The organism is Ruegeria sp. A3M17 (assembly GCF_003318255.1).
GTDB lineage: Bacteria > Pseudomonadota > Alphaproteobacteria > Rhodobacterales > Rhodobacteraceae > Ruegeria.
In genome coordinates, this window is record NZ_QOCF01000020.1 from 1 (window position 1) to 56,848 (window position 56,848).

Below are 56,848 nucleotides of genomic sequence, written 5' to 3' on the forward strand. Positions count from 1 at the left end.
AGCAGCGCCGGTGAAGGGGGTTCTAAGGTTTACCCCGCAAAGCCGCAAGCAGAAAATACGATAAACTTTCAAAAAGCCGAAGAATCTTATTTCTTCGTTCAAAAACAATAGTTTGCAAACCGGAAGTGTTTCCAAAGAAAGCAGTCAGTATAGTAACTGGCGGCGAATCCGGAACTTTAGACAGAGTTACCAACAGACTCAGCACCGAGTCAGGCGGAATCGGCCGTACGGAACCGAGTCAGCAGGCCAGAAACCGGAATGCGCAGCAGAATCAGGCTAACGATCAGAGACAGGTAGACCAGCGGTTCGATCTGAAATCCTTTGGCAAGCATAACATAGTGCACCCCACCCAGAATCGCGGCGGGAAAGACAAGCCGCTGCAGGATGCGCCAACGGGCCCCCAATTTGCGCAGGGACAAGTTGTTTGACGTTACAGCCAGCGGGATCATCAGGATAAACGCTGCCATGCCGACTGTAATATAGGGACGCTTCAAGATATCCGCCCAGATCTGGCTGGGAAGCTGCACGTCCAGAACCAGCCACACCAAAAGATGCAGGCTGACATAGGCAAAGGTCAGCACGCCCAGCGCCCGGCGAAACTTGAGCAGGTTCAACCCAACAAACCGCCGCAGCGGAGAAATTGCCAACACGACGATCAACAGTTGAAGCGCCAGTTCGCCGTACCGGTGTTCCAACGCCTCAATCGGATCCACGCCCAAACCGCCGGTCAGCCCCTGGTAAAACAGCCAGGGGGCCGGAAGCGCCCCCAGCAAGTAGACCAGCCGCACCGGAATGCGGCGCAATATCTGATTCAGCGTCTGCATGGTCTTAGTAGAATTCCTTCAGATCCATACCGTCGTAAAGTCCGCCGACCTCTTCTTCGTAACCGTTGAACATCAGCGTCGGGATACGCTTGGCAAAGAGACCGCCGCCAATCTGACGTTCCGATGCCTGCGACCAACGTGGATGATCCACGTTGGGGTTCACGTTACTATAGAAGCCATATTCGCGCGGGGCAGACATGTTCCAACTGGTGGGCGGCTCGACATCCGAAACGGTGATGCGGACAATCGACTTGATGGACTTGAAACCATATTTCCACGGCACCACCAGACGCAGAGGCGCGCCGTTTTGGTTCGGGATAGGTTTGCCGTAGATACCGGTCGCCATGATCGTCAGCGGGTGCATCGCCTCATCCAGGCGCAAACCTTCCCGGTATGGCCATTCGAGGATCGGGAACTGAACGCCCGGCATCTCATCGGGTCGGTATGCCGTTTCAAACGCCACGTACTTGGCGCCTTCTTGTACGCCAGCCATATTCAGAAGGTCCGCCAGCTCAAAGCCATTCCACGGGACCACCATCGACCAGGCCTCGACACAGCGGAATCTGTAGATGCGCTCTTCGACCGTCATCTCGGACATGATGTCCTTGAAGTCATATTCACCCGGTTTGTCGACCAGACCATCGATCGTGACGCTCCAGGGTTCGGTCACCAGAGTATGCGCATATCTTGCGGGATCTTCCTTGCGGGTCCCGAATTCGTAGTAGTTATTGTACGAGGTGATCTCTTCCCAGGTGTTGGGTTCAAGAGCTTCCTGCGCCGCTGCCGGTCTGGCCAGCCCCGCCAATCCTACACCCGCCAGGCCGGCCATCACCTGCCGCCGATTCAAAAACGCCGCCTGTGGCGTGACGTCGGCATGTGTCAGTGTATTGGTCCAGCGATGCGCCATTTAAGTCTCCTTGGTAAGCTAGCCTGAGATTCCAGATAATCCGCTGATACCACACCGCCAAGGCAACATACGTCACGATTGGGAGAAGAGACTGTAACGATTCACGCCAAGTCCATACCAAAACACCTTAGACATCCCCTAGGGCGAATTGGGCAAAACCGTTAGCACCTGTCACGCCAAGTTGATCGCGCCATGCCCAATACGGGCGGAATACTCGGACCTTCAATCTTTACAACTGCTTCACGCAACTTGCAGTCTTGTCGTCAGGATTGGCCAACAGGCCCTTAGATCCGCTGTCCACCCGATTGTCGGGCAAGACTAAAGGGAGAAGACGAATGTGTGACATCTGCGTGATGAACGCGGTCAAAGACCGTATGCTGTCTAGAAGAGGGTTCTTCAAAGCCGCCGCCGCCTCTGGTGTGGCTGTTGCCGCGACTGGGGCCAGTGCACCAATTGCCCTGGCCGCTGACGTCGGCAAGATTGAGGACATGACCCACACGCTCAGCGCCGATTTCCCAACCTATTTTGGCGAGCCGGGATATGCGTCCGAACAGGTTTTCAATTTCGGCGAACACGGCTTTAACCTGCAGCGCCTGACGGTCAATGAACACACGGGCACCCATATCGACGCGCCACTGCACTTTTCGGCGGACGGTGCCTCGGTGGATGAAATCCCGGTATCCGATCTTGTCGCGCCACTGTGCGTCGTCGACATCGCGGCCCGGGCCGCCGAGGATGCTGATACGCTGCTGACCCCGGATGATCTGAAGGCATGGATGTCTGCCAACGGTGACATTCCGGATGGCGCTTGCGTGGCCTTGTATTCCGGTTGGGCCGCCAAAGCCGACAGCGACGCATATCGCGGTTTCGACGGGCAGGCACAACATTACCCCGGCTTCCACCCCGAAGCCGCAATGATGTTGATCGAAGAATCCCGCGCGCGCTCTATTGCATCAGACACGCTGTCCCTTGACCACGGTATTTCGACCGACTTCGCCACCCATTATGCATGGCTGCCCACGGGACGTTTCGGGATTGAGAATATCGCCGGTCTGGATCGTGTGCCGGCCGCTGGCGCGACGATTGTGATCGGTGCGCCTAAGCATGCTGGTGGCACCGGAGGACCCGCGCGTATTTTCGCGATGATTTAATGAAGTGGCCCGCCTGCCTGGCGGGCTTAATTTCCCAAAAGCTGGTTACATTGACGGGGTGATCTGAACTCTGCTGGTTGTCAGGGTATTCAAACTCTGTTCCTGTGAATGCAACCACCGTGAGTTTCATATGTTTTATGTTCCGCAAAGCTCAATTCCCGGACTAAGCCGAACCGCCCTTGGGGTTTGCGCCTTTTGCGCCTTGGTAAACCGTAACCCGACATACCGACGCGTATTCTACGACCCATTTGCCGAACAGCTATTTCGAAACGGGTCGGTGGAAGGGCCCGAGGTCCTGGACCAGGCAACCGATTGGGACGCCGTACTTAAATTCGCCGATGATCGCGCGGTGGCTCGTCGCCTTGTCGCGTCGGTCCTTTGGCGCAAGACGTTCATGCAAAGCCGCGCGCTTACTGCAATCAAGAATGGTGTACATCAGATCGTTGTGCTTGGCGCGGGCCTCGATACGCTGGGCCTGAGGTTATCCAACAGTCACAGACATATTCCGGTGTTCGAGGACGACCGCCCCGAAACCATCGAAGCCAAGCGGTCGTTGGTCAGTGCCAATTTTGGCGTACCGCCAAACGTTCGATACACTGCGGTTGATTTCTCCCGTGAGACAACTCTCGATAAGTTGCAGTCCCTCGGCTACGACCACGAAATGGGCACAGTCTTTATTGCCGAGGTTTCGCTGGAATATGTGGCACCGCCCGAAGTTGCAAATGTATACGCAATGATCCGGTCAAATGGCGCGAAGGAAACGCGATTTCTGACGACCTACGCTTCGACCGCTGCAGCATCGCAAGCGCAACAAGAAGTCGATAGTATTGGGAAGGCCGTGGCCGGGGTCGGTGAACCATTTCGTTTCAACATCTCGCCTGATGAGGTTGGCACCTACGCGACCCAACAAGGGTTTTCTGTGCTTGAGCATATATTTGGGCGCAAAGGGACCGAAAGCTATCTGGCCGAGCTGGGGTTGGGTCCAGAGACAATGGATTTTCCGATGAACGCTCTGGACGTCTCCTCGTTTTCTCTGGTTCAGTTGCGACCTGCCTGAACAGCATACTTTTGGGGCTACAATCACAAATAAAAAAAGGCCCGCCAATTGAGCGGGCCTTTGTTCGGATCAATGCACCACGGCATCATCAGGCCGCGGACGCTCTGACGTGCCCAGTCGGTCGCCAATGATCAAGCCATCGGGTCCGGCGGTTACAGGGACGGTTTCGCCGTCCTTGATCTCACCAGCAAGCAGCGCCTCGGCCAGCGGGTTTTGCAAGGCACGCTGGATCACCCGCTTGAGCGGACGGGCACCGAAGACCGGGTCATAGCCCTCGTCGGCAAGCCATTCCTTGGCGGCGCCATCCAAGACCAGCTCGATCTTGCGGGCGGCCAAGCGTTTCTGCAAACGCGCCATCTGGATATCGACAATGCCATCCATATCTTCCCGCTTGAGCCGGTCAAAGATGATCGTCTCATCCAGACGGTTCAGGAATTCAGGCCGGAAATGCGCCCGGACCGCGTCCATCACGTCACGCTTGGCTTGCGCGCTGTCCGCACCTTCGGGCAACTGGCTCAGCGCCTGAGAGCCGAGGTTCGACGTCAGGATGATCAACGTCTGCTTGAAGTCCACGGTACGGCCCTGACCATCGGTCAGAACGCCATCATCCAGAACCTGCAACAGCACGTTGAACACATCCGGGTGCGCCTTTTCGACCTCATCGAACAGCACGACCTGATAGGGCCTGCGCCGCACGGCTTCGGTCAGCACGCCGCCTTCGTCATAGCCGACATAGCCCGGAGGGGCGCCGATCAGACGGGCAACCGCGTGTTTCTCCATGAACTCGGACATATCGATACGCACCATCGCGTTGTCGTCGTCGAACAGGAAGTTCGCCACGGCTTTGGTCAGCTCGGTCTTACCTACACCCGTGGGCCCGAGGAACAGGAACGAGCCCAGCGGGCGGCCTTCGTCGTTCAGGCCCGCACGCGCACGACGTACAGCATTGGCCACAGCAGTGACCGCCGCATCCTGACCGATCACGCGGGAATGCAGATCGTCTTCCATCCGCAGCAGCTTCTCGCGCTCGCCTTCCAGCATCTTCGAGGTCGGGATACCGGTCCAGCGTTCAACCACCGAAGCGATCTGTTCCGGACGCACCGTTTCCTCAGCCATCATCTGGCTGCTTTCGGCATTTTCGGCCTCGGTCAGCTTTTTCTCAAGCTCAGGAATGACGCCGTAAGACAGCTCACCCGCTTTGGCGAGGTTGCCTTCACGCTTGGCAATCTCGAGATCAGCGCGCGCCTTGTCGAGCTGTTCTTTCAGATCGCGCGCACCAGCCAGCTTATCGCGTTCAGCCTGCCACTGGGCAGTCATCTCGGCAGATTTCTCCTGCAGATCGGCCAGATCCTTTTGCAAGGTTTCCAGACGGTCCTTGGAGGCCGCATCATCTTCGAGATTCAGCGCCTGTTCCTCGATCTGCATCTGCAGAATCTGGCGATCCAGTTGATCGAGTTCCTCGGGCTTGCTGTCCACTTCCATCCGCAAGCGAGCCGACGCTTCATCGACTAGGTCGATGGCTTTGTCGGGCAGGAAACGGTCGGTGATATAGCGATGCGACAAGGTCGCCGCAGATACCAACGCCGAGTCCGAGATGCGCACACCATGGTGTAGCTCGTACTTTTCCTTGATGCCGCGCAGGATGCTGATCGTGTCCTCCACAGTCGGCTCCTGCACCACAACCGGCTGGAACCGGCGCGCAAGGGCCGCGTCTTTTTCCACGTATTTGCGATACTCATCCAGCGTGGTCGCGCCGATACAGTGCAGCTCACCTCGCGCAAGCGCGGGCTTGATCAAGTTGGCGGCGTCCATCGCGCCATCGGATTTACCAGCGCCCACCAATGTGTGCATCTCATCAATGAACAGGATGATTTCACCGGCGGCCTCGGTGACCTCGGTCAGAACAGCCTTGAGGCGCTCCTCGAACTCACCGCGATATTTCGCACCAGCGATCAGCGCACCCATGTCGAGCGCAAGCAGTTTTTTATCTTTCAGCGATTCCGGCACGTCACCGTTGATAATGCGCAGGGCCATGCCCTCGGCAATCGCAGTTTTACCGACGCCGGGTTCCCCGATCAGAACCGGGTTGTTCTTGGTGCGACGCGACAGAACCTGCATCGAGCGGCGGATTTCCTCATCCCGCCCGATGATCGGGTCGATCTTGCCCTCAGCCGCAGCCTCGGTCAGGTCGCGCGCGTATTTCTTGAGCGCGTCATAGCCTTCTTCCGCCGATGCGGTGTCAGCAGTGCGGCCCTTGCGGATGTCGTTGATCGCCTCGTTCAGTTTCTGGGCGGATACGGCGCCGGCTTCCAACGCCTCTTTGGCTTTGGATTTCACCATGCACAGCGCCATCAGGACACGTTCGACGGGGACAAAGCTGTCGCCTGCCTTGGTGGCAATCTTTTCGGCTTCGGCAAAAACCTTGGCAGTCTGGCCATCCATATAGATCTGGCTTGCGTCGCCGCTGACCTTCGGAATCTTTGACAACGCAGCGTCCAGCGCTTCGACCACGCGGGTCGGCGCGCCGCCAGCGCGTGTGATCAGGTTGCTGGCCAGCCCCTGATCGTCATCCATCAATGCTTTCAAAAGATGTTCGGGCATTAGTCTTTGGTGCCCCTCGCGCAGCGCAATGGTTTGCGCCGCCTGCACGAATCCTCGTGCCCGCTCGGTGAACTTGTTCAAGTCCATAGTGTTCTCCTTTTCCTAAGCGCCCTGAATGTGATGCGCCCGCTTGGCGGCACGCGTCGGTCTGGGCCTCACATTCAATCTGGGAAATATCTTTGCCCGTTCAAGAGGCTGGAACGCAGATTCAGACTTATCGTCGAGGTATGGAGTAGACGGTGTAGCCTCCGGTCTGCGCCACCTCGCGCGCGGCGTACATGTCCACCAGCGATAGCGCGGCGTCGCTGCCTGTTGGGCAGGAAACAAGGTCTGCTGCATCATCCAGAAAGTTGACCGTGAACGACGTCTCACCCGTCAATTGGCAGTCATCGTCGGTCGAACGGTATCCCCCCACCAAACGCAAGTTGTCATTTGTCGGAGATTTGATGACCGTATCTGCCGCCTCATTTTCTAATGGCATATCCTGACATCCCACCAAGGCCAGAATAAACCCAACACAAAAAAGCTGTTTCATAGTTTCCCCATCGAAAATTCTTGTGGATGGTCGGCACCATATCACAGTTGGCCCAAAGCTGCGTGATCTCGATCACCCGCGCGCCCCGCATGGACACAGCCGCCCGAAACCGCTAGGACGCAGACGTTTGCCAAATAGGAGCCTGCCCCATGTCCGATGATCGCCTGATTGTTGCCCTAGATATTCCCAACGCCCTACAGGGGCTGGCCATGGCCGAGCAATTGGGCGACAGCGTTTCCTTCTACAAGATCGGGCTGGGCATGCTGACCGGTGGCGGGCTGGCATTAGCCAATGAACTGAAACAGGAACACGGCAAGCGCATCTTTCTGGACATGAAGCTGTTCGATATCGGCAACACGGTCGAAAACGCCGTTCGCGGGCTGGCGCAGTTCGATCTGGATTTCCTGACGGTGCATGGTGATCCGCATGTGGTTCGGGCCGCGAAAGAAGGGGCCGCTGGCAAAGACCTCAAGATTCTGGCCGTTACCATCCTGACCTCGCTGAACCGCGACGACCTGGATGCCAGCCTTCTGAAAGAGGGCGACGTGCAGGATCTGGTGGTCGAACGCGCTGCACGCGCGCTTGAGGCTGGTGCCGACGGCGTCATCGCCAGCCCGCAAGAAGCCGCGCTAATCCGTGCCCTGCCCCAGGCCGAAGGTCGCCTGATCGTGACCCCTGGCGTCCGCCCCGCAGGTGCCGCGCTTGGTGATCAGAAACGCGTTGCAACACCCGCAAATGCCGTCGCAGATGGCGTGGACCACATCGTCGTGGGCCGACCTGTCTATCAGGCCGAAAACCCCAAGGCCGCTGCTGAAGCAATCCTTGCTGAATTGGCCTCACCGCAAGCAAAAACACCATACAGAACTTAAATCTCAGCACTCAGCGGGACAAATTTTTTGGGGGTTGATGCCAGGTGGTTGCACCAGCATAGGCAAATTTTATCGAGTTCTACGGCTCAAGCAGTTGACCTTACGTCACTTTTTGCCATTTCCGCGCCAAATCGTCCCTGTGCCCCAAAACACACATCAGATATGCGAGTTTTGGCTGTGTGACCTAGATCCTATCTAAATCCCGGAATTTGCGCGATTCTGGAGGCGTGATACTCCCCGCGGACCATCTCTTCCTGAGGTCCGTCACCTCCCCCCGCCAATCGCGGGGGGTCTTCTTCTGAAAACCTCACATGTCAAAAGGCGGCCGACCTTGGGTCAAGTAATGACGTAGGCGGATTACAAAATTCGGCACCGCCAGCGCATTATCAAGGTACATCTCCGGCGCCATCAAACACCATCCCTGCCCCTCATCGCCAAACCTGATCAGGTTGACGTCGCTGGGTGGCCGGTGTGCTGCGAAGAACCAGTTTTGCCCATACATGCGCGTCCAGACGAAATCAGCCTTGACGAGGTGCAGCCCAACTTCTTCCAGTGTTTCGCGCCTGACGCATTGCAGCGGCGTTTCTGACCCTTCGCGCCCGCCGCCGGGAAAGTCGAAATGGCCCGGGAACGGGATGTCCTTCTTGTCGTCCCTTTGAATGACCAAAAGGTCTGATCCAAGAAACAGTGCGACCTTCGCCCCCGTGAACTGCATGAGCGCTTTCTCTTTGCTGCCCGACCGGATAAATTTTAGCCAGTAACACCTGATATGACAAAGCGTTTAAAATTGAGATGTAAAGGTAATGCCCGCTTTATGCCGCGACTGCTTTTCGATTTTGGAACAGGAAGCGCGTTGCCCTTCCTGCGGAAGCCCGCGGATCAAGACCCACCCTGAGCTGTTCGACCTGTCCATCGCGCATATGGATTGCGACGCCTTTTATGCCTCGGTCGAAAAGCGGGACAATCCTGAACTGGCCGATAAGCCGGTGATCATCGGGGGCGGCAAACGCGGTGTCGTGTCAACCGCGTGTTATGTGGCCCGTATTCGTGGGGTTCGCTCTGCGATGCCGATGTTCAAAGCCTTGCAACTGTGCCCGGACGCCGTTGTCATCAAGCCTCGCATGTCGGTCTACGCCGAGGTGTCACGACAGATCAGGGTCATGATGGACGAATTGACCCCCGTGATCGAACCGCTGTCACTGGACGAAGCATTCATGGATCTGTCCGGCACGCAGCGACTGCATGGCGCGCCACCTGCGGCCATGCTGGCAAGACTGGTTAAGCGGATGAAGGACGAGCTGGGCGTAACAGGCTCGATCGGTCTGTCGCACAACAAGTTTCTAGCCAAGGTCGCCTCTGACCTGGACAAGCCGCGTGGATATTCAGTGATTGGAAAAGCTGAGACCGCCGAATTTCTGTACGACAAACCGGTGCGCCTGATCTGGGGTATCGGACCAGCGGCACAGGAATCGCTGGATCGCGCAGGCATCCGCGCCTTCTCGGACCTATTACGCTGGGATCAGGAGGCACTGACAGCCCGGTTCGGATCAATGGGATATCGGCTGTGGCATCTGGCGCGCGGACAGGACAAACGGCGCGTCTCTTCGCATGAGCCGATGAAGTCGATCAGCAACGAGACCACGTTTTTCGAGGATACGGCCAGCCTGGACATCCTTGACGGGCATCTGTGGCGCATGTCCGAAAAAGTTGCGGATCGCGCTAAAGCCAAAGGGCTGGCCGGACGGGTCGTAACCCTGAAACTCAAACAAGCAAACCACAAGGTCATCACCCGACGTGTCTCGTTGCGGGACGCCACTCAGATCGCGGACCGCATCTACCGCACGGCCCGTGGGCTGTTTGATCAGGTCGGCGACAAAGGGCCATATCGTCTGTTGGGTTGCGGAATTTCCGATCTGTGCCCCGAAGATCAGGCGGACATCTCGGGAGACCTTTTGGATCCCGACGCGTCAAGACGGTCTCAGGCGGAACGCGCTACGGATGAAATCCGGCGCAGATTCGGAACTGATGCGATTGTCAAAGGCCGGGCTTTGCGCTGAGGTTACTCAGCCGCCAGTCGCAACGGATCGCGGCCAATACCCGAGATTTCCCGAATGACCTGCCGCAATACGTTCTGAAACGCTGCGAAATTGCCGTTCGGCGCGATTTTGACTTCATCCATGTAAAGAGAGCGGTCGATCTCAATCTGGATAGCGTGCTGATTGCGTCCGGGCCGCCCGTACGTCTGTGTCACGTAGGCGCCGGCGAAAGGCGCGTTGCGCGCCACGATCAGGCCCGCCGAGGCAAACGCGGATTCGATCCGGTCCACAATATCGGCCGAAGCCGAAGCGCCAAACCTGTCACCCAACACGATCTGCGGGCGCTGGGACGTGGACGTGCTGGCCATCGAAACCGCTTCATGCGGCATCGAATGGCAATCAATCAAAATGGCCTGACCAAAAGCGGCGTGCGATTCGGTCAGCAGCGACTTGAGACGCGCATGATAAGGACGCCAGCAGGTGTCGATGCGCAGACGCGCCTCGTCCATCGTTAGCTTGCCGCGATAGATTGCGCGCCCATTGGCGACGACCCTGGGAATCACGCCCAGCCCCGAAGCGACACGCGGGTTATGGCCGTGGCGGCGCGCGCCCTGGATCAAAGCCGGGTCCAGCTCCTCAGCACTGCGGTTAAGATCCAGATAGGCTCTTGATTTTGTCGCGGATATCAAGGGCGCACCATGGTCAGTCGCTGCGGAAAACAACTGATCCACGAATGCATCTTCCGAAGATCGAATCACATTCTGGCTCAGAACCGTCCGGTTCAGCATCGCTTCGGGGTAGTTCCGGCCACTGTGAGGAGAAGAAAATACAACGCAAGACGTGCGCTTGACGGGCATATCCAATACGTAAGCAGCGTTCTTCATGGTGACTCCTTGTTCGCATTGAACATAGACCGGAAAATAGTTCTACCAAACCCCTTGAACCCCTTTGCGACTCCTTTTATAGACCCCGCTACCGGCGCGGGGTTCCGCGCCCCATTTCGTTATGGGGCAGGGCAACGCAAAGGTTAAGTGGGCGGTTAGCTCAGCGGTAGAGCACTTCGTTGACATCGAAGGGGTCACAAGTTCGATCCTTGTACCGCCCACCATCTATTCACTGTTTCGGGTCTGACCCGGGACACCCGCAAACCCAGGCGCTGGCCACGTCCTTGATGAAGGCGCCGCAGATTGGAGACAGACCCATGAAGGTCAAGAACTCGCTCCGCTCGCTCAAGAACCGGCACCGTGATTGCCGTGTTGTGCGTCGCAAAGGCCGCGTCTACGTGATCAACAAGACGCAGCGCAAGTTCAAAGCTCGCCAGGGCTAAGAACTGAACACTACCAAATCTTTAAGCCGCGCTTTCGAGCGCGGCTTTTTTGTTGGCGATGTTAATGTCTGCTATGCGGGACAAAGCGGCCTTTCGTAGATTGGCTTGTTTTTGTGCTTTATCTTGTATGTTGGTGTTGCAAAGTTTGGCTGCTCGACCAAAGCTCAGGTGACACTTTCCTGAAGTTGAAGGAGATCCCATGGTCAATCTGGGCACACAGCCGATCAGGACTCAAAGTGATATTTCTGAGTTCGAAGGAGAAATGACGCTTGAAGAGCGTTTACCTGAACAAAGCATCTTGGATGTCTTTATCAACAGCGTTGACCGCGATCCTGATGCGACTGCGCTGACAATGCTGATGACCGGAACTGAAGACGAAGAACCGCGTCGTGTGACCTATAAACAGTTGCTGGGACAGATAATGCGCGCTGCAAATCTGTTTGCAGCGATTGGAGGTGAAGCACCGGGCGTTGCGTTTATGCTGCCCGCTTTGATTGAAACCCACGTCACTTTGTGGGGAGCAGAAACGGCTGGGTACGCTGTTCCGATCAATTTTCTTTTGCAGCCTGAGAGCATAGCAGAACTTCTCAAAGCCTCCGAGGCAAAGATCCTTGTTGCTCTTGGCCCTCATCCACAGCTGGATATTTGGGAGAAAGCTCTAGCAATGAGGGAGCAGGTTCCGGGCCTCGTACTTGTGCGCATTTCTCCGCCGGGTACACTGCCCGAAGAAGGAGTTATTGATCTTGCCGGTGCTTTGATGGCCCAACCTGATGATCATCTGACTTTTGGGGAGGCGCGCAGGGGTTCAGATCTGGCGGCCTATTTTCACACCGGGGGCACAACTGGTGTACCAAAGCTTGTTGCGCACACCCACCGCAGCCAGCTGGTCGCAGCATTCGGGGGAGCTGTCATGTGCGGCTTTCGCTCTGATGATGTATTTACCGCTACTTTTCCTCTTTTTCACGTCGCCGGAACGATTGTCGGCGGTCTCAGTTGCTTTATGGCAGGCGTTGAACTGCTCGTCATGACTCCTGCCGGTCTGCGAAACCCAGCAGTTGTCGCAAGCTTTTGGCGTCTTGTCGCAGAATACAAGGTTACAATTGTTGGCGGCGTACCAACTGCTATTGGGGCGATCTTGCAAACGCCAATTGGCGATCATGACATCTCGCACGTGCGGGCGGGCGCGACTGGCGCTTCATTGCTACCGCCTGCGGTCGGGCAGAAGTTCAAGGAAGTGACCGGCTGCACTCTTTTTGAAATTCTGGGCATGACGGAAGCTTCCGGATTGATCAGTATCGATCCACTCTGCGGTACGGGTACTGCAGGTTCAGTTGGCTGGGCGTTACCTTACACAAATGTCGACGTTCTCAAGCTGGAAAGCGATGGTGGTCTTGGAGCGGTGTGTGAGATTGGCGAAATCGGTGTTGTAGCCATCAAAGGTCCTCACTTGTCGCCCGGTTACAGCGTTCCAGAATTCAACAGCGAGGTGTTCATAGACGGTGTCCTGAATTCGGGCGACTTGGGGTACAAAGATGCGAATGGGTCCCTTTATGTTGCCGGACGCTCCAAAGATCTGATTATCCGAAGCGGCCACAATATCGATCCGGTCATGATTGAGAATGCGATGAGTACCCACCCTGCTGTCGCGTTGGCAGCAGCGGTCGGCATGCCCGATCCTTATGCCGGAGAACTGCCGATATGTTTCATTCAGGTCCACACATCCGATGAGGTTACCGTTGAAGAACTAATGGCACATGCTCAGAACACTATCGATGAAAGACCAGCTTGGCCGAAGATCATTAAGATTGTTGATGAGATACCGCTGACGTCAGTCGGCAAAATCTTCAAGCCAAGTCTGCGGTGCGATGCTGCAAAGCTGGTAGTATCAAATCTGCTTCGTGAACAACTGAAGTTGCCCGACGCTTACGTGCAAGTGGAGGCGGGCGGGTCACGCGGACTTTGCGTCACAGTGTGCCTTTCTGAGACAGACGCGTCGTCTAGGTCCAGCGTTGAACAGAAGCTTCATGACTTCCTTTTCGAAACGCGCGTTGAAGTGGGATCGTAGGGGACAACTCTCAACACGGCTCAAATTGCCAATCCTAAAAAATATTGTGTTGCCGGTGGCCATTGTGCGAGCCTTTTGATTGTTCAGCTGCTAAATGCACTCACAGCATCCAGTTCCCATGACAACGGCTGCAACGGGCTCTTAACAGTCCTACCCACAACCTTTGTCTGCATCGTACTTTCTGCACTTTCCCCCACCGGACAATAGCGACCATTTGACCAACTAATTTTGTCAGATTTCCTTGCATCCCCTCCGGAATCGTTTAATTGACAATTTCAGTCGGATTAATACGCCGCACATTTCAATGTTGGGAGTTATGATGCTCAAATCCTCTACCTGCTTCGCCGCCGCATTGTCGGCCTTGATCGCCACTTCTGCCGCTGCCGAGGGTGAGTTGAACCTTTATTCCTCGCGCCACTATGACACCGACGAAAACCTGTACAGTGATTTCGAAAAGGCCACTGGCATTACCATCAACCGCATCGAAGGCAAAGCCGATGAGCTGATCGCGCGGATGGAAGCCGAAGGTGCGAACTCGCCCGCGGATATTCTGCTGACCGTCGACACCTCGCGTCTCTCTCGGGCCAAGAATGCCGGCATTCTGCAACCGATCGAAAGCGCAGTTCTGGAAGAGCGCATCCCGAACAACCTTCAGGATAGCGACAATGAATGGTTCGGATTCTCGCAGCGTGGCCGCATCATTTTCTTCGACAAGGAAAACGTCGCCAACCCGCCGGCGACATATGCCGATCTTGCCAAGCCCGAATACAAGGGCCAGATCTGCATCCGGTCGTCCAGCAATACGTATAACCAGACGTTGTTGGCTTCGATCGTCACCCATGAAGGCCCCGAGGCAGCAAAGGCCTGGGCCGAAGGCATCGTGGCCAACATGGCCCGCGAACCACAGGGCGGTGACACCGATCAGCTGCGGGGTATCGTATCCGGCGAATGCGACATCGCGGTTTCAAACACCTATTACTTTGCCCGTGCAATCCGCAAAGATGTCAAAGGTGTCTCGGCCGATATCGACGCAATCGGTTGGGTCTTTCCGAACCAGGACAGCTATGGCGCGCATATGAACCTGTCCGGTGCAGGTGTTGCCGCAAATGCACCGAACAAAGAGAATGCCGTTCTCTTCCTCGAATATTTGGCAAGCGACAGCGCCCAGCAATATTTTTCGGCCGGGAATGACGAATTCCCCGCGGTTGAGGGCGTCGCACTTGCGGACTCGGTGAAATCTCTGGGTGAATTCAAAGCGGATGAGGTCGTCCTGTCCGACGTCGCCGAAAACCTGCCGACAGCGCAAAAGATCTTTAACGAAGCCGGCTGGAAATAATCCGGGCAAAAACCAGAGCAGTATGAAGGGCGCAGGGTATCTGCGCCCTTTCATTTGGTGGCGGGTTCAGAACAGCACCCCGAAGCCAACGGAAAAACCGGAAAAGGAATCGGCGATAACGCCGTTCAACATGACGCGCGCGCCCTCGACGGCGGGCAACCCGATCTTTGTGGTATCGACCTCAATTCCGACACCGACCGTCGCCAGCCAATCCGTGTCCAACACCATCGCGCTGTCGCCGTGATAAAGCACAACACCCCCATCCAAAACCAGTTTTGACGGACGGCCCAGCAGCTTGACCTTATCAAGTGGATAACGGTAGCGCGAAAACAACGTCGTCTGGTTCGAATTTGCACGGGCATCCCCCGCTTGCGGTTCGTTTATCGGATAGAACTCTAAAAACGTCTGACGTAACCTGTACTCGGCCTCCCAACGGCCGAATTGTGCCTCGCGAAAGACGCTCAGGGACGCCCCGACACCAAAGGCGTTAAGGTTACCGTCCACTGCGCCTGCCCCGTTCGAACGGGACGGAAACAGCGGAAAATTGGAAAACACCGCATCCGTGGTGACATGGCCAAGCGACAGATGCGCAACTGGCCGGATGTACCAGTTATTGGTCAGCGGAAGCTCCCACCCGACGCCAAGGGTCGCGGCGATGCTTGACCACGTCACATCCAGTTCGGTTTCGGACCCAATCTCGGGAAAAATCACCAGCGGGTTATAGTTCTGATACGCAAACTGGCCTTCCAGATACAGGCCATTGCCCAACGGTTTGAACCCGCCGCGCAGCTGCGTGGACCGCAGATTTCTGGCGTCACCAGATGCGCTCAGAAAGGACAAGGACGAAAGTGTTTCGTTCGGTGTGGCCGCGACACTCAGCACCGCAAGCGCGGCGCGGGCGGCGGCTTCAGAGGCGTCTGGATCAAGGTTTTGCGCGTTAGCAGGCTGGGCGAAACTCCAGATCAAAAACGATGTGTACGCAACAAGTCTTTTCAATCGCGGGTTCGCCTGTCGGTTTTTGTCGACTGCCAAGCGCATCGTTATTGACGCGCAATGCGTTTGACAGATCGTAACCCAGTCTTTGTTTACGAAAAACCAAAACAACGATTTCGCGGCCACGAATTCTGAGGACTTGTATTTTGGAAACACTCGGTCGCGATGGCGTTTTCAGCGACCATCCTGAATGTGATTTGGTATTTTCCCCCGAAACAGGTTCAATCGTGTCAGGAGGTTTGTCATGAAAAACCCGGAAAGCTTCGAGAAGTTCTACTTTGCCAAAGTTGGCATGGGTGAAGCCTGCGGCTGCGCCGAGAGGGTGATTGATGTGTTCGAATTCAACAGACAAGGCGGCACACAGTCCAAGCGTGCAGTGAAATCAGAAAGACGCAGACGTCGTTCATTCCGATCCTGGGCCATGAAATACGGGTTGCTGAGCCGCAAACCCAGTACCTGATGCTCGTCGCCCATCTGTGGGGCGGTGCCGGTGCCATGACACAGTTAGGTTCTTTATGATCAGAATTGGGGGGCCGATCGGACCTGCAAAACCCGGCGACACCCCTTCAGCCTCGGTATCCGAGACTCCGTCTTCAATTGAAAACGACGCGATCAGCGAACACCCCTGCGCGGGCCTTCTGGGGTTTCGCCCAAACAACACAGGCTTGGAAAACGACCCGGCGAATCCGGAAACAAACTTGCAATCGCCCCCACAAGCATAGTCACCTGAGATGAAACGGGGGGAGAATGTCGATGAAGCCATGGGCCGTCGTGATTTGTCTGTGCAGTGCGCTGGCTCTTGCGGCTTGCGCCCCCAAATCGCGCAGTTATGAAAAGTCTGTTTCGTCGTCCTTTGTAGCCCCCGCGAACAGCACCCTGGTGCGCGCGGCCAACCGGCTTGGCGATCCCAAGGACGGGCGGTCCGGGGTAAAACTGATCAGTGATGGGGAACAAGCGCTGGCTTCAAGGCTTTTGCTGGCCGCTGCAGCTGAGCGTACCATCGACGCGCAGTACTACCTTTTGCACAATGACCCCACGGGCCATCTGTTTGCTGCCAGCCTTTTGCAGGCGGCGGACAGGGGCGTTCGTGTCCGGCTGCTTTTGGATGACATGGGCACGTCCAGCTACGACGCTATGACCGCAGCGCTGGACTATCACGAGAATATCGAGATCAGGCTGTTCAATCCCTTTTGGCGGGATCAAAGTCTGCTGATTGCGGGTCTGACAGACTTCAAACGCATCAATCGCCGGATGCACAACAAATCCATGACCGCAGACAACATCTTCACGATCGTCGGGGGGCGCAACATTGGGGCCGAGTATTTTCTGGCCCGGGCAGAAATGAACTATGCCGATCTGGACGTGCTGGCCGCAGGCCCCGTCGTGAACGAGGTTTCCCAAAGCTTTGACGCCTATTGGAACAGTGAATTTGCCGTTCCCGCCCGCGTGGTTGTTGGACAACCGGAATCGTTTGACCTGAACGATGCGCGCACAAGGCTGAATGAGTTGGTGGAGGAAGCAAAACAGACCCAGTACGGCGCTGCGCTCAGGAAATCCGCGCAAGAGAATTTTGCCGACGGCGCGCTACGGCTGAATTGGGTCCCCGCACGTTTGTATGCGGACCCGCCGTCAAAAGCCGCGGGAGTTGAAACGGTGGACCCCATTCTTGCATCGCAATTGCTGCCGTATTTTGAAAATGCCCGCAGCGAGGTAAATATCCTCTCGGCTTACTTTGTGCCCCGCAACAATGGCGTCCGCTGGATGACCGAGTTGGAAAATCGCGGTGTGGACGTCAAGGTCGTGACCAATTCCCTGGGGTCAAATGACGTCGTGCCGGTTTATGCGCATTACGCCAAGAAACGCCGGGCGCTCTTGCGCGGTGGGGTTGAACTTTATGAATTGCGGCCAGACGCCTATCAGGTTCAGCGTCGCGGTATCAACTGGGCGCGATCTCGGTCCGGCCTGCATTCCAAGGCTTTTGCCATCGATGACCGTTACCTCTTTGTTGGCTCATTCAATTGGGACCCGCGTTCTGTGAACATCAATACCGAAATGGGCATTCTGATCGACTCGCCCGCGATGGCTGTTCAAACGATGGGTGCATTGGACGCGGCCCTGCCCGCCTACACATACCAGGTGACGTTGGAACGCGCAGGCCAGCTTAAATGGAGAACACGAGGAGCGGACGGGGAAGTACTGGAATACGATTCCGAGCCCACAGGGTCGGTCTGGGATCACATCGTCTCTGGTTTTCTGGGTGTTTTACCGATCGGGTCACAGCTTTAGGTCTGCAAGTAACGACTAACGCGACCGATCATTCTTAGGTTTACCGCTCCAAAAGGCTGAAAGGACATTCACCGTGAAGTATTACAAGCTTTACGCCGATGCTGCTGGCGAAAGTCACTGGGATGACATTGAAATGAGCCTGGAGGAACGGAGTTTCGCCCCGCCCGCACAGGCCATCGAGGTATCCGAGCCAGAGCGCGTCAAACAGACAATGTTTCTGCGGCTTCGGTCCGGTTGGAACGAGCCCATCCATCCGACCCCGGTGGCGCAAAGGCTGATATGCCTTGCAGGCAAAATTCGCGTCACTGCAAGTGATGGAAAGTATCGTGACATCGGCCCTGGCGCCGTGTGGCACATGGAAGACAAGGTGGGAAAGGGTCACCACACCAAGGTCACAAGCGATCAGGACTTTGAAGCCGTCATAATTCAGTTCGAGTAACTTCGGCGATCCGAGGCCGTATACGAAACCCCAGACAGAACATCCACCGGCGGATGGCACCGTTTCCGCCTGGCGGTTTCCAGCTAAGGCTGCTTGGAAGAACCAATTGAGTGCGCCGCTTTTGCCGTCAGAACAGTTTGTAAGGAATCCAAAGCGCTAAATCCTGCCAAAACCACAACAACACGGCCGTTGCCAGCATTATGAATGCAAATGGGATGGCCCCTTGAATAACCTCTTCAAGGCGCGCCTTTCCGACAGCCTGAAGGACAAACAGGTTCAATCCGACCGGCGGAGTGATTAGCGCTGTCTCGATCAGGACGACGAAAAAGATGCCGAACCAGATCGGATCAATTCCCATGACTTCAAGCGCAGGGAAGAGCACCGGAACCATAATCAGCATCATGGAAAGTGCTTCGAGGAAAAAGCCGATAATCAGCAACACGAGCCCGACCGCGAAGATAAATATCGTCGGGTTTGAGATGTTTTCAGTGAGAAAGCTGCTGATCGATTGCGGAATCAGATACAAAGTAATGGCGTAAGAAAAAACCTTGGCACCCGCGACGATGATGAAAATCATCACAGTGGTTATCAGTGAATCATGCACGGCTTCTTGCAGTTTTGCGAAGGTCATTCTTCCCATCGCGAACGTCATGATCATCGCAATCACGAACCCGATGCCCGCGCTTTCTGATGGCGTGGCTATTCCTGCATAGATCGATCCAATGATTGCTATGGCCAAGACGACAGTCGGAAGCGCACTTAGCGTCACCAGAAACCGTTGTTTCATTGGCATACGCTCGGCTTTTAAGCTTTCTTTGCCGCGCGCATAAAGCATGGCGTAGATGATAAAGAGCGTGGCCAGGAATAAACCCGGCCCAATTCCGGCAAGGAAAAGCGTTGGGATCGAGGTTTCGGTAATGACGCCATAAATTATCAGCGGGATCGATGGGGGGATCAGAATGCCCAGGGTTCCCCCGGCGGCGAGTTGTCCCAAGATGAACGGGCGGTCATAGCCGCGCTTTTCCATCTCGGGGATGGCGACGGTACCAATTGTGGCCGCCGTTGCCACCGAAGATCCCGAAATCGCAGAAAATAGCGTGCAGCTTTTGATCGTAGCGACACCCAATCCTCCGGGCCAATGCCCGACCCATGCCTGCACGCTGGCAAAAAGATCCCGTCCGACACCGCCTTTCAACAGCACGTTTGACATGAGCAAGAACAAAGGCACGGCCAATAGTTCAAAACTGTCCATCGTCCCGAACAGTCGCTGAGGCACGGCAATCAGTGGGAGCCCTTTCAGCCATAACAGCACAACCCCAAGGGCCCCCATGGCAAAGGCGACGGGCACGCGCAAAAGCAGCAAACCCAGCAGGGCTCCGATGATCAGAATGGTTTCCAAGGGTCAGTGAGCCCCAAGTTCATGGCTTTGCAGGTTCGCCTGACCCGTCCACACCCGGTAAATTTCCACCAAAGCCTGAAGCGACAGCAAACCAAACCCGACCCAGATCGCCGATTGAGTATAGGCCTTGGGTACAGCAAGGTAGCTGTCCGTCGTGTGCCCGGCGAGCGTGGATTTCAGCCATATGTCCCAGCCATATCGTGCGGCGACGCATCCGAAGAACACGATAACAAGCAACGAAAACGTCTCGACAATCCGCCGCCCCAGTGTGTTCGCATCCCGGAACGCCAAATCAATGACGATGTGCTGGCGGTGCTTTAGAACATAGGCTGTCGCGCCAAAGGTAGCCCACACCTGAAAGATCCTTGCGACCTCATCCACCCAGATCGTCGGGCTGGTCAGCGCGTAGCGCATGAAGACCTCGTAAGCCACGAATATGCCTATGGCGAAGAACATCCACCCGGCGACAATACCGAAGAGTTCAGACAGCCAATCGACGGTTCTGGTCAGGGCTTGCAGCATTCGGGGCGCCTCGCCAAGAGAAGAAGCAACCGAACCAGAGGTGTCCGCTTGCTTTGACAATATGAAGAAAGGATTACATTCCGGACACGGCTGAAATCACTTCGGCGGCTGTATCGCCTGCGTCATCGACGAAACGCTGAGAGACGCTCGAGGTCGCCTCAATCCATTGCTGACGCTCTTCATCGGTCAGATCGACCACGGTCATCAGGCCGCGCATTTCGTCGATCGTTGCATCTTCTTCTGCGTAGATCGCGTCACGCAGTTGCTGTTCGACCTCAGCGGCGGCTTCCAAAATGATCTGCTGATGCTTAGGCGAAAGGCTTTCGAAAAAGTCGTTGTTCATGACGGCGACAAATTCGATGGCACTGTCATATGACAGTGTCATGTGATCCATCACTTCGTGCAGTTTTCGCGACTTCACAGCAGACGCGCCTGTCATTCCCACATCGACAGCACCCTGCTGATAGGCCAGAAACTGTTTGGACCCCGACATCAACGTGGGTGCGCCACCAAGCGCCTCGACCGTCCAACCAATCACCTTGCCGTAGGTCCGGACTTTTTGGTCCTTGAGGTCGGCGGGCGTTCGGATGGCAGATCCGTTCGACAAATAGACATTACGCCCAAACGCCTGCCACCACAGAACCTTGGCCCCCGTTTCCTCAAGCACAGCGGCATCCAGTATGTTGCGCATCGGTGATCCGGTGGCAACGGCCGCCCGCAGATGGTCTTCATCACGGAAAAAGAAGGGCAGGTTCACGACGTCTACTGCCGGGACCGCCCCGGTAAACCGGCCAAGAAACGCCGAACCGGCTTCGACGGCGCCCGTGCCCACTGCTTCTGGAACTTCCTTATCTTTGTAAAGCTGCGCTGACGGGAACAGTTGAACCGTTAGCTCACCGCCGGACTTCTCTTCAACGATATCCTTGAACGCGATCCAGTTCTGCCCCAACGAATGAGTCTCAGGCAACTGTAACGTGACTCGGATGATTGTTTCGGCCTGCACCATGATCGGAGCCGACACGATGAGTGTTGCAGCCAACGCCGCCTTAAACATGTTACGCATGATTCCTCCGTCGTATTTTTTGGATTTTCCGCATTGTTGACTTGTTTGGCAGCGTCGCAATGCGGTGGCATCATTGTCAATTCCATATGCAATCACATTCGAGAAATCGAAGACAATTACCCTGGCTGATACCCTTGCAGATATTGGGACATGAACGCGGACAATTCAGCTTGTACCGCATCCGGGTCCAACGCGACGAACCGACCTTCCAGCGATAGCTTTACTATGCCGTGCACGGCAGAAAACACGGTTCGTGCACGCGCAGCCAATGTGTCGTCGTCCAACTGAGGGTTCAATTGCGACAACGGAGCGATGATCTCGGCGATGAGCACCGCATGTTCCTCAAGGTGCCATTGCGGGACCGGTACGCCCGGCTGCATCCGGTGATCGAATAAAGCGGCCCATAGGTTTCGGTTCTTGGTACCGAAATCCAGGTAAGCCAACGCAAGTGCAAGCAACTTTTCCTTGGGCGTCTCTTGCGATGCGGGGGCGTTTTGTAGTGAGACGTGCAAACGCGCCAGTGTGCGCGAGTTCACCGCCAGTATCAGAAGGTCCAGATCTTCAAAGGCATTATAAAGACTGCCCAGCGCACATCCGGCATCTTTTGTGATGTCACGGGCGCGCAGCGCAGCCAAACCTTGTGATTCAATACGCTTTTCCGCAGCATCCAAGATCTTTTTTTTCAGGATTTCTCTTTTACTTTCCGCCACTTAAACCTCGCAAGCTCAAAAAATATGAACATCGTTCATTTTAATGTTGAACGATGTTCAGAATCATCGCATAGTCATCTCATGAACAGTGTTCATAAACGAGGAGTCAAAGATGTTCAAACAGTTTGCCACTTTGTTAAGAGGCCGGGCCTTTGAGGCGGCAACCGTTGTTACGGATCGTCACGCTCTACCCATTTTGCGTCAGCAAATCCGGGATTGCGCCCATGCCATTCAGGTGTCGCGCAAGGCGGTCGCCGTCGCAATGGCGCAGAACGAACAAGAGATCAGACAGCACAAGAGGTTGACCCAACAGATCGCAGACCTCGAAACGCGCACGCTGGATGCCTTGCAACAAGACCGCGAGGATCTGGCGCGGGACGCAGCCGAGACAATCGCCCATCTTGAGGCAGAGCGTGACGTGTCAACGCAAGCGCAGGCCCGGTTTGAAACCGAGATCAGCCGCCTGCGCACTGTCCTTCGCGAGGCCGAAACCCGGCTAAGGCAGTTACAGCGCGGTCAGCGCCTTGCCACAGCCACGGACAAGACGCAGCGCCTTCAGCAAGTCGCGCCAGACAGCGGGTTGTCCACACTCCGCGAGGCGGAAGACACCTTGCAACGCTTGCAAGAGCGCCAAAGCGAGATGGACGCCACCGCGCGCGCCATGACCGAGCTAGAAGCAACGGATTCGGCCGAGCACATTCGCGACAAGTTGGCTGAAGCAGGGTGCGGCAAGCCCTTGCGGTCAAACGCTGACGACGTTCTCGATCGCCTGAAAAAGAAGGCGCAGAAATCCAACAAATCGAAATCGAGCTGACGATCAAACCAAATTGAACCAACAGAGAAACTGAAAGGAATTGATCCATGAATACCGAAGAAAACCTGAACCTGCCGCAATCCAACGCCTGGAACATGTTCACCATTATTTCGTTCATTGTCGCGGCAGCGATGATGGCTGGCGGCATCTACTTCCTGGAAGCCAGCTTTGCGGCAAAAGGGTTCTACTCCATGTCCGCGTTGATGTTGGTACATACCACCGTTTCGATCACAAAAACCCTGCGCGACCGTGAGGAATCGCAACGTCTGCACAATCGGATCGAAGACGCAAAGACCGAGAAGCTGCTGAAAGAGGTGGGCGAGAACATCGCCGCCTAAACGATAACCTCGCGCACCGACAGGCGCGTTCGACTGGGGGTGGCACCGTTGGCGACCCCCAGTCTTAACGCGTTGAACAGAACCCTGTCGGCTGGTATGTTAATACGATCCGAAACAGCGGCGCGCGTAAGTGGGTCATCCGCCAAAGCCGCGGCAGGCCATCCCACCAACCCACGTGCGGTGGCTTGTAACCAGGACCGGTAAAACGCCCGGCCAGCGGCGACCATCGACCCATTTTCAGGCCAGTGATACAGTGCGATTGCACCTGCCCCACGGCTGCGCGCAGCCTCGCCCGACAGGTGCGGGCCCAGGCCCAAGAACGATAAAATGTCATAAAGCCTGCCACCCAGAATGGTTGGTGCAAACCTTGCGGTAGCCGCATCCATAACAAGCACCTCTCGGTTCAGACCGTCGGTGTGGTAGTTGGGATCGTCTTCGCGCAAGCGCATCCAGTGCAGCAACTCGGACCGAAAGTCCCTGGACCGCATGACCCGGGCCGAGGCGATGTCGATTTGCCCGGCAAGCCATTCGATCTGGGACGCATCCTGGACCAATGCCATGTGGTCGGCGCGCCAATTCCGGAAGGCTTCTTGCGGTGAAGGTGTAAAACCTGCACGATGCGTCAGACGCCTTGAAACCTCCTTGGCCAGCACCACGTCACCGGCATCAGCGGTTGGCTTGGGGACAATGCGGGCAATCATGCGCAATCCCGCCTCGACCGGCCCTTCCGACAAGGTTACGTCGGCATCAAATCCGCGCGCCGCCAGGGCCAACACTGTGCCCTCGACCGCCGCACCACAGGAGACGTCCAGATCACGATCGTCCGGGTCTCCAATAGGCAGGCGCCGTGACAGATCGGCATGGACCTCGATACACGCGCCATCCAGCCGCCATCGCGCTGGTTGCGTGTTATGCGCCGAAGGGGCAAGCATCGCCTGCGCAACAATTGCTTCAAATTCTGCGCGATCCACTACGTCAGCTCCTTGGAAAACAGATGCAACCTGTGCAGCGGTACGGCCCCCGCCTTTTCAGTTTGGCGCAAACTGGCCGCGTTTTCCTCAGCAATCCACGTGCCACCAACCGTTTTATATCCGGCGGCCATCATGTCCCGTGTCATCTCGCTCAGCATCAATGGATTGACCGAACGGCCCTGAAACTCGGGCATTACGCCCTGAAAGATGACCACTGCGCGGTCACGGCGGGCTTTGTATTTGAGGTAGTGATACGGCAGCGACAGGCGCAACCGCGATCCGATCCGCCGGAGCAATGGGTTGAGATCGGGAATGGCAATCACCGCGCCCGCAGGCTGACCACGATAATGCACAACTTTTGAAATCCGCGGGTCCATGATCCATTTCATGTCTTTGGCCTGAAAGTGGAACTCTTCAGCCGTCACCGGAACAAACATTGGGTTGTCTTTGAAGCTGCAGTTCAGAATGGCACGGGCGTCTTCAAGTCGTTCGGCGATGGTCGCACGGGTGACAGGCGCGAAAGAGAACCCTTGCTCTAACAATTGCGCGCGCTGCTCGTCGGGCAAAACCTGCGGGGCCGGGTTGGTGTCTAGACGCCGTTCGAACGTCGTCATCGGAAAGTGTGCCTTGTATCCGTTCTCCTCAAGCAGCCCTGGCAGGTGTCCAGGCCCCCAGATCTGATCGGTAAAAGGGGCCCGGTCAAAACCATCCGTCATGATCCCTGCCTGCTGCATCGCAGTCAGGTTGAAATTGCCGGTCAGCCGGGTCATGCCCTTCGCGCGGGCCCAGCTTTCCGCCGCCTGCAGCAATTGCGCAGCAACCTCGGGATCATTTGCGCAATCGAAAAAGCCAAAGCATCCCCGTGCCTCATGATGCAGGTCATTCGATCCCCGATGCAGATGGGCTGTGATGCGACCCACAGGCTTGCCTTGGCGTTTCACCGAGAAATAGGTGATGTCCGATGCATCGGAAAACAACGGATTCTTGATCGACAAGAAACGTTTCAGATCCGCCTTCATCGGGGAAACATACAGAGTGTCGGCACCATAGGCGTGAAACGGGGCCGCGAAGAAACTTGCAAAATCCCGTTCGAGCAACTCAATCATGCCTGCGCCCCATTTACCAAGACGCGCGCCATGCGCTGTACCGCACGCAAGGCTGCACCGGTACTGTCCAGGGCCGCGATTTCAGGACTGTTGAGCATGACCACCCGCATCGGGGTGCCGGACAGGAACACCGCATGGGTCGCATCAAAACGGGCGAACAGCCAATTGACCTGTTCGTCATCCGTTGCCCCCAATTGTTGCACGGGTGTTGTGGTGAAGCTGGCGCGCAAATCATCAAGATTCATGTCCATCAAATCTGCTTCTTCCACCAGTATCACGTCCGGAGATCCGGCAGCCCGACGCAGCAAAGTCAAGCTGGCTTGTGGTCCCTGCCCTTCGACATCCGCAATCTCGCGCAGGGCGATCAGCTGGCGATCCTCAATCCGCAAGGCAATCGCCGCCTGCCAAATTGCCAACAGCATGAGCGTGGACAATATGATCGCTATTAGCTGCACGCCGGACCGCATATCCACCGGCACGATCCCCGAAAAGATCAGCGGTAGCAGAACGGCCATGACAATAACGATGCCGAAACCTCGCAGCGTATCCCACGGCCGCAATCCGGAACGGTTCATCCCGATCGACAACCAGCACAGTCCCAGCACGGCCACGCCACCCAGCCTGACCGGCAGGTCAAGCGCCGTACCGCGCATGAAATCTGTTGCCAGAAACGGCAGGATCAGCAGAAAGGACAGGCTTATCCAATTGATGGTTCTGTTTTCCGCCGATGACAGGCTGTCTTTGTCGCGCCGCAACACGAACAGAGCGACGCCGCCCAAACCGAACAGTTGAAACAGCAGCAGACCGGCCAGCCGGGTGATCTCAACACTGCTGAACTGGAAAAGACCCAACAGCCCGAAAATCACGCCCCCCCAAGCACAAACCTGTTTCAGCACCGGCGGCGCGTGGCGGCGCATAAGCCCTTCGGAGAGAACAAGTGCAGCCAAAGGTATCAGTGCCGCGCAGATATTTGTGACCGCCGAAAACAGCCAACCCCAGCCGCCCCAGTGACCAATCCGAGCCAGCATCAGAACGACCAGAACCCACAAGCAAAATTGAAACCGCTTGGCGATTTCCGGCCTCTGCACCAGGTCCTGAAGACGCAGCAAAACAGTTGCCGCACCCAGCGCCGCACAGAGCGAAACCCAGGCATCCGCCAGAAAGGCCGCAGTATCCATCATGACGCCAGCAACTTGTTCATCTGCTGTCGAACCAGCGGACGCATCAGCGCGGCAAGAAAGCGCGGCAAAGGCCGCTCAACTTTGCCAGTGTGTGGGTTCAGAAACCAACCGCGATAATCCGCGCCGTGCGGGCGGCCCAGTACAGACTGAAGCGCCTCTCCTCCCATCAATGTCCCCGCCATAATGACCATCGGCGCAAAGGACATGCGGCTGCGGGTTCCGGCAATCACCTCACCTGCCAGAGCCAGATCAACGTGGTGCCGGGATGAGGAATGGGTCAGCACATATTCGGCCTCGGCTTGGGCCGCCGCATCCCGCATCTCGGGGGGTAGCGCGTTCCAGATGGTGCCGGGTTTGGTGTAGCCTAGACGTTCCTCGGGCATGGGGTCGTCGGGGGTTGTGACATAGACTGACGGCAACGGGGACGCATAGGCATCGATCACCGCGCGCCCTTTGGCCCGCGCCGTCCGATATAGCAGCAAGCTGGCGCCAAGATCGTCTGTGCCATTGATCACAACATCCGCGCTTTGAACCAGACGATCCACATGGTCGGGCCATTCCGCACCAAGCACCTCAATCTCAGCTTCGGGATTGATTTGCAGGCACTGATCCCGCGTTGCCTGCGCTTTGTCCTGATCGACTGTCTTTAGCGTCGCAAAAAGCTGTCGGTTCAGGTTGGACACTTCGAACGCATCCAAATCGGCCAGGATCAACCGGCCCACCCCGGCGCGGATCAGGGTCATGATCGCGCTGCCCCCCATTCCTCCGGTGCCGCAGACGAACACACAGGCGTTGCGCAGTCGTGATTGCTCATCCCCGGACACAAAACCGAGGTTGCGGGTCGTAAATTCCTGATAGGTAAATTCCGTCATTTATTCTGCTCTCTTGGCCTGAGGATGCCGAATTCGTGCCGCGTGTCCGCCCATTGCCAAAGCGGCATCGCCAGTCGCTGCAAGACCGCAGCTATGACCGCAAGGGCAAGGGCAGCAAAGGACCCGCGCGGAACTTCGCGCCCGACATAAGACAGGGCGGTCGGCATATCCATTTGCCCCAATTGCAGGACGTCATCGCCCCGATCATAATCGAGCTGGTTTTCACAGAACGCATTGACGATTTGATCCCGATATTTCGGCGCATCCTCGAAGGTTTTCTTCAGATGATCCGACCCGCCGGTATAGGCGTTGGTGATCACAAAGCGGTCTTCGTCAAACCCTGCATCAGGTCCGACGCCAAAGACATGGCGGTGATCTTTCATGATGCTCCGCGCCAAATGCAGATGCAGAAGACTGCGTCGGTTCTGCGGCCCCGTCTGTGCCGTGGGAAACACCCGGGCAAAGCCCTGACCAACCAGCCCAACAACTGCAGGGACTTGTGTCACATTCGAAACCCAAAGCGGGCGCATACCATTTCGAAACAAGAGCAGCACACAGGTCAGCCCATAGAGAACCCAGCTGAAGCCCTGGTTGCGAAGATCCGGATCAACCATGACCAATCCCAGATGCAATACCTGTTCGGACCGGTGCCCCAAGTCGACATCCATCAGAGCCAAAGCATTGAAGGCAACAGGCGTATCATCATCCCGGCGCGAAATCAGAGTGATCACCGAATACCCAAGCCGGTCGCGATCCCCGGCGAAGACGCCATATGCCAGTTCTCCGGCAGGCAGCGTTTTCGACGCCACGCTCCGCAGATCCGCGACCAGGTTGTCCAGCTCATCGCTCGGCATCCAGAGACCGGGGCGTTCGACTATGCGTACGCGATGCCCACCTGGAATACTCAAACGGATATCCATGTAACGCTGCGAAGCCGCGTTAATTATGGCACTTATCAAATCCTGTTCCCGTTTATGTCTGCTCAACTCCGGATCCGAACTATGTTTCGGTAAAGCCAATGTTTGAGATCAGCTTTGCCTGCAGTCGTATCGCTTCGTCATCAACCGGTTTTTTTCTTTTCGGCGCAAGTCCTGAATTCCGCCGGCGTCCAACCAGCTTCTTTTTCAGCCATCTGCAGGCTATCGATATCCCTTGAGCATCCCCTTGTCGGATTTTCCAACACAGCCCGATGCACACCACAACGCATTTGGGTCGATTTGGGTCAAGCACGCAGTCGAATTTGAGCTACACTGCTTAGCGTAGCGATGGGGTTGGCGAATGCAGACAAAGTTGAGACCGAACGTAATTTTAGTCTTGGCGGATGACTTGGGCTTTGCTGATTTAGGTGCAACCGGATCAGAAATCCGGACCCCGAACATCGATGCTCTTGCCCGTAACGGCGTGCTGCTTTCAACCATGTATAACTGCGCCCGTTGCTGCCCGACGCGGGCATCTCTCTTGACCGGGTTGTATCCACACAACGCAGGCGTGGGCCACATGGGGGCGCATCTGGGAACGCCCGCGTATCAGGGGTTTCTACGCAATGATAGTGCCACGATTGCAGAGCACCTGAAGGCAAATGGTTACCGGACCCTGATGTCAGGCAAATGGCATGTCGCCGGGGACTTCATGGCCCGCGAAATCGATAGCTGGCGCATCGGCGATTTTGAGCATCCAACGCCGCGACAACGCGGGTTTGATCGTTTTTACGGAATTGTCGACGGCGTCACCCACTTCTTTTCGCCTCACTACATGCTCGAAGACGACAGCCGCGTTATGACCTTCCCGGATGACTTCTATTTCACGGATGCAATCACGGACAAAGCCATTGGAATGATCGAAGAAACCCCTGACGATCAGCCCTTTTTCCTTTATCTCGCGCATACTGCACCGCATTGGCCTCTGCATGCCCATCCCGAGGATATTGCGCGCTATGACGGCGTATACACATCGGGCTGGGACGCTATTCGCACGGCGCGACATGAAACCATGAATGGCATGAACCTATTCCAGACAAACTGGGATATCTCACCACGTGACGGCGATGTTCATCCTTGGGGCTCAGAGAAGAACACTGATTGGGAGGCGCGTAAGATGGCCACCTACGCCGCGATGGTGGACAGGATGGATCAATCTATCGGCAGGCTTATCTCTGAGCTGAAGCGCATGGGACATTTTGAAAACACGCTGATCATGTTTCTGTCCGACAACGGTGGATGCGCTGAGTTCATGGCCGAAGACGGGTGGGCAAAATTCTTTCCGGATACCACGAATGATGGTCGACACATCAAGATGGGAAACCGTGCTGACGTGATGCCGGGCGATGCTCTGACTTATCAGAGCTACGACAAACCATGGGCAAATGTGTCGAATGCGCCGTTCCGGCTGTTCAAGCACTACGTCCATGAGGGCGGCATTTCGACACCTCTCATAGCACACTGGCCCAAAGGGTTCGCACCGGGCGCAAATGCGCATGCGGCTTGCCACGTTGTCGATATTCTACCGACAATATTGGAGGCAACGGGAAGCCAGTACCAAGGCGAGGTTGGCGGGCACGAAATTCAGCCTCTGCAGGGACAATCCTTGATGGACCTGTTTCGCGGCAAGGGCTGGTCGCGTGAAGAACCCATCTTTTTCGAACATGAAGGCAACGCGGCCGTCCGGCTTGGTCAGTTCAAACTGGTCAGGCAGCATGGGCAGGATTGGGAACTCTATGACATCGAAGCAGATCGCACGGAACTGAGAAACCAAAGAGGACGCAACGCTGAATTGGAGGCTGACTTGGTTGGTCAATACAATAGTTGGGCAAAGAAAACAGGCGTCATGGATTGGGATGTAGCACTTCCCAGGTTGCTCGACGCCTGGAAGATTGAATCCGCTGAGGGATAGCCAGCTCAAGATTTCAAAGTGAATATCTGGTCATATCCGTTGGTAAATGGGCTCGGTCGTCGCTTTCGAAGGAGATTATTTGTCACTAGATCAACATAGGTCTTGATTTTGGTTTCATTGTAACAGATATTTCTGTCATGACAGAAATTTACGACATAACGAAATCTGACGCTGCAAGCCAATTCATCCTCTATTGGGGTGATATGGGCAATCAATGGGGAGTCAATCGCTCTGTGGCGCAAATTCACGCGCTGCTTTATCTTAGCTCCAAACCCCTTAATGCCGAGCAGATAGCCGAGTCATTGGGTATTGCGCGATCCAACGTGTCCAACTCGCTCAAAGAACTGGTGAGCTGGCGCCTCATTCGCCGCATTCCGGTGCCAGGCGACAGGCGCGAGCATTATGAGGCCGAAGTCGATGTCTGGGAAATGGGGATCCGTATCGCCCAAGGGCGCAAGGAACGCGAGATTGATCCGGCCACGCAAGCCCTGCGCGCCTGCGTGGCCCAGGCTGAAACCGAAAGCAGTCTTGACCCAACAGCGTTGCGGCGCATGCAGGACATGCAAGAGTTTCTGGCAACCGCCGATACGTGGTTCAGCGACATGCTGACGGTGCCCCGTCCGAAACTGGTGATGTTGATGAAAATGGGAACCAAAGTCGTTTCCCTGCTCAGCTTCACCGGAGGCAAAAAAAGCAGCTAAAAATTTGCCCCGTAATTTCTCTTTTGACGGAAAAAACAGAATGATCGAATTTAGAGAAAAGATAACGCCGCTTTGCGCGAAACCAGCTCAACCGCAATCCGATGCGGTCAGCAGTCGGGATGATCGATTCAAAAACTTGCTGGGGGCTTCGGCGTGGTCGCGCCTGCCCAAGGCAATTCAGCGCCGGTTCAGCAAGCGCCTGCTGGGGGATGCCAGCCTTGCCTATCAGGGCCGCGTGACCCAAATGCGGATGAACCCCGTCGGGCGCACGCTGGCCTTTGCCCTGCGCGTAATCGGGGCACCGCTGCCGTTTGATCGCACCTCTGTCGGCCGATCCGCCGTGGTCACCGTCACCGAAGATGCGGCAACCGGCGGGCAGTTTTGGATCCGGCAATATGGTCGGGCGGCTGGGTTTCCACAGATGGTCGGCAGCTCAAAACGTTTTGCCGGGCCAACCGGATTGGAAGAATATATCGGCTTTGGGATTGGCATCTCGCTAAAGCTCGAAAGCACAGCGAACGGTCTCTATTTCGTCAGCGACCGCTACTTCCTGAAACTGGGGCAAAAACGCCTGCCTCTGCCACGGTGGTTCTGTCCTGGGGGGCTTGTGGTCGGCCACGAAGAACTCGGGGGTGGGCAGTTCCGGTTCACCTTGGAATTGGCGCATCCGCTTTTTGGCCAGCTGATCTGGCAGGACGCAACCTTTCATGATGCTGAGGTTATCGGGAGTGTCCCGTCATGAAGGTCGTGATTATCGGCGGATACGGTGTTTTCGGATCCCTGACGGCCCGATTGCTGGCACGTGATGGGCATCAGCTTTGGCTGGCCGGGCGACGCCCTGAAAAGGGTCGCGCTCTGGCTCAGGAACTCGGGGCGCAAACCCTGAAATTGGACATTGGCAAAGCACCAGAGGCTGTTTTCGACGTTAAGCCAGACGTTGTGATTGATGCGGCAGGACCGTTCCAACACTATGGTGATGATCCGTATAAAGTCCCGAAACTCTGTATCGCTCATGGCTGCCACTATCTTGATCTGTCGGACAGCGCCAAGTTCACGAAGGGTATTGGTGCTTTGAACACCGAAGCAACAACCGCAGGTGTTTTTGCCCTTTCCGGTGCATCCAGCGTACCCGGTCTGTCTTCCTGTATCGTCGAAGATTTGATCGAAGATCTGGATGAAGTTGATGTTATCGACATCGCTATCCTGCCAGGTAACCGGGCACCGCGAGGCATGTCCGTTATCAAGAGTATTGTCAGCGGTGTCGGACGGCGGCATCAGGTGTGGCGCAATGGTGCTTGGCAAACAACTACCGGATGGACGGATCGAAAGTTGTATGAACTGGAACCGGGCATGAGGCGGGCTGGATACAGTGTCGACGTTCCCGACATCGCACTGCTGCCGGAAAAGACGGGCGCGAAAAGTGTCATGTTTCGTGCGGGCCTGGAACTTCCGGTGATGAACTGGGCATTACATCTGCTGGCTAAACTCAGGCAGTACGGGCACTTTGAACTACCGGACATAGCCTATTCTGCGCTCTACGTTCTTTCAAAAGCGCTTTATCCCTTCGGGAGTGACCGAGGCGGTATGCAGGTGAGTGTTTCCGGCAAGCGCGGCGGGCAGAGCCTAACCCGAAACTGGAAGCTGATCGCGGAAAAGGGACACGGTCCTTTTGTTCCCGGGGTCATGTGCCGCGCGATCCTGCGAGAGCATGAAAACATAAATGCAGGTGCGCGACCTTGTCTGGCAGAGCTGACAAGGCCCTTGGTTGAAGGCGCAATGGCAGATCTGGAAATCCGTACTGAGATCGTCGACCTGATGGATCAGAGCACAACTGATCCAAGAGGCGACGTGCAAATGAGCAAACGCTCAGGCAATTCGGACAGGCAGCACCTAAATACAGCAGCACCTTGAAAGCACCTGAACTCGAATCGTAAACAGTGCGAAAAAGGGGCGTTTTCCAATACCCGATAGAGTTCACTTAATTCAAATATGACGCTTTGACTGATAGGCTGGTGCGCCACCTCGCATTTCAGCCGAGATCCAGGGCGCAGATATCATAACTCAGCATACCAACAATCCTGCACCTTGCCAGCGAGCAGAGGAGGCAGGGGTTTACTGCTTTGGGCAGGACGCAGACATGTCGCAATTCGCTGAAAAGGCACATCTAACCGGAATCGTGAACAATTGGGGTCCGTACTACATACGGCGGGTTCAGGATGTAATGGATGGTTCTTGGGAAACCGATCACACATGGGATGGCATTAGTGGTGGCTTGGTCATGATGGCCCCTTACCATGAATCGCTGCCAGATGGTGTCAAAACGGCCGCGACTGGGATCGAACAAGCATTAAACGAAGGATCATTGAACCCGTTTGCCGGTCCTATCGTAGATGCAAATGGCGAGACAATTATCAAAGAAGGAGAGGTGCTGACGGACGACCAGGTTCATGAAATGAACTGGTTTGTGCAAGGCGTCGATGGTGATCTGCCTTCCTGACAAACCTCAAGTTCTTTCATCTAGATGAGAATGTGTTGCGACCCGCGTCCTGGGGCAAGCTCTCCCCGCTTCAATGTTGAATGCTGTCGCAACCCATAGGGTAAGCACGCCTGAACCGGCGTGTTCACCATTTTCGGGCGTTCGAGCTAGTTGTAGCATTCGATTCTTCGGACTCTCACCCGCCGATTGCCGCAATCTGCATGAAGGACTGCTCTGGGGCGTTCGAATGTCCGATCCAGTGAGAGGCCTTTTCCCGTACAGTGACCCTGCGTTGGGTGTGTTTTGCATAACAGCTTATGCGCACCGCACAGCTATAGCCTTCAAAAATACACCCAACTCGCCGAGATCCAGGCAAACAAAGTTGCAGATTCAGAACTTAGTGAGGGTCGAATTTTATCACTTCACAATTTTTGGGTTGGATTCCCGTCAGCGCCCGAATGAAGTTTCCATGAGTAACAATTGCTGTGGAGTGGATACCTTCGCGCCTCAGAAACTCGGCGAACCCGTCCGCTCTTTCCTGCAAGGTCTCATGGGGTTCAACTGAGATGCCCCTGTGGTCTTTCTCTCCGTCATGCCACCAGCAGTCATCAAGATGGTCAAAATCAAGGTGAGGATAATCTCTGGCAAGTTTATGAGGCGGGCTTCCAACATCACAGCTGTTACAGAGCTGCTCTCGCACTGTGGCATTGATTTGAAACGGTAACCTGTTTCCAAAAATCAAATGGGCTGTTTGCAGTGTTCTGGTGAACGGCGAAACAATGACGTCTGCAAGATCAAGATGACTGATTTCGATCCGAGCTTGCGCAGCCTGGGATTCTCCCAGCGCTGTGATTGGTGCATCGAAAATCATGGGATCTGGCTTATTGGGATCGTAGACAGCATTGAAATGCTGATTGAGCATGTCGAATAAGGTAAATAGTCACTTTGAACTTTCCCCAGTGTTGAGAATAGCTGAGTTGCCCTTCAGGTATTTGGACAGCCTATGCCAACCACAGTCTCGGCTCCATAGAGTGTGACAGGTGAGCAACCGCTCAAGTACATGACCTTCATGATGACCGGTCACGGCCCGGAACGCCTACTGAGCCAGCTTGCAACCTTGATCGGAACCGCTCCTATGTTGATTGTTCTGGTCTCAGACCGGGCGCTGCAATTGTCAATATCAGGACATCCAACCTTCCAAGTCTTCGGTGTAGGGTCGAATGTCTCCGAATTGGCTGCCAACCCATTCTGGGTCATAGTAGGTATCCAGATATCTTTCCCCGCTGTCACACAACAGCGTGACGATTGAACCGGACCTATTAGCGGCATTCATTTCCCTGGCAATCTGGAGTGCACCCCAGAGATTGGTGCCCGTCGAGGCACCCGCCCGCCTTCCTATCGTCTTTTCAAGCCACAACATCGTCACAACACTTGCCGCATCGGGCACCTTTATCATCTGGTCGATGACGCCCGGTTGGAACGAGTTCTCGACCTTAGGTCGGCCAATCCCTTCGATTCTGCTGGACGTATCGGACGTCAGGCTCCGATCCCCGGTCTGGTAGCTGTCAAAGAACACTGAGTTTTCCGGATCTACCACGGTCAGTTCGGTATCATATCCCTTGTAGCGGATGTACCGTCCCAGCGTGGCAGAGGTTCCGCCTGTGCCGGCGCTCATCACCAGCATTGCGGGGATCGGGTGCGGTTCGCACTCCATCTGTCGAAATATACTTTCAGCGATGTTGTTGTTGCCGCGCCAGTCGGTCGCGCGCTCGGCATAGGTGAACTGGTCCATGAAGTACCCACCGATGGATTTCGCCAGTTCGATTGATGTGCCGTGCATCTCTGGCGCCGAGGCAACGAAATGGGTTTGGCCGCCATAAAACTCTATCAGACGAATTTTGCTTTGCGCGGTGCTTTCCGGAACGACAGCAACGAAAGGTACGCCGATCATGCGCGCAAAATAAGCCTCAGATACTGCCGTGCTGCCGGACGAGGCTTCGATGATTGTGGTGCCTTCCTTGATCCTACCATTGCAGAGCGCATAGAGGAACAACGACCGGGCCAGCCGATGTTTGAGGCTACCTGTCGGGTGGGTGCTTTCATCCTTGAGATAGATGTCTACATCACCCAGCCTTGAAATCGGAAGCTTGAACAGATGCGTATCTGCTGACCTGTGTGCGTCTGCATTGATTTTGGCAATAGCGCCTGCAACCCATCGATCCATATTGTCCTCGCTCTGGTGTCTTACAAAGTTGATCAACTATGCGCCCGCCCATCTGCCTAAGGCAAACGGGCGGGATAGGGTCGATGAAATCACCCGCAGCAACCGCCGACCTTAACCTGCTCGGGTTTGCCGTGAGGCTCATTCAGATTTGCGCCGCGCCCAAGCCATGTCCGTTCAGCCAGATAGAAATCCGAAAAACTTTGATGAAAGTCCTCAGGCACGGATTTCGCAGGGATGCCGGTTTCCAACAGGACCTGTTGCCAAGCTTTCACCTTCGGGAATTGGGCTAGCATATCGTAGCCGCTGTGTTCTTCGACAATCGCCGCCCGATGCAGCAACGGCAGCCAAGCGAGATCCACGTTGCCAAATGCGTCCCCTGAGAAATAAGGACCATCACCCAATTGGCGTTCCGCCTTCTCGAAAGATTTGTGTAGCTTTGCCTCGCGTTCGTCCAGCACAGTCTTGTCTCCGCTCTGCATCATGCTGCACTGCACCAGATAGTGCTTGGAGGCCTGATAGCTCCACGCCCGGTTGATCGCGCGCTGTTCAGCTGTCAGCCCCAATTGAATCGGTGCTGATATCTCGTCGATATATTCAATGATAGCGTCAGACTCGAAGAGCGATTGGCCAGCCTCTGTGATCAGCATTGGCACCTGACCTGTCGGCGAAATGTCCAAAAACCACTCAGGCTTGTTCTTCAAATCGATATATTCGATGTCATAGGGAATCTGTTTCGCCTCCAGCATTGCGGTGACACGCTGCACGAAGGGACAGATTTTGAAACTGACGATCTTGATCATGGTTGCAATCCTTCTTGTTTGATCCGACTTGTAAGACGAGTGACGACGCAAAAAGACGAACTGTTTGGAAGGAAAAATTCAACTATCTGAAATAACTGTGTTTTTATTACCTGCCACGCAGTGACAGAGGAGCTCAATCGAATGAAGCAAGAGACCCCTGATTTGGAGGTTATCTGGTCGGAGTACCGCGCCAGCCTGACTGCCTTCCTCCGCTCTAAGATATCAAATCGCGATGATGTCGACGATCTGCTTCAGGAGATATTGCTCAAGACTCATCAGAGTATCGGAAGGCTCGACAAGGCTGAGAGCCTGAAGTCGTGGCTGTTTCAGATCTCGAACAACACGATCATTGACTTCTACCGGAGCAAGGGACGCTCAGACGCAGTTATCCCGGAAGACCTCTGGTACGAGAACAGGGACTATGACGATACACATGTGCTGGAAGGCTGTGTCGCACCCTTTATCGAAGCACTACCAGCCGAAATGCGTCGTTTGCTAACGCGAGTTGATCTGCAAGACACCTCACAAAAGGATTATGCAGAAGAGCTTGGCATCAGTTATTCGACGCTGAAATCCCAGGTGCAGGCCAGCCGTCGTCACCTACGCAAACTCTTCAACGACTGCTGCGATTTCTCCCTGGATGCGCAAGGAAACATCGCTGACTATCATCGTAAACCAAATGGCTGCGACGGATGCTGAACCGAATAAGCGCTCAGAGGATTGAAATGGGCAGACGTTGAACTTGAGCCCATTTTAGCCGTCGACTTGGACGCGAGGCAGGCTCGGTTCCATAATCCCACATTTCAAATTTCGCATTGATTGACTGAGGCCAGAACGCCGTTCATTGGCAAAAATGGGAGTGTCAGAAGTGCCCAAATGAAAAGCGAAGAGCATTGTGCTTCTTGAACACCGGGTTTTTCCCTGTCGCGAGGCATTTGTTGGGCAAACGTTGAGACTCTGAATTCCGGCGCCACAGCCAGAGCACTGTGGGGCCGCTCCTCGCTGCATACCGATCTGTCAGTCGTAGGCGGGAACCTTGGCTTTGGGAATTCCCCCGCCTTGAAGTAGGTCATGGCGACAACCGATGCATAGGAAGCTGGGCGGCAGGATGCCATGATGAGCTACCCCCCGAAGCCCTCAAACCCGTTTGTTGTTTCGGTCACATCCGCCTCGAAATGGAGGAGTAAGGGCATTACCAAGGGCTCGATGTGCTCATTCCATACCGGCCCTCTGTAGAAACTATCTTTGATCCTGTCTCGCTCTTCAAGCGACGAGAATGCCCGCATCCAGTGGACTTTGTCAGGATTGTCCAAATCCCGCAGGGGGCCGAAAACCAGCATTCCTGCATCGCGCAATGCAACACGGTTTTCTTGTTCAAAAAACTCGATAAACTCCTCGCGACGTCCGGGTTTTAGTGTGTAGCGACGAACTTCGATAATCATGCGTGTAACCTGATTGCTTAGAAAGTTCTCTTGGGTGAACTCTGTTGAGATTGATCCTCGCTATGCCACCTAACGTGCCCATTTGTGGTACTAGAAGGTCAGAATTTTCCGAGTGATTTAGGTATGGTGCCACAGTTCAACTCCCAATTATCAGATCATCTAGAGTTCCACCGTCGCGCAAGAAGTCGCTCCAAACCCAGGCCATGCGGTCCACAAACCACATCTTGCCGCCCGAGGTCACAACTATGCCGAGGCAAGTGAACCCTAAGTCGAATACCCACAGACCATAGGCAAACGGCAAGAGACCAACGCCGCTGGCAATGGCGACCGTATTTGCGACGCGCTTATGATGTTCTGCAACTTTGTCGCGATGCCGCAGCCAGACACGCTCGCCTAATACACCTTGTGCCGACCAACTGTCGAAAGTCTCCGGCCGCGAAAAAGCGCGTGGGTTGATCCATATCCAGACAAGAACGACGCCGACCGCAAGCCACGCCCAATAATCAATCCATGCTCTGCTCCAGATTGCCAACGCCAGAAGAGGCAGGGGTGTCAACACACGGGTCCAAACGGACCAGGGGTTCGCATGCCGCAGCCAAACCTCGTCCTTCATACCCATGAGGCGTTCGGAAAATCGAGCTATGTCCATCTTTGCAACTCCTGGATCCACCTCTCCACAAATGGGAGGGATAGGATTGATTGAAGTGGATGACGAGACGCCGCGCCGCTCGTCAGTTGGTAGGCGTCTGGTTTCTTATTTGAACCAGGGCTTCAGCCCAGGCAATGGGTTGGTCGTACATCACCATATGGGCGGCGCCATCGATACGGGTAAAACTCTTCGCTGGAGCCTCAAGGTGTTCGTAATACTCATGTGCCAGATCTGCTGGGGTGTTCTGGTCTTCTGCTCCGGTTATAAAGTGGACCGGTAGATCCAGGACCGGGTGGGAGGTGAAGAGGTCGTATGCACCAACGATCTCGGGCTGTTCAATTGCTGTGCTCGATAGCGCAAGACCGCGGAGATAGTTCTTAACCTGTGCGTCCGTGTAGTAGGGGCTCCGCCCTTCTAGCACATAGGAGAGATAGCGATCCCATAGCCCTTCGGTATGAAAGTCTCCGGCTCCGTAGTCTGCTAAAACTTCACGCTGTACGGTGAGATCTGCCTCATCAAGTGCATCGAACGGCTCAATCACCTTGAGTTTCCGCTGAGTTTCAACATCGCCGCGAACTTCAGCCTGATCCGATGCCCACTCAAAACCCATGTTCATACTGCGTGCCCACGCGACACGCTCTGACGTTGGGATGAATGCGTGATAGGGTGAACTATCTTCTGCGATAGTCATGAAACCTAGCGCGCTGCCCCAGGAATGACCGGTCAGGAATATTTTTTCTTGCCCAAAGCGGTCGCGTAGGAGGTTGGTGAGTTGAATCGTATCCGCCACCAACTTGGATGGCGTGATGTCTTCTACCGTGAGATCTTCGTTGAATGAACTTCCCGCTCCGCGTTGATCCCAATGGACAACAACAAAGCCCTCTTCCAGCAAGGGCGTGTGGAACAAATCGACCCAGGGCATCACGGCACCGCCCGGACCCTCGTGCAAAAACAGCAGGACCGGTTGGGACAAATCACAATTGCGAATAAGTATCGTTTGCTCAACCCCGCCAAGAACAACTATTTCCTGTGAAACGAAGCTTCCGAAACACTCTTCGGCTGCGACATCTTCGCCGCTGGGCGTCACGGCAATTTTTTGACGATCCTGGGCAAATGACCATCCAGCAACGATGGCAGCACAGAATGTCAGCAATATGAGACCGCGTTGAGGCTTGAATGAACACATTGTTCGCTATCCATTGAGTTGAAGCATTGTGGGTGCGTCTCGAATTCGGTTGCGACCTGAACTCAGCATCACAGAAAGAGAGAGGGCTCGCGCTGGTGATCTCCTAGGAGGCCGACATCACGACGCATGTGATTAGATAAGAATGCCAGCTCGCCGTGTTTGGGTATGCGCGGGGAAACAGCACCGCCCATAAACTTTGGTCGCCTCGAGACCATGAGCGCAAGAGTGTCGAGCCAAGCTTCCATCTTAGGTGGTCGTAGAAGTAGCCCCTCAGTTTTTAGCGTTGGTATTTTAGTCACCTGACGCCTCCCAGGATTTTGAAGGTGGTAGATAAAGGGGAAACCGATAGAAGGCTCCCCGCCATTTTGGAGTTCTCAAATGGCTTCTGTTAGAATTTGTAAGACACTCGAAGCGCAACTGAGTCTGCCGTGATGTCATCACCTGACGTGTCGTAAGTGTCTCGCAGGTATTCAAGACCAAGCAAAATTGTGTCCGTCGCGCGATAGGTCACGCCAACACCGGCGGAATAGCCATCTTCGCTCTTGGATCCGCCATCAATGTTCGCATAACCAACCACGCCATAGAGGTATGCCCGGCCAAACACATGCCCACCTTTGAACTTCAGGCGTACAGTATCGACTTTTTCGACTTTCCCTCCGGACTCGATCTCAGCGCCCGCGTCATAAGTAAGTTCACCGCCGATTACGTAGCCGTCAAAATCGTGAAGATAGCCGGCATGGAGACCCAGGGCTGCATTTCCATTGTCGTTGTTGCCCTCGGAGACATCGATTGTGGACAGCTGCAAGCCTGCGTTGAAGCCGGTCCAGCTTTCATTTGCCAAGGACAAAGTCGGCATCATCGCTGCCAGTGTGATCATCGTGATAGTCTTCATTTAAAAGGTCCGTTCTCTTGATTGTGCGGAAAGACCATCTGGACGCTGGGCATGCGTGATGCGCCACCGGCAGTGATTTTCCGTTAGTGGGGGTATTGGAGTTAACGCTTTCCGGTTTCCGTCCAGCGGTGATCCAAAACTCGGATCAGAGGATCGGTTTGGGTTTGCTGGTCATTTGAAGCAGTTTCCCTGATTGGTCATATCGGGCAGTGACCAGCACCCGGCGCGCATGTGCCACCTCTAGCGGGCCACCAACTACTTCCCAAAGCCCGAAGGTAAAAAGATCCAGTGTTCCATGACCTGCTGCTCGCGCCAGGTTTGGTTTTGTCCTGGGCTCAACATCATAGACGGCCAACCAATCGCCATTGGCTTGTTGCTGCAATTCATCGGGTGAGCCCAACTGGCGTTCAACATTGAAGCGGGTGGCCTCCTGGCTAACGACGCTCAGATCAGGGCCATCTCTGCCTGTCGCTGCCATGTTGGCGGCACATCCGCTCAGAGCGGCACCACAGATGAGCGCGATGAACACTGAACGTACAAACTGACCGGAGTTGGCAATCCGTCGTATTGAAAACCTTCGATTTCGACTTGCTTCAAAAGATGCCGGGTTCTCCGGCCCCAGTGATTTAATGCGCTTTTTCATAGCCTTTCCATAACCCGATTGAATTTCGCGTTGCTTTGGGGGCTTCTGCTTCAAGCTTGTCCGGGTTTCAGCTCGCAGAGCCCCACGCTGTTTCAGGCTATTTGTGATCAAAACCCCGAACAATTCGCGAATACCCGTCAGGCGAGACATTCGACGCAACTCGGATGGCGAAGTAATTCCACAGACAAGAGCATTCATGACATTTGATCCTGCATCGTGAGCGCAACTCAACCGGGTCCGCAAAGCACTACCGCTTGCGGAATTAGGCTGCGTAAACGCATCGTTAAATTCGGGTTGGCAGGTGAATTGCATTGCTCTGCCAGGTGAGTCGGGGTACAAACCGACTATGGGTCTGTATTTGCAGACCGCCGGTCGGTTTGCAAGAGGAAAGTGTATGAAATCTACGAAGCGAAAGAACATGCCGCCCGAAGAACGGCGTGCTCAGCTGCTGGGGTGCGCGCAGATGTTGTTCTTTTCCAAAGGCTTCGAGGATACGACCATACAAGATGTGCTTGATATGGCGAGCGTCTCAAAGGGCGGGTTTTATCATCACTTCAAATCTAAAGACGAGTTGTTGTTTGGCGTATTGGACGGAATGGCAGAGGGTGTCTTTTCGCAGATGGCTGTTGTTGCCTCTGATGAGACCTCCTCTGCGCTCGACCTGTTGCACAGCTTTATCCACCTGCGTGCCAACTACTTACGTGAACATGACTACCCTGGTCAGGTTGAATTTTTCCGGGTCATGAATCAGGACAAAAACATGGTTCTGCTTGAACAGTTCAAGCGCAGGGTCAGAACCGGTGCTATGCCCGTCCTGACCGGGATCATTCAGAAAGGCTGTGATGAGGGCACGTTTACTGTCGCAGATGTTGATACTGCCGCAGAACTCATTTTGTTCCTGAGCACCTTTATTGATCTCGCGCTGTTGCGCGCGATTGAGGCACGGGGAACTGAAACAGCCGATCATGCCGCAGAGAAATTGCAGGCGGCAATCGACATGCAGTTTCTCACACTCGACAGAGTTTTGGGCCTACCTGACGGGACAACGAATTTCGGCTGGCCAGAAGCGGTGGAGGTTACCATGGCAACTGTGCCTGCAACTCCTCCATCGGCAAACTAATCCGGTCTAGGCAGCAATCAGGAAGCTAATAGACAAATGGCGACAATAGTACTGCTAAATGGCGTCGGAAGCGTCGGGAAAAGCTCTATTGCAAGAGCGCTTCAGAACATAACCAGACAATCATTTCTGCATGTTGAAATGGATGCATTCCTTGCAATGCTGCCAAGTCGGCTAGAGGGCCATCCAGACGGATTGAGCTTTGAAGAGAGTGTCAATGCAGGGAGGGTGACAACTTTTGCCAGAACCGGGCCCATTGCTAAGCGTACGCTATCCGGAATGCGCCGGTCAGTTGCCGCGATGGCAAGTGTCGGTAACAACCTGATCGTGGACGAAGTGTTATTTGGAAACACGGAGTCTGGGTCAGCGAGCGCAGTGTCTGAATATCGGACTTTACTGGAGCCATATGATTTTTACATGGTTGGGGTTTTTGCACCGCTTGAAACCCTTGAGGAAAGGGAACGAAATCGCGGAGACCGAAAGATCGGGCTATCCAGATGGCAATTCGAGCGCGTCCATGAAGGTATGACTTATGATCTGTCAATCAACACCGCGAATGCATCCCCGCAAGTATGCGCCGAGCTGATAAAAGCAGGCTTGAAACTGTGATTTCCGCAGGTGTGCCTTTGGTCGCACTGAACACGTCAATACAACCACCAATGCTTCTGAGCATCTGCCCTACGCCTGAACGATCCAATGTCTCTAAACGTGTGGTTGGAAATGACGAAAGCACTTCGCGCCGTACCAAATGCCTCTAAGTTGGCGGCAGGACGGAGACACATGTCCTGGAAATTTCCCTGATGATTGTTGTGAGCTTTGCTCGAAATTTTGAACGGAACTGCCTTATTTTTCCGGCGCAAACTTACACACTCATCAGCGATAACATTTCATAGCAACTTCATCCGAGCGTTGCCCGGAATTCAATCCGAAAACTACATCGTGAAAAATCGTCGTTGCCAGATGTTTAGTCTTAGCATCTGTTGGATCAGGTTAATCTGAAGCGTCGTTTTCGCCATAGCCTGAGATCATGACGTCGTTGATCGTGCTCTGAATTTCGAAGTAGGCGCGGATTTGATCATCCGTGAAACGTTCAACAAACTGCGTCATACGAACCATCTCAGTCGCACGTATCCCTTCGATTACCGCTTTGCTCTGTTCTGTAAGGTGATAGAAATTGGAAGTTCGGTGCTGTGGGTTCGGAAGGACATTCAAGAGTTTTCGATCTACAAGATCCTTAAGAAGCCGCCCAACTAGTTGTCGCTTCACTTGCAAGATTTGAGTGATTTCAGGCGCCGTTGCTTGTTGCACCGATAACAAAACTTCGAGAATGGCACGTTCTCCGACACTAATGCCTGTGCCATCCAGGTCCGCTTCGACGCGTGCGGTGATGTTACGCAATAAGGGTCTGGTCAACTGTATTCCAGCATACAGCATCTCAGCAGGCGACATGTTATCGGTTTCGGTAGCCATTTGCGCGCGTCCTTCAAGTTATTTGTCAACTGAGTTGACAATATTACTCTTGCGACCTATTTACCCGACACGGCCCCAAAACTCCAGCGGCGGAACCAACTGATGCCTGATGATAAGCTTGTAACACTGCCAGATCCAAGATCCCGGAACCCGCTTGTGTTTCCGGATGGCACTCATGATCCCGCTACCGTATTCTTGTCGGAAGTCATCGATCACCCAAATATCGTTGTCGGTGACTGGACATACTACAATGATCGCAGTCTGCCGGGCGACTATGCTGAAACCTTGGCACCTTACCTATATCCGGGAGCACCGGAGAGGTTGAGTATTGGTCGTTTCTGTCAAATTGCTCAGGGAGTGCAATTCATTACTGCGACTGCCAATCATCCGATGACGGGTATCTCAACATTTCCATTCGCCGTCTTTGATCGTGAACGGATACCGGGGTTTGCAGGAAATGCTCTGCAATCGCCACCGCTACGCTGTCTGAACCACCAGGGTTATAGCGCACATCGACAACAATTCCCTTGGCATCCTGAAGGTCCATTACAACGTGCTTGAACGCCCTGGATGCGGCTTCGTGTGACGATTGCCCAAGAGACCTCTGTACTTCCAATTCCTTGATCGCAACGTATCCAATGCCATCGGAGCGCAAACCGTAGCGAATTGAGATACCGTTCAGGTTTTGAATAGGGTTTTCTGTCTGGTTTAAAGCAGTCTGCCAGAGGAGCTTGCGGGTCAACGGCGGGTTGGCTCTCAGCCAGCTCGGATCTTCCTCTGGCGAAAAATACCCCTGATCCCCCATCGATAACTGAACGTGCCCATCATCGAGGCCAAGCGTCGCCTGCTTGAGCAGAAAAGAAAGTTCAATATCGCTGAGGTCATCAGATGGGGGTGCCAGTTGCCTACGTGCGTTCCAATCAATGTTGTAAAGACCAAAGAATGGATAATGCTCGGCCATTGCAGACCAAAAGACGTCAAATGTATGGATTGCTCCACGTTCCGTATGACCAGGATCGGCACATTCAGAGGGAAATTCGGAACGAGCGTGTCGGATTGGCTCTACGACGCCATCAACGCAAAGTTCCAGAATGTCATCTCGGTGCTTAATTGAGGCGCCTGCCATAAGTTTCACCAGACCCAAATGCGCCGGAAAGGCATACTCTCGAAAGCAACTAACAGTTGTTGTTCTATACTACTCGGCGCGCAGTCTCGAAATGCGCATGAATTGACCGTAGTCAGGAGCAACCCAGGTTCCCAACATTTCCTTGGAAGGCATATCGATAAACCAGGACGCTGCAACAGAAATAGTCCCTGCAACCAACAGTGAAGCAAGTATGCGAGACATGAGCTTTTTCATCAATTGACAGGCTTAATGGTTTTCATGCCGACCCGGTGAATTTGGTGGGGTCAATATTCAATTTCAGCGCCACAAACGCGCTATCGATTGCGTGGATGCTGCTTGGCGGTTCGCTCGTTTCCCCTCCGGTAGTTTCCTGTCAAGCGAGCCATTTCCTGTTGCTGGCCCTCGAAGTTCAGGTTGCTCATGTCCTCAAGAAACCACTCAGCCTTTTCTTTCCGGAGCGTCGCCGCCCGCTTGCCATTATGAGTGATGGAGACGTCGCCGTTCTTGGATTGTTTGAACGAAAATCCGAGGTCTGCTGAATTCATCTGGGTATTACCTGGTCTGCATTCTATCTCTGGGGTCATATGAGCTTTATATGACAGTCCCATGTTATTTTGGGTCCAATACGATCTAGGTTCCCGCCGGTTACGTCGTTTTGTAGAATTTTTGACGGGCTTCTTGTTCGATTGAGAGGCGCATCTGCAAGTCTGCCAATTTACGCATTTCTTTTTTCCTTGCAGTAAGATCCGTGGTTTCTTGATATACTTTCCGTTGCTCCTCCACTGCTTTCTTAAAAACGATTTCGTTTGGCAATACACCCGCTTCCGCCATGATCCCGAAACCAGCTGAAACGATGTTTCCGGCGTCGCGCTGTGGCAAAGGCTTCCCCTCACCCTTCAGGGTTTCCAACTGCCCTCCGGCTTGTGCTTTGTGGATCTGGTTCTCGATCAGTGTTCGCCACTTCATGGAGCTTCCTCCAAAGAATGTCTTATACTCGGTATATATGGATGGAATTGCTATATGTCAACTGAGTTGACGAATTGTATATCAAACTTCCCCGCTTCAAGAATGGGTATTTCCGTAATTGCTAGGTGAGCGCGTCCAAACCGGTGCGCTCACTTTGCTTGGTATTGCCTGGCACTACGGGGTTAAGAGCGATGTATCACTCTGCGGCAACCGCTTCCTCTGCCAGTGCCGGATAATCGGTGTACCCTTTTTCATTACCGCCGTAGAGAGTGGTTGGATCGAGCTCATTCAGAGCGGCGTCTTTCTCCAGCCGGTTGACAAGATCCGGGTTGGAAATAAATGGCCGGCCGAAAGCCACCAGATCGACGGCTCCGGTTTCGACCGCTTCAATCGCCATTTCGCGGTCATAAGCGTTGTTGCCCATTTTCGCGCCATCAAACAGATCATAGAGCATCTTCAGATCGCCACCTTCCGGAACATCGCGAGGGCCACCGGTCTGTCCTTCAACGAGATGGAGATAGGCCAGCCCATAGCCATTCAGCAATTTGACCGCATGAGAGAATGTCGACTGTGGGTCGCTGTCGGAGATGTTGTTGGCGCCTGAGAACGGGCTGAGGCGGACACCAACACGGTCGGCGCCCCACACGTCGACAACTGCGTCCATGACCTCCCTCAGGAACCGCACTCTGTTCTCGACAGGACCGCCGTATGCGTCTTCACGCTTGTTGGACTCGTCCCGCAGGAACTGATCGATAAGATATCCATTGGCTGCATGGACCTCGACACCGTCGAAACCGGCTTTCCGGGCGTTTTCCGCGGCCCGCCGGTAGTCGGCGACAATGTCTGCAATTTCTTCGATACCCAGAGCCCGCGGTTCCGATGTTTCGACAAACTGTTCGCCATCAAAGGTCATGGCCTTGGCGCCAATTGCGGATGGTGCAACTGGGGCACCTCCGTCCTGCTGCAAGCTGTCATGCGAAATCCGACCCACATGCCAAAGCTGGATTACGATCTTCCCGTCCTTGGCATGGACGGCCTCAGTCACTTTTTTCCAGCCGTCGATCTGCGCTTCGGAATAAATGCCGGGCGTCCAGGCATAGCCTTTGCCTTGAGGCGAGATTTGCGATGCTTCCGTGATGATTAGACCAGCACCTGCCCGCTGCGCGTAGTACTTGGCCTGCAATTCATGGACACTGTCATCCTCGGCTCTTGCCCGGTTGCGGGTCAGTGGCGCCATGACAATGCGGTTTTTCAGCTCGATTGCACCAACTTTGATGCCGGAGAACAGTTTTTCATCAGCCATTGCTGCTTCCTTCTTTGGTAAACTTCGTTCAGATATTATTGGACCAATTAGTCCAATATTAGGGTCGCTGTCTCTTGTTTGAGTTTGTGTTAGGTTTCATTTCTTTATGGTGGCGGGAGGCATTATGGCGAAATCACCAAACGGGCTTGTTTCAGGGTTTGCGATATCTGCTCAGCGGGAACGCCCGCCTTGCGCAAGGCTAGCGTGCCAATTGCAAGGGAGGCATAGGCGCGCGCCTTGTCGAGGGCCTGTCCCGGATCTGAAGGCTCAAGCGCTCCCGCAATAATTTCGTCAATACTATCCAAATGGTGTCGCCCGAGATCCGCCACTTCATCATCATGCGGGGCAAGCTCCGTAAGGCAGTTGATCAGCATGCAGCCGTCACGACCTCCTTGCGGGTTCGCCAAAGCTTCCATTATCGCACCAACGGGGTCATCTCTGCCCGCGTCCGCGACGTCACGCAGAGTTTTCAAACCACGCCTTGAATAGTGGCTGAGGGCTTTGTGAAACAAAGCCTGCTTGTTGCCGAATGCTCCATAGAAGCTGGAACGGCTCAAACCCATGGCCTTGGTCAGATCGTCCACGGACGCGCTCTCGTAGCCCTTGTGCCAAAATACGCACAACGCTTTTTCCAAAGCCTCAGCTTCGTCAAAGGCACGAGGTCTACCTGGACCTGCGGATGATTTGATGTCGCCAACTGGGCGAGTTTCTTTGCTCATGCGCATAATTTGGAATGGTTGGTCCAGAAATTCAAGGTGGCGGTAGGGAAGTTTTTGGAATGGTCAGTCCGTATTGTGATCAGAGAAAGGAATTTAGGTCGGTAGAAATGCAAAACCTCCCCGTCGCGCTTGGTGTCACGCCAATCTTAGGATCGGGACCTTTTGTCTTTTTACGGGAGTGTCAGAAGAAGAGGATCGTGATCGTAGAAAAGAGAGCCTACCCACGCTCGGTACTAGTTTCCAACACTGGACAGAGTGACTGGCGGCTTTGTCCAATGCGTTGATGTTGATCACTCACAAACCAGAGATCGGTTCGGTAGATCCATGGCCAATGCCCTCAGCTTGTGAGGATTACTACCCCAATGGTTAACAAAGCCACGAAATCAGAACTGGTTTTACGAGCATAAGAACGGCGGGCATCGTAAGCAAACCAACAATAATTTCAGCGCTCTAGATTATAAAAGCGAGGTTAGCTGGAGTTTAATTTGCCCAATGTGAACTGCTTAACTTTGGCTAGAATGATTTTTTGGCAATATCGTTTCATGAGTTGTTAGTGAGTTCAGTGAGTAAGTAGATGTATTTGCATAAGTTCGAGGGACATTGTTGCGCAGTCAATGACATCCGGATGGATGATTTTGCGCGTGAGTATCGGTTGCTGGACGATGCCGGCGTGCACGCACAATGGCAGAAGGGCTTCTGGCAGATCACGCGGATAGCCGACATCTGGACAAGAACCGGGAAGGTACTTTGTTTGCCTTACAAAGGGGCCAACGCCTATCCATCTTTCCAGTTTGATGAGGATGGAACCCCCCTTCCTTTGATGGAAAAAGTGTTGAAAGCCCTGCCACGTGAAATGACGCCGTGGCAATGCGCATTCTGGTTAACCTCACCCAAATCAGAACTCCGAGGGGAAAGTCCGGCAAATCGCATTCAGACCGGCGATGACTGCATAATCGACATCGCAGGCGAAGCTGGTGGTCTGATGGCAGCTTAGTGTTAGCTTTTGGTCACTCATACGTCGTACAGCATCTGGCAAATTCGTGTCTCCCCTGCTTTTTTTGCCTCCGGCAAGAATAGCGAGATCAGGGCACTCAAATGTCCATTCTCTTCTTAGGGTTCAGTGACAATACCAAGCAGTTCAACCATAGATAAGACTGGCTAAGAGCATACTGAAATACGGGTATCCGCTCTGCGTTTCTAACTAAAGTCTAGAAGATGTGCATTTTTGGCAAAGCGAGCGACCCACAAGCCTTTCTCAGTTTCACCGTAGCAAAACCAAATTTCATTGGAATTGATGGTGCGTCAGTTTTCCAGACTTTCAAACCAGTCAAGCGCTTTTGTGCTCCATCCTTTTGGGTAACCGTGCCCTCCATCGTGGAGGATGATTTCGAGACTACCGTCTTCGCAGTTCCAACGTTTACGCCACAGACCGTCGGTCATTTCGTGATGTGCAGCATTGGGTGGGCATTTGTTTTCGTGCCGCCACACCGACAGACCTTGCCAGATATCTGCTTGCGTGATGGTAACGTCAAACTCTTCGTTGTGTATTGCGCGACCTTCAAGTGGAACAACTTTATCGGCAAACCCGTGAGTATGAAGCAAGTGGACCGGATTTAGGCAATCCTCGGTTGCCGGGAGCCAGAAACCACCGGAAGCCGGGGCGTAACCATGGGCTAAATCCGGTGCGAGACAAGCAACTTCCCAGACCATTGATCCTCCTCTGGAAAACCCCGACAGCAACACCTGGTCCACATTCACGTTTGCATGAAGGGCAGCGTCAGCCAACACCTCACGGAGAAACCCGACGTCTGAGCGGGGATAGGTGTTCCAACCGTCTCGAACAGACCAGTCGGTGGGTTTGCCATCCAACCATGAGAGTGCGGTCGGCGCGATAAGTGCGTATCCTCGCATGGTGAATTCTTCAACGAACGCCTTGTTCCCGACTACCTTCGCACCTGTTCCACCATAACCGTGCAGATGCATCGCAGCAGGTCCGCCCTGCCAATCGACCGGAAGGGCGATATGATATTCTCCGGATTCGATCTTGCACGCGTTTGTTTTGTCACCACAATCGAGTGCGACTGCCTGCCCTGAACTCAAGAGCATAACTAAAACGACCGTTAATTTGTTGTGCATAGTGTCCCCCTTGGGGATCGATGTTAGCACACTTCAACACTGCATTTCTCAAGAGAGCTTATTCGGGTAGCCCCACTGCGCGAAGCCCATCCAGAATTGCGTCCCAGCATGTGGGATCCTGAAAATGGAACCGGCGCACGCCGCTAATCCGGAAGTCCGGATCAGACGTCAAAAGGGCATCCCGCGCCCTTGCTCCTAGATCAGGTAGACCGGCCTGACCCGCTGCGCTGGCAAGATACAATTGTCCGACCGGCAGCCCTGGCGAATTTTGTAGCGCTCGGTTGGCGTTGGCGATGGCATTTTCGAAGTCGCCCATAACCAGATAAGTCTGGGCCAGCGCTTGAGGAACACGGTGATATATCCGGTTTTTGGCCAGAGAAAACGAGCCCTTTTTGATGGAGTTCAGCGCTAACTCTGGTTGGCCCATCAAATTCTGAATCCAGCCCAGTACCATATGTCCCTGGGCAAACTGCGGACTGATTTCGAACCCTCGTTCAACACACCGCACCGCCGCATCCAAATCGCCGGCAATACCGTAGTGAAAAATTCCCCGGATCAGGTGCACATAATCGCTTTGGTCATTCAACGAAACCGCCTTGCTCAACCCGGTGTCGGCGGCTTCGATATCCTCCGGGCGTATCGCGCGATAACCCCATACCAATTCGCCAATCAACGTGTTCGCCTTCATCCCAACAGCCATGAAGTTGCGTGGCTGGACAGTCAGAATCCTGTCCAACAGGCGACCCGCCGCCTCCCATTCTTCGGGCTGAGATCCCATCATGTAATGCCCCGCAAGGTTCAGCATTGCCTCGGGGTCGTTTGTCTCTGTTTCCGCTGCGCGCTCAGCAATTCGTTGCGGAATTCCATAGCGGATCGTTGTCGCGATTTCCCCTGACAACAGATCTTCTGCCACGAAAGGGTCGGAAAGATCACCGTTCATCCGCTGGGTCATATAGGTTGCTGACGTACTCGTTTCGCGCAGCTTCAGGGTGGTACGGACCTGGTTGGCGGACGCCTGAAAAACTGCGGTGGCTATATGATCCGGATCCGCATCGAGTGCAATCAGATCCAATCCCGTCAGATTGGCAAGCGCCGCCTCTACCGTGTGATTGCAGGCTTCTGCCAGCATCTTGGCATCGTCATTGTTGCCGAGGGCTTCGAATGCGGCGAGGGCTATCGTTGGTTTCTTAGATGTTACCCCGATGAGCGGTGTGGCGGCAGTGTGAAGGGCTCCACCTTGGTCGGGGGGCCAGACAAAGGCGCGGATCGGGCGCGAAATGTTTTTCAGCGTCAACTCACCGACATCCGTGAACAACTCGTCCATTACTCCAACGATCTGATCACGGACGGCGGCGGAGATGCAGATCCCGCCCGTCGGGGCAGCGCCTTCTAACCGAGCCGCAAGATTCACACCATCGCCATAGATATCGCCATCGTCAACAATCACATCGCCTATGTGAAGTCCCATCCGGTAACTGATCTGCCGATCTTGAGGAGCGGATTCTTCCTCTGAGCGAACTGCTTCTTGCGCGGCTATCGCGAACCGTACCGCTTCCACTACGCTTGAAAACTCGGCCAAAAATCCATCGCCTGTCGACTTGATGATCTTACCCCCCAGCCTGCTCGATGCCGGGGTCGAACACAGACAGGCGCAGTTCTTTTTGCCGGGCCAGCGTTGCTTCTTCAGCGGCTTCCACAAGCCGCGAAAATCCGACAATGTCGGCAGCCAAGATCGAAGTGAGTTTGCGTTTCACCCGTCAGCTCGCGTGTTCAAGGAGAACCAACCGGTTTTGTCCGGTTCAAGCACAGTGACACCATCCCCTCCGAACGATGTAGGAGTCGTTTTCCATTTCGGCAGACCATCAGCCATGTCGAAAACACGCTCGCCATAGAAGATGTGAAAGGTCGGCTCAAAGCTTAGCCCGGATTCGACCAGCGACATCGCGTTAACCGCGACGATGTCCTTACCGGGTTTGATATTCACCAATGCATACCCGCATTTACCACAGGAAACACGATGGCTTTCATTATTCTTGTCCGATTGAACCGTCGGTCCTGACAACGAGACATTGTCCGCCGACCAAAGACACCAGGCATTGACCGGCGCCGAATGCCATTTTCTGCAAGAGTGGCAATGACAATAAGCCATGACCATCGGCTTACCAGCGGTAGAAACACTACATGCGCCGCAATAGAAGATCCCTTGGTAGGTTTCAGAATCGCCAGTCATATTCCTTCCCCCCCCCAAATCGAACACAGGCGGCAAACGCAAGTTTTCCACCACTCCTGCTTCTCCAATGCACTGCCAGTTATACATCCCAATTGCCGGGTCCCAAAGTGACTTCTTTGTCTTTGACAACTGAGCTTTCAAAGGTGTCGGATGTCCTTTAATTTCGCGCTTCCATTCGCGTTGCGGATGTCTGAAGAGGCTACGTAATCGCGAGATCGTGGAGAAATGTCTTCGAGATATTTAGACCCCGGCTCGACACTCCGGCCTTTCGCCATGCAAGTAGGCTCACAAGACCGAGTTGAACGGAATGTCAGAGGATAACATCATCCAAGGATTTTGGATGATCTGTAATTGCTTCCCAACCATATTCGGTGATTATGAAACTGTCGCCGACCTGCGCACGAAACGTATCGACTGATACTGAACCATCAACAGCAAAAACCATCCCTGGCTGCAACATTGTCGTATCGCCAGTGACCAGCTGTGGTTTCTCCAAAAAGCTGTATCCGGTCGCGCGACCGCACCGGAACGGGTATTCAAATCCCGCCCCCTGAATTACTTCGGCATAGGCAGCATGCACACTTTCGGCAGTTACACCTGGACGCAATTCAGCCAGTGCAGCAGCCTGACTGGCTACAGCAACCTCGTAGATATGCTCTTGCTGCTTGTCTGCGATCTCACCGATCCAAAAAGTGCGGTCAAAGCCCAGTTTGAAGCGGTGAAAATTGGTCATGCCGCAAAAGCACAAAAACACCGGTTCGCCTCGTTTCATGATCCGGGTTGAGGCGCGATGATGGGTTTTGGTGATGGTATCGCCCGACGCCATTATTTGCAGAAAGTGTGTATTGGGCGACATATCCGCGTCATCGTAATGCGCCATTAAAAGCTCTGCGGCCTTTCGTGTTCCGGCCTGGGACGTGGCAATCGCAACTTCGAACTCCGGCACTCCGTCTGCAATCGCGTCACGTCCGGCGTCCATCATAGCACTTGCCACTTGCCCAGCATGCCGGGCCAATTGAAGTTCCTGGGTGGATTTTATCATCCGCATTTCAGCCAATATTGGCGTGGTGCTGAGTAGGTTTCCCACCGGGACCAACGTATCCAGATATGCCCGAACGAGAGGCGGCATGTGATCAGGTTCGATCCCAACGAGCATTGCTCCCTTGACCACTTTGGGTAACTCCGACCGCCACTCTTCGCCCATACCGTCATTCCAGGCCGAAATACGGTCAACATGAGCGGCCGAACGTGCGGCATTCAGGTCTATTGTCGGCGTGATCAACAGGCTTTCACCTGACCTGTGCACAACCAGGATGGTTGGACGCCCGAACTCCATATGGAGGTAGTCGTAATAGCCCGTCAGATAATAAACGTTGTCGTCATCGGTGATGAGAGCAACGTCTATTCCAGCTTCTTGCATGTGAGTGCGAAAGCTTTTCATCCTCGTAGCAAACATCGTCAGTCTCCATCCTTAAGGCGCCGGTTGGGTTTCTCAAAATGAGATGCGTGATTGAGACGGTAGAACACGATTTATGCTGGGTCCATCAAAGCGAGGTGAAGCGTCTGTTTTGACGCTTCTCTGGCATTTCATCGGAATAAGCATCACCGACGGTTGCTTTTCATCTGACAGACCACAATCGAGCTTGGCGCAGCATACGGGGTTTTGGAGCCGCTTGTGAAATACAACGCTACTTGCCATCCACCTCCAACGCCATTTGCCTTAGGTGTCGCTTATGGGAATTCCCCGCCTCGAAGTAGGTCATGGCGACAACCGGTTCACAGGAAACTGGGCGGCAGGATGCCATGAAAACAGCCATCCGGACTGCGTTTCTAACTAGGGGCAAAGAATGCAGATCTGCGGTCGGCTCCAGCGAATGAGTGAGTTGAGCTCGATGCTGACACTTGCTGAAGTCAGCAAGCGTTGTTTCTGCGGGTTTTCGCTGCACGCACACCAATGGTTGTTTTTCTATGTTTCATACAAAGATGTTACCACGTTGCCATCGATTGAATTTCAATTGTGCAGATGGAAAAAGGGAGAAGGCGTCAATTTGTGATAGCGTCAGTCAAAACTCGACAATTTGACTGAACCGAACAGCCGAAAGCGAATTTTTATGTCTGAGCCTACGCAGGACCGAGAAGAGATATCCAGTTTTTGCGCGCTTTGTGTATCTCGGTGCGGTGCGATAGCGACCGTTGAAGATGGGCGGCTGACATCGTTGTCGGCGGATCCTTCACATCCGACAGGACAGGCGCTCTGTATCAAGGGCAAGGTTGCCCCCGAATTGGTTTACCATCCGGACAGGCAGGAATACCCGATGAAGCGCACACAGCCAAAAGGCGCGGCTGATCCTGGGTGGCAACGGATCAGTTGGGACGAAGCATTGTGCACAATCTCTGACAACCTAAAGCGCCTTTCCGATCAACATGGCCCCGAGACTGTTGCCTTCAATACTGCATCCCCATCGACTTCTGCCATGTCTGATTCCGTAGAATGGGTCAGGCGGCTTCGGCGCGCTTTTGGCAGCCCGAACCAATCGATCTCGATGGAGCTATGCGGTTGGGGTCGGTATTTAGCCAACCTTTACTCCTTTGGGTCCGCGTTACCCGCGGGAGTAATGCCAGACCTGGAAAATGCCGGTTGTATTTTGTTCTGGGGTTACAATCCGACGGTTTCGCGGATTGCACATGCGACTGCAACCAGTGCGGCCAAAAAGCGTGGCGCGCAATTGATCGTTGTAGATCCGCGCAACGCGGGGTTGGCGCGGCAGGCTGACGCTTGGTTGCAGGTGCGACCCGGTACAGACGGAGCATTGGCGTTAGGATTGTCGAATGTCATGATCCGAGAGGGTTGGTTCGATCACGCGTTTTTGCGCAGTTGGTCCAATGCGCCGATGCTGGTTCGGGATGATACCAAAAGGATGTTACGCGCTTCTGATTTGTCGGTTGGCAAGTCGTCTGACAGCTACATGGTCTGGTCTGAAGCAACCAAGGAACCAGTGCCCTGCGAACACGGTGCCGATACCGGCAGCTATGCCCTCTCCGGTTCTTTCGAAGTCACAACTTTGGATGGGCCTGTGACCTGCCGCCCGGTCTTTGAGATTTGGTCGCAAATCTGTGCCCGCTATACCCCCGATACCGTAGAGGAAATCACGGGCGTCGCCGCATCGGATATCACGCGCACGGCGAAGATGATGTGGCAATCGCGACCTGTTGCCTACATGGCCTGGTCAGGACTTGAGCAGCAATCCAATGCGACCCAGAGCGCGCGGTCCATTGGGCTGTTGTACGCGTTGACCGGCAACTACGACACCAAAGGGGGCAATGTAGAATTCCCCGCCGTTCCGACAAACAATATCCAAGGGGACGAGTTCCTGTCGGCGGCGCAACGGGAAAAGACTTTAGGACGGGTCAAGAGGCCGCTTGGCCCGGCAAAGTATGATTTTGTCGCCTCGGCCGATGCCTACGACGCCATTCTGGACGAGAAACCCTACAAAGTACGAGCGATGATCAACTTTGGCTCGAACCTGCTGCTGGCCCATGCAGACGGCGCGCGTGGTTACGAGGCGCTAAAGGCGCTGGAATTCAATGTCCATATCGATTTGTTCATGAACCCCAGTGCCGAGCTCGCTGATATCGTGCTGCCTACGACCAGCCCCTTCGAGTCCGAAGGGTTGAAGATCGGATTTGAGGTAAGCGAGGACGCATGTTCACTTGTTCAGTTACGCCAGCAGCTGGTCGAGGCACGAGGCGAGGCACGGTCGGACATCCAGATTGTTTTTGACCTGGCCTGCCAGCTTGGGTTGGAAGATCTGTTCTGGGACGGGGATGTCGATGCTGCCTACCGCCACCAACTGTTACCTAGCGGATTGACACCAGAAGCTTTGCGCGCAACTCCTGAAGGCATTCGTGTCCCATTGCAGACGACCTATCAAAAGTATCAAGCCGTCAAAGACGGTGTGCCACGCGGATTTAATACTCCTTCGGGTAAAGTAGAATTCTATTCTGAAACCTTGATGGATCACGGATATCCGCCATTACCTGACTATGAGGAACCACAGGTAGGGCATAGTGCGCAGCCGAAACTGGCGGCGAGATACCCATTGATCCTGACCTGCACCAAAGATTCACTCTATTGCGAGAGCCAGCATCGCGGATTGCCAAGCCTGCGTCGCCGTGCACCGGAGCCTCAAGTCGACATGCATCCAGAAGCTGCTGAAGCGCGAAACATCAGCGCTGGAGATTGGGTACGTATAATAACACCAAAGGGACACGCCCGCGCCCGGGCACGGCTGGACAAGAGCCTTGATCCGAAGGTGATCTGTGGTCAGCACGGATGGTGGCAAGCTTGCCCTGAACTTGACGCACCAGGCTATGACGTACTGGGAGAAAACACAGCGAATTTCAATCAGATGATTGGTCAGGATGCGGTGGACCCTGTAAGTGGATCAGTTCCTTTGCGCGCATATGTCTGTGAGAT

Annotated in this window: 57 protein-coding genes and 1 tRNA gene (1 of these 58 cut by a window edge); 22 read left to right on the forward strand and 36 right to left on the reverse strand. The window is 54.5% G+C overall.

The window, feature by feature from the left end:
* Positions 1–209 precede the first annotated feature (209 nt).
* Positions 210–824, reverse strand: coding sequence for a protein-methionine-sulfoxide reductase heme-binding subunit MsrQ (gene msrQ / locus DS906_RS12005; RefSeq protein ID WP_113790405.1), 615 nt, complete (start codon positions 822–824; stop codon positions 210–212).
* A gap of 4 nt (positions 825–828) precedes the next feature.
* Positions 829–1,731 (reverse strand): protein-methionine-sulfoxide reductase catalytic subunit MsrP, encoded by a 903-nt coding sequence (msrP, locus tag DS906_RS12010; RefSeq protein ID WP_113790406.1) that lies wholly within the window; start codon positions 1,729–1,731, stop codon positions 829–831.
* 335 nt (positions 1,732–2,066) lie between these two features.
* On the opposite strand from msrP, the gene DS906_RS12015 reads away from it, so the two are divergent.
* Both DS906_RS12015 and DS906_RS12020 read left to right on the forward strand, forming a co-directional pair.
* Positions 2,067–2,882 (forward strand): cyclase family protein, encoded by an 816-nt coding sequence (locus DS906_RS12015; RefSeq protein WP_113790407.1) that lies wholly within the window; start codon positions 2,067–2,069, stop codon positions 2,880–2,882.
* Positions 2,883–3,012: 130 nt separating this feature from the next.
* Positions 3,013–3,939, forward strand: coding sequence for an SAM-dependent methyltransferase (locus tag DS906_RS12020; protein ID WP_113790408.1), 927 nt, complete (start codon positions 3,013–3,015; stop codon positions 3,937–3,939).
* A 69-nt stretch (positions 3,940–4,008) separates the two neighbouring features.
* Here DS906_RS12020 and clpB read toward each other — a convergent pair whose 3' ends face one another.
* A complete protein-coding gene (clpB, locus tag DS906_RS12025) occupies positions 4,009–6,627 on the reverse strand; it encodes an ATP-dependent chaperone ClpB (protein WP_113790409.1) in 2,619 nt (872 codons plus the stop codon).
* Between the two features lie 127 nt (positions 6,628–6,754).
* Positions 6,755–7,075, reverse strand: a complete 321-nt coding sequence (locus DS906_RS12030; RefSeq protein ID WP_113790410.1) for a hypothetical protein — start codon at positions 7,073–7,075, stop codon at positions 6,755–6,757.
* 149 nt (positions 7,076–7,224) lie between these two features.
* Between DS906_RS12030 and pyrF the strand changes: the two genes are divergently transcribed.
* Positions 7,225–7,944: an orotidine-5'-phosphate decarboxylase gene (gene pyrF / locus DS906_RS12035; RefSeq protein WP_113790411.1), complete on the forward strand. Its 720-nt coding sequence runs from the start codon at positions 7,225–7,227 to the stop codon at positions 7,942–7,944.
* 307 nt (positions 7,945–8,251) lie between these two features.
* Here the strand turns inward: pyrF and DS906_RS12040 are convergent, their stop codons facing one another.
* Positions 8,252–8,659 carry an NUDIX domain-containing protein gene (locus DS906_RS12040; RefSeq protein ID WP_113790412.1) on the reverse strand — a complete coding sequence of 136 codons (408 nt, stop codon included), beginning with the start codon at positions 8,657–8,659 and terminating at the stop codon, positions 8,252–8,254.
* 88 nt (positions 8,660–8,747) lie between these two features.
* Between DS906_RS12040 and DS906_RS12045 the strand changes: the two genes are divergently transcribed.
* Positions 8,748–10,001: a DNA polymerase IV gene (locus DS906_RS12045; RefSeq protein WP_113790413.1), complete on the forward strand. Its 1,254-nt coding sequence runs from the start codon at positions 8,748–8,750 to the stop codon at positions 9,999–10,001.
* Positions 10,002–10,003: 2 nt separating this feature from the next.
* Here the strand turns inward: DS906_RS12045 and DS906_RS12050 are convergent, their stop codons facing one another.
* Complete coding sequence (locus DS906_RS12050; RefSeq protein ID WP_113790414.1) at positions 10,004–10,864, reverse strand: N-formylglutamate amidohydrolase; 861 nt, start codon at positions 10,862–10,864, stop codon at positions 10,004–10,006.
* Positions 10,865–11,013: 149 nt separating this feature from the next.
* Here DS906_RS12050 and DS906_RS12055 point away from each other — a divergent pair.
* The 4 genes from DS906_RS12055 (at position 11,014) to DS906_RS12070 (ending at position 14,708) form a co-directional block, all read left to right on the forward strand.
* A tRNA-Val gene (locus DS906_RS12055) sits at positions 11,014–11,088 on the forward strand.
* 93 nt (positions 11,089–11,181) lie between these two features.
* Entirely contained in the window at positions 11,182–11,307 is a 126-nt protein-coding gene (gene ykgO, locus DS906_RS12060) for a type B 50S ribosomal protein L36 (RefSeq protein ID WP_005648635.1), read from the forward strand.
* A 199-nt stretch (positions 11,308–11,506) separates the two neighbouring features.
* Entirely contained in the window at positions 11,507–13,372 is a 1,866-nt protein-coding gene (locus tag DS906_RS12065; RefSeq protein ID WP_113790415.1) for an AMP-binding protein, read from the forward strand.
* A gap of 319 nt (positions 13,373–13,691) precedes the next feature.
* On the forward strand, positions 13,692–14,708 hold the full coding sequence (locus DS906_RS12070; RefSeq protein WP_113790469.1) for a Fe(3+) ABC transporter substrate-binding protein: 1,017 nt from the start codon (positions 13,692–13,694) through the stop codon (positions 14,706–14,708).
* A gap of 66 nt (positions 14,709–14,774) precedes the next feature.
* On the opposite strand, the gene DS906_RS12075 is transcribed toward DS906_RS12070, so the two are convergent.
* A complete protein-coding gene (locus DS906_RS12075) occupies positions 14,775–15,674 on the reverse strand; it encodes an autotransporter domain-containing protein (protein WP_233494767.1) in 900 nt (299 codons plus the stop codon).
* Positions 15,646–16,053, reverse strand: coding sequence for a hypothetical protein (locus tag DS906_RS22500; protein WP_233494768.1), 408 nt, complete (start codon positions 16,051–16,053; stop codon positions 15,646–15,648). The genes DS906_RS12075 and DS906_RS22500 overlap by 29 nt, the downstream gene beginning before the upstream one ends.
* A 401-nt stretch (positions 16,054–16,454) precedes the next feature.
* Here DS906_RS22500 and DS906_RS12090 point away from each other — a divergent pair, with 401 nt between their 5' ends.
* Positions 16,455–17,987, forward strand: a complete 1,533-nt coding sequence (locus DS906_RS12090; protein WP_113790419.1) for a phospholipase D family protein — start codon at positions 16,455–16,457, stop codon at positions 17,985–17,987.
* Between the two features lie 73 nt (positions 17,988–18,060).
* Positions 18,061–18,426 (forward strand): cupin, encoded by a 366-nt coding sequence (locus tag DS906_RS12095; RefSeq protein WP_113790420.1) that lies wholly within the window; start codon positions 18,061–18,063, stop codon positions 18,424–18,426.
* Between the two features lie 127 nt (positions 18,427–18,553).
* On the opposite strand, the gene DS906_RS12100 is transcribed toward DS906_RS12095, so the two are convergent.
* From DS906_RS12100 to DS906_RS12115, 4 genes are all read right to left on the reverse strand, one after another.
* Positions 18,554–19,825, reverse strand: a complete 1,272-nt coding sequence (locus DS906_RS12100; protein WP_113790421.1) for a TRAP transporter large permease — start codon at positions 19,823–19,825, stop codon at positions 18,554–18,556.
* 3 nt (positions 19,826–19,828) lie between these two features.
* Complete coding sequence (locus tag DS906_RS12105) at positions 19,829–20,347, reverse strand: TRAP transporter small permease (protein ID WP_233494769.1); 519 nt, start codon at positions 20,345–20,347, stop codon at positions 19,829–19,831.
* Positions 20,348–20,420: 73 nt separating this feature from the next.
* Positions 20,421–21,410, reverse strand: coding sequence for a TRAP transporter substrate-binding protein DctP (gene dctP, locus DS906_RS12110; RefSeq protein WP_113790422.1), 990 nt, complete (start codon positions 21,408–21,410; stop codon positions 20,421–20,423).
* 116 nt (positions 21,411–21,526) lie between these two features.
* Positions 21,527–22,120 carry a TetR/AcrR family transcriptional regulator gene (locus DS906_RS12115; RefSeq protein WP_113790423.1) on the reverse strand — a complete coding sequence of 198 codons (594 nt, stop codon included), beginning with the start codon at positions 22,118–22,120 and terminating at the stop codon, positions 21,527–21,529.
* 112 nt (positions 22,121–22,232) lie between these two features.
* Here DS906_RS12115 and DS906_RS12120 point away from each other — a divergent pair, with 112 nt between their 5' ends.
* Both DS906_RS12120 and DS906_RS12125 read left to right on the forward strand, forming a co-directional pair.
* On the forward strand, positions 22,233–22,934 hold the full coding sequence (locus DS906_RS12120; protein WP_113790424.1) for a PspA/IM30 family protein: 702 nt from the start codon (positions 22,233–22,235) through the stop codon (positions 22,932–22,934).
* Positions 22,935–22,981: 47 nt separating this feature from the next.
* Positions 22,982–23,272, forward strand: coding sequence for a YiaA/YiaB family inner membrane protein (locus tag DS906_RS12125; protein ID WP_113790425.1), 291 nt, complete (start codon positions 22,982–22,984; stop codon positions 23,270–23,272).
* On the opposite strand, the gene DS906_RS12130 is transcribed toward DS906_RS12125, so the two are convergent.
* Genes DS906_RS12130 through DS906_RS12150 form a run of 5 tightly spaced genes read right to left on the reverse strand, consistent with a single transcriptional unit; the run spans position 23,269 to position 28,322 of the window.
* Positions 23,269–24,243 (reverse strand): hypothetical protein, encoded by a 975-nt coding sequence (locus DS906_RS12130; RefSeq protein ID WP_113790426.1) that lies wholly within the window; start codon positions 24,241–24,243, stop codon positions 23,269–23,271. The genes DS906_RS12125 and DS906_RS12130 overlap by 4 nt on opposite strands.
* A complete protein-coding gene (locus DS906_RS12135) occupies positions 24,243–25,349 on the reverse strand; it encodes a GNAT family N-acetyltransferase (RefSeq protein ID WP_113790427.1) in 1,107 nt (368 codons plus the stop codon). Before DS906_RS12135 ends, DS906_RS12130 begins: the two co-directional genes overlap by 1 nt.
* Positions 25,346–26,530, reverse strand: coding sequence for a hypothetical protein (locus DS906_RS12140; protein ID WP_113790428.1), 1,185 nt, complete (start codon positions 26,528–26,530; stop codon positions 25,346–25,348). The genes DS906_RS12135 and DS906_RS12140 overlap by 4 nt, the downstream gene beginning before the upstream one ends.
* Complete coding sequence (locus DS906_RS12145; protein WP_113790429.1) at positions 26,527–27,402, reverse strand: ThiF family adenylyltransferase; 876 nt, start codon at positions 27,400–27,402, stop codon at positions 26,527–26,529. Before DS906_RS12145 ends, DS906_RS12140 begins: the two co-directional genes overlap by 4 nt.
* Positions 27,399–28,322, reverse strand: coding sequence for a hypothetical protein (locus DS906_RS12150; RefSeq protein WP_113790430.1), 924 nt, complete (start codon positions 28,320–28,322; stop codon positions 27,399–27,401). The genes DS906_RS12145 and DS906_RS12150 overlap by 4 nt, the downstream gene beginning before the upstream one ends.
* 358 nt (positions 28,323–28,680) lie before the next feature.
* On the opposite strand from DS906_RS12150, the gene DS906_RS12155 reads away from it, so the two are divergent.
* From DS906_RS12155 to DS906_RS12175, 5 genes are all read left to right on the forward strand, one after another.
* A complete protein-coding gene (locus tag DS906_RS12155) occupies positions 28,681–30,291 on the forward strand; it encodes an arylsulfatase (RefSeq protein WP_113790431.1) in 1,611 nt (536 codons plus the stop codon).
* A gap of 137 nt (positions 30,292–30,428) precedes the next feature.
* Complete coding sequence (locus DS906_RS12160; protein ID WP_113790432.1) at positions 30,429–30,992, forward strand: GbsR/MarR family transcriptional regulator; 564 nt, start codon at positions 30,429–30,431, stop codon at positions 30,990–30,992.
* A gap of 40 nt (positions 30,993–31,032) precedes the next feature.
* Positions 31,033–31,734, forward strand: coding sequence for a DUF4166 domain-containing protein (locus DS906_RS12165; protein WP_113790433.1), 702 nt, complete (start codon positions 31,033–31,035; stop codon positions 31,732–31,734).
* Entirely contained in the window at positions 31,731–32,903 is a 1,173-nt protein-coding gene (locus tag DS906_RS12170) for a saccharopine dehydrogenase family protein (RefSeq protein WP_113790434.1), read from the forward strand. Before DS906_RS12165 ends, DS906_RS12170 begins: the two co-directional genes overlap by 4 nt.
* A gap of 142 nt (positions 32,904–33,045) precedes the next feature.
* On the forward strand, positions 33,046–33,489 hold the full coding sequence (locus DS906_RS12175; RefSeq protein WP_255415396.1) for a BMP family ABC transporter substrate-binding protein: 444 nt from the start codon (positions 33,046–33,048) through the stop codon (positions 33,487–33,489).
* Positions 33,490–33,865: 376 nt separating this feature from the next.
* Here DS906_RS12175 and DS906_RS12180 read toward each other — a convergent pair whose 3' ends face one another.
* The 3 genes from DS906_RS12180 to DS906_RS12190 form a co-directional block, all read right to left on the reverse strand.
* On the reverse strand, positions 33,866–34,390 hold the full coding sequence (locus DS906_RS12180) for a histidine phosphatase family protein (protein ID WP_233494771.1): 525 nt from the start codon (positions 34,388–34,390) through the stop codon (positions 33,866–33,868).
* Positions 34,391–34,648: 258 nt separating this feature from the next.
* On the reverse strand, positions 34,649–35,692 hold the full coding sequence (locus DS906_RS12185) for a PLP-dependent cysteine synthase family protein (RefSeq protein WP_113790436.1): 1,044 nt from the start codon (positions 35,690–35,692) through the stop codon (positions 34,649–34,651).
* Between the two features lie 89 nt (positions 35,693–35,781).
* Positions 35,782–36,492, reverse strand: coding sequence for a glutathione S-transferase family protein (locus tag DS906_RS12190; protein WP_113790437.1), 711 nt, complete (start codon positions 36,490–36,492; stop codon positions 35,782–35,784).
* 141 nt (positions 36,493–36,633) lie between these two features.
* Here DS906_RS12190 and sigZ point away from each other — a divergent pair, with 141 nt between their 5' ends.
* Entirely contained in the window at positions 36,634–37,191 is a 558-nt protein-coding gene (sigZ, locus tag DS906_RS12195; RefSeq protein WP_113790438.1) for an RNA polymerase sigma factor SigZ, read from the forward strand.
* Positions 37,192–37,613: 422 nt separating this feature from the next.
* On the opposite strand, the gene DS906_RS12200 is transcribed toward sigZ, so the two are convergent.
* From DS906_RS12200 to DS906_RS12220, 5 genes are all read right to left on the reverse strand, one after another.
* Positions 37,614–37,934 carry an antibiotic biosynthesis monooxygenase gene (locus DS906_RS12200; RefSeq protein ID WP_113790439.1) on the reverse strand — a complete coding sequence of 107 codons (321 nt, stop codon included), beginning with the start codon at positions 37,932–37,934 and terminating at the stop codon, positions 37,614–37,616.
* A gap of 136 nt (positions 37,935–38,070) precedes the next feature.
* Positions 38,071–38,583: a DUF6653 family protein gene (locus tag DS906_RS12205; protein WP_113790440.1), complete on the reverse strand. Its 513-nt coding sequence runs from the start codon at positions 38,581–38,583 to the stop codon at positions 38,071–38,073.
* 82 nt (positions 38,584–38,665) lie between these two features.
* The gene (locus DS906_RS12210; protein ID WP_113790441.1) at positions 38,666–39,769 is read right to left on the reverse strand and encodes an alpha/beta fold hydrolase; all 1,104 of its coding nucleotides are present in this window, start codon (positions 39,767–39,769) and stop codon (positions 38,666–38,668) included.
* 388 nt (positions 39,770–40,157) lie between these two features.
* Entirely contained in the window at positions 40,158–40,661 is a 504-nt protein-coding gene (locus tag DS906_RS12215; protein WP_113790442.1) for an outer membrane protein, read from the reverse strand.
* A 145-nt stretch (positions 40,662–40,806) separates the two neighbouring features.
* A complete protein-coding gene (locus DS906_RS12220; protein WP_147235240.1) occupies positions 40,807–41,502 on the reverse strand; it encodes a hypothetical protein in 696 nt (231 codons plus the stop codon).
* Positions 41,503–41,722: 220 nt separating this feature from the next.
* Between DS906_RS12220 and DS906_RS12225 the strand changes: the two genes are divergently transcribed.
* Complete coding sequence (locus DS906_RS12225) at positions 41,723–42,424, forward strand: TetR/AcrR family transcriptional regulator (RefSeq protein ID WP_158541320.1); 702 nt, start codon at positions 41,723–41,725, stop codon at positions 42,422–42,424.
* Positions 42,425–42,460: 36 nt separating this feature from the next.
* Positions 42,461–43,030 (forward strand): chloramphenicol phosphotransferase CPT family protein, encoded by a 570-nt coding sequence (locus DS906_RS12230; protein WP_113790445.1) that lies wholly within the window; start codon positions 42,461–42,463, stop codon positions 43,028–43,030.
* A 381-nt stretch (positions 43,031–43,411) separates the two neighbouring features.
* On the opposite strand, the gene DS906_RS12235 is transcribed toward DS906_RS12230, so the two are convergent.
* The 6 genes from DS906_RS12235 to DS906_RS12265 form a co-directional block, all read right to left on the reverse strand.
* On the reverse strand, positions 43,412–43,891 hold the full coding sequence (locus DS906_RS12235; RefSeq protein ID WP_113790446.1) for a MarR family winged helix-turn-helix transcriptional regulator: 480 nt from the start codon (positions 43,889–43,891) through the stop codon (positions 43,412–43,414).
* Positions 43,892–44,258: 367 nt separating this feature from the next.
* The gene (locus DS906_RS12245) at positions 44,259–44,852 is read right to left on the reverse strand and encodes a S41 family peptidase (RefSeq protein ID WP_158541321.1); all 594 of its coding nucleotides are present in this window, start codon (positions 44,850–44,852) and stop codon (positions 44,259–44,261) included.
* 479 nt (positions 44,853–45,331) lie between these two features.
* A complete protein-coding gene (locus tag DS906_RS12250; protein WP_074737093.1) occupies positions 45,332–45,562 on the reverse strand; it encodes a hypothetical protein in 231 nt (76 codons plus the stop codon).
* Between the two features lie 100 nt (positions 45,563–45,662).
* Positions 45,663–45,983, reverse strand: coding sequence for a DnaJ family domain-containing protein (locus DS906_RS12255; RefSeq protein WP_113790448.1), 321 nt, complete (start codon positions 45,981–45,983; stop codon positions 45,663–45,665).
* A gap of 196 nt (positions 45,984–46,179) precedes the next feature.
* Positions 46,180–47,286, reverse strand: coding sequence for an alkene reductase (locus DS906_RS12260; RefSeq protein ID WP_113790449.1), 1,107 nt, complete (start codon positions 47,284–47,286; stop codon positions 46,180–46,182).
* Positions 47,287–47,408: 122 nt separating this feature from the next.
* A complete protein-coding gene (locus DS906_RS12265) occupies positions 47,409–48,005 on the reverse strand; it encodes a TetR/AcrR family transcriptional regulator (RefSeq protein ID WP_113790450.1) in 597 nt (198 codons plus the stop codon).
* 625 nt (positions 48,006–48,630) lie between these two features.
* Between DS906_RS12265 and DS906_RS12270 the strand changes: the two genes are divergently transcribed.
* On the forward strand, positions 48,631–48,999 hold the full coding sequence (locus tag DS906_RS12270) for a hypothetical protein (protein WP_147235242.1): 369 nt from the start codon (positions 48,631–48,633) through the stop codon (positions 48,997–48,999).
* Between the two features lie 308 nt (positions 49,000–49,307).
* Here the strand turns inward: DS906_RS12270 and DS906_RS12275 are convergent, their stop codons facing one another.
* From DS906_RS12275 to DS906_RS12290, 5 genes are all read right to left on the reverse strand, one after another.
* Positions 49,308–50,141, reverse strand: a complete 834-nt coding sequence (locus DS906_RS12275; RefSeq protein ID WP_113790452.1) for a PHB depolymerase family esterase — start codon at positions 50,139–50,141, stop codon at positions 49,308–49,310.
* 58 nt (positions 50,142–50,199) lie between these two features.
* Positions 50,200–51,720, reverse strand: coding sequence for an adenylate/guanylate cyclase domain-containing protein (locus DS906_RS12280; protein ID WP_158541322.1), 1,521 nt, complete (start codon positions 51,718–51,720; stop codon positions 50,200–50,202).
* 28 nt (positions 51,721–51,748) lie between these two features.
* Positions 51,749–51,895: a hypothetical protein gene (locus DS906_RS22210; protein ID WP_158541323.1), complete on the reverse strand. Its 147-nt coding sequence runs from the start codon at positions 51,893–51,895 to the stop codon at positions 51,749–51,751.
* On the reverse strand, positions 51,892–52,371 hold the full coding sequence (locus DS906_RS12285; protein WP_158541324.1) for a GFA family protein: 480 nt from the start codon (positions 52,369–52,371) through the stop codon (positions 51,892–51,894). The genes DS906_RS22210 and DS906_RS12285 overlap by 4 nt, the downstream gene beginning before the upstream one ends.
* 310 nt (positions 52,372–52,681) lie before the next feature.
* Complete coding sequence (locus DS906_RS12290) at positions 52,682–53,827, reverse strand: Xaa-Pro peptidase family protein (RefSeq protein ID WP_113790455.1); 1,146 nt, start codon at positions 53,825–53,827, stop codon at positions 52,682–52,684.
* Positions 53,828–54,482: 655 nt separating this feature from the next.
* Between DS906_RS12290 and DS906_RS12300 the strand changes: the two genes are divergently transcribed.
* Positions 54,483–56,848 carry the 5' portion of a molybdopterin-dependent oxidoreductase gene (locus DS906_RS12300; protein WP_113790457.1) on the forward strand. Its footprint extends 13 nt past the window's final position, so the window shows 2,366 of its 2,379 coding nt (coding positions 1–2,366); it begins with the start codon at positions 54,483–54,485; its stop codon lies beyond the right edge, outside the window.

Bases quoted from the DNA above. Each gene is read 5' to 3' on its own strand.
- msrQ (WP_113790405.1), bottom strand. From the start codon at position 824: ATGCAGACGCTGAATCAGATATTGCGCCGCATTCCGGTGCGGCTGGTC.
- msrP (WP_113790406.1), bottom strand. From the start codon at position 1,731: ATGGCGCATCGCTGGACCAATACACTGACACATGCCGACGTCACGCCA.
- DS906_RS12015 (WP_113790407.1), top strand. From the start codon at position 2,067: ATGTGTGACATCTGCGTGATGAACGCGGTCAAAGACCGTATGCTGTCT.
- DS906_RS12020 (WP_113790408.1), top strand. From the start codon at position 3,013: ATGTTTTATGTTCCGCAAAGCTCAATTCCCGGACTAAGCCGAACCGCC.
- clpB (WP_113790409.1), bottom strand. From the start codon at position 6,627: ATGGACTTGAACAAGTTCACCGAGCGGGCACGAGGATTCGTGCAGGCG.
- DS906_RS12030 (WP_113790410.1), bottom strand. From the start codon at position 7,075: ATGAAACAGCTTTTTTGTGTTGGGTTTATTCTGGCCTTGGTGGGATGT.
- pyrF (WP_113790411.1), top strand. From the start codon at position 7,225: ATGTCCGATGATCGCCTGATTGTTGCCCTAGATATTCCCAACGCCCTA.
- DS906_RS12040 (WP_113790412.1), bottom strand. From the start codon at position 8,659: ATGCAGTTCACGGGGGCGAAGGTCGCACTGTTTCTTGGATCAGACCTT.
- DS906_RS12045 (WP_113790413.1), top strand. From the start codon at position 8,748: ATGCCCGCTTTATGCCGCGACTGCTTTTCGATTTTGGAACAGGAAGCG.
- DS906_RS12050 (WP_113790414.1), bottom strand. From the start codon at position 10,864: ATGAAGAACGCTGCTTACGTATTGGATATGCCCGTCAAGCGCACGTCT.
- ykgO (WP_005648635.1), top strand. From the start codon at position 11,182: ATGAAGGTCAAGAACTCGCTCCGCTCGCTCAAGAACCGGCACCGTGAT.
- DS906_RS12065 (WP_113790415.1), top strand. From the start codon at position 11,507: ATGGTCAATCTGGGCACACAGCCGATCAGGACTCAAAGTGATATTTCT.
- DS906_RS12070 (WP_113790469.1), top strand. From the start codon at position 13,692: ATGCTCAAATCCTCTACCTGCTTCGCCGCCGCATTGTCGGCCTTGATC.
- DS906_RS12090 (WP_113790419.1), top strand. From the start codon at position 16,455: ATGAAGCCATGGGCCGTCGTGATTTGTCTGTGCAGTGCGCTGGCTCTT.
- DS906_RS12105 (WP_233494769.1), bottom strand. From the start codon at position 20,347: ATGCTGCAAGCCCTGACCAGAACCGTCGATTGGCTGTCTGAACTCTTC.
- dctP (WP_113790422.1), bottom strand. From the start codon at position 21,410: ATGCGTAACATGTTTAAGGCGGCGTTGGCTGCAACACTCATCGTGTCG.
- DS906_RS12120 (WP_113790424.1), top strand. From the start codon at position 22,233: ATGTTCAAACAGTTTGCCACTTTGTTAAGAGGCCGGGCCTTTGAGGCG.
- DS906_RS12125 (WP_113790425.1), top strand. From the start codon at position 22,982: ATGAATACCGAAGAAAACCTGAACCTGCCGCAATCCAACGCCTGGAAC.
- DS906_RS12135 (WP_113790427.1), bottom strand. From the start codon at position 25,349: ATGATTGAGTTGCTCGAACGGGATTTTGCAAGTTTCTTCGCGGCCCCG.
- DS906_RS12140 (WP_113790428.1), bottom strand. From the start codon at position 26,530: ATGATGGATACTGCGGCCTTTCTGGCGGATGCCTGGGTTTCGCTCTGT.
- DS906_RS12145 (WP_113790429.1), bottom strand. From the start codon at position 27,402: ATGACGGAATTTACCTATCAGGAATTTACGACCCGCAACCTCGGTTTT.
- DS906_RS12150 (WP_113790430.1), bottom strand. From the start codon at position 28,322: ATGGATATCCGTTTGAGTATTCCAGGTGGGCATCGCGTACGCATAGTC.
- DS906_RS12155 (WP_113790431.1), top strand. From the start codon at position 28,681: ATGCAGACAAAGTTGAGACCGAACGTAATTTTAGTCTTGGCGGATGAC.
- DS906_RS12160 (WP_113790432.1), top strand. From the start codon at position 30,429: ATGACAGAAATTTACGACATAACGAAATCTGACGCTGCAAGCCAATTC.
- DS906_RS12165 (WP_113790433.1), top strand. From the start codon at position 31,033: ATGATCGAATTTAGAGAAAAGATAACGCCGCTTTGCGCGAAACCAGCT.
- DS906_RS12170 (WP_113790434.1), top strand. From the start codon at position 31,731: ATGAAGGTCGTGATTATCGGCGGATACGGTGTTTTCGGATCCCTGACG.
- DS906_RS12180 (WP_233494771.1), bottom strand. From the start codon at position 34,390: ATGCTCAATCAGCATTTCAATGCTGTCTACGATCCCAATAAGCCAGAT.
- DS906_RS12185 (WP_113790436.1), bottom strand. From the start codon at position 35,692: ATGGATCGATGGGTTGCAGGCGCTATTGCCAAAATCAATGCAGACGCA.
- DS906_RS12190 (WP_113790437.1), bottom strand. From the start codon at position 36,492: ATGATCAAGATCGTCAGTTTCAAAATCTGTCCCTTCGTGCAGCGTGTC.
- sigZ (WP_113790438.1), top strand. From the start codon at position 36,634: ATGAAGCAAGAGACCCCTGATTTGGAGGTTATCTGGTCGGAGTACCGC.
- DS906_RS12200 (WP_113790439.1), bottom strand. From the start codon at position 37,934: ATGATTATCGAAGTTCGTCGCTACACACTAAAACCCGGACGTCGCGAG.
- DS906_RS12205 (WP_113790440.1), bottom strand. From the start codon at position 38,583: ATGGACATAGCTCGATTTTCCGAACGCCTCATGGGTATGAAGGACGAG.
- DS906_RS12210 (WP_113790441.1), bottom strand. From the start codon at position 39,769: ATGTGTTCATTCAAGCCTCAACGCGGTCTCATATTGCTGACATTCTGT.
- DS906_RS12215 (WP_113790442.1), bottom strand. From the start codon at position 40,661: ATGAAGACTATCACGATGATCACACTGGCAGCGATGATGCCGACTTTG.
- DS906_RS12220 (WP_147235240.1), bottom strand. From the start codon at position 41,502: ATGAATGCTCTTGTCTGTGGAATTACTTCGCCATCCGAGTTGCGTCGA.
- DS906_RS12225 (WP_158541320.1), top strand. From the start codon at position 41,723: ATGCCGCCCGAAGAACGGCGTGCTCAGCTGCTGGGGTGCGCGCAGATG.
- DS906_RS12230 (WP_113790445.1), top strand. From the start codon at position 42,461: ATGGCGACAATAGTACTGCTAAATGGCGTCGGAAGCGTCGGGAAAAGC.
- DS906_RS12235 (WP_113790446.1), bottom strand. From the start codon at position 43,891: ATGGCTACCGAAACCGATAACATGTCGCCTGCTGAGATGCTGTATGCT.
- DS906_RS12245 (WP_158541321.1), bottom strand. From the start codon at position 44,852: ATGGCCGAGCATTATCCATTCTTTGGTCTTTACAACATTGATTGGAAC.
- DS906_RS12250 (WP_074737093.1), bottom strand. From the start codon at position 45,562: ATGAATTCAGCAGACCTCGGATTTTCGTTCAAACAATCCAAGAACGGC.
- DS906_RS12255 (WP_113790448.1), bottom strand. From the start codon at position 45,983: ATGAAGTGGCGAACACTGATCGAGAACCAGATCCACAAAGCACAAGCC.
- DS906_RS12260 (WP_113790449.1), bottom strand. From the start codon at position 47,286: ATGGCTGATGAAAAACTGTTCTCCGGCATCAAAGTTGGTGCAATCGAG.
- DS906_RS12265 (WP_113790450.1), bottom strand. From the start codon at position 48,005: ATGAGCAAAGAAACTCGCCCAGTTGGCGACATCAAATCATCCGCAGGT.
- DS906_RS12270 (WP_147235242.1), top strand. From the start codon at position 48,631: ATGGATGATTTTGCGCGTGAGTATCGGTTGCTGGACGATGCCGGCGTG.
- DS906_RS12275 (WP_113790452.1), bottom strand. From the start codon at position 50,141: ATGCACAACAAATTAACGGTCGTTTTAGTTATGCTCTTGAGTTCAGGG.
- DS906_RS12285 (WP_158541324.1), bottom strand. From the start codon at position 52,371: ATGACTGGCGATTCTGAAACCTACCAAGGGATCTTCTATTGCGGCGCA.
- DS906_RS12290 (WP_113790455.1), bottom strand. From the start codon at position 53,827: ATGTTTGCTACGAGGATGAAAAGCTTTCGCACTCACATGCAAGAAGCT.